The 57,671-nt window shown below is 61.3% G+C and carries 48 protein-coding genes, 2 tRNA genes and 1 riboswitch (1 of these 51 running past the window's edge); of the genes, 19 read left to right on the forward strand and 31 right to left on the reverse strand.

Going from position 1 to position 57,671, the window contains the following annotated elements; translation table 11 throughout:
* Positions 1–147: 147 nt before the first annotated feature.
* From C8N35_RS24370 to C8N35_RS12260, 3 genes are all read right to left on the reverse strand, one after another.
* A complete protein-coding gene (locus C8N35_RS24370) occupies positions 148–924 on the reverse strand; it encodes a PopZ family protein (RefSeq protein WP_107990003.1) in 777 nt (258 codons plus the stop codon).
* A gap of 302 nt (positions 925–1,226) precedes the next feature.
* The gene (locus tag C8N35_RS12255; protein ID WP_245926769.1) at positions 1,227–2,597 is read right to left on the reverse strand and encodes a TolC family outer membrane protein; all 1,371 of its coding nucleotides are present in this window, start codon (positions 2,595–2,597) and stop codon (positions 1,227–1,229) included.
* A gap of 325 nt (positions 2,598–2,922) precedes the next feature.
* Positions 2,923–3,594 carry a protein-L-isoaspartate O-methyltransferase family protein gene (locus C8N35_RS12260; protein WP_107990005.1) on the reverse strand — a complete coding sequence of 224 codons (672 nt, stop codon included), beginning with the start codon at positions 3,592–3,594 and terminating at the stop codon, positions 2,923–2,925.
* Between the two features lie 298 nt (positions 3,595–3,892).
* Here C8N35_RS12260 and C8N35_RS12265 point away from each other — a divergent pair.
* From C8N35_RS12265 to C8N35_RS12280, 4 genes are all read left to right on the forward strand, one after another.
* Positions 3,893–3,966 (forward strand) — tRNA-Cys (locus C8N35_RS12265).
* A 576-nt stretch (positions 3,967–4,542) separates the two neighbouring features.
* On the forward strand, positions 4,543–5,556 hold the full coding sequence (gene cobD, locus C8N35_RS12270) for a threonine-phosphate decarboxylase CobD (protein ID WP_107990006.1): 1,014 nt from the start codon (positions 4,543–4,545) through the stop codon (positions 5,554–5,556).
* A 17-nt stretch (positions 5,557–5,573) separates the two neighbouring features.
* Complete coding sequence (gene cbiB, locus C8N35_RS12275; protein WP_107990007.1) at positions 5,574–6,548, forward strand: adenosylcobinamide-phosphate synthase CbiB; 975 nt, start codon at positions 5,574–5,576, stop codon at positions 6,546–6,548.
* 25 nt (positions 6,549–6,573) lie between these two features.
* Positions 6,574–7,203, forward strand: coding sequence for a DUF938 domain-containing protein (locus C8N35_RS12280; protein WP_107990008.1), 630 nt, complete (start codon positions 6,574–6,576; stop codon positions 7,201–7,203).
* Positions 7,204–7,217: 14 nt separating this feature from the next.
* Here C8N35_RS12280 and C8N35_RS12285 read toward each other — a convergent pair whose 3' ends face one another.
* Positions 7,218–8,687, reverse strand: a complete 1,470-nt coding sequence (locus C8N35_RS12285; protein WP_107990009.1) for a cobyric acid synthase — start codon at positions 8,685–8,687, stop codon at positions 7,218–7,220.
* On the reverse strand, positions 8,684–8,956 hold the full coding sequence (locus tag C8N35_RS12290) for a YrhK family protein (protein WP_107990010.1): 273 nt from the start codon (positions 8,954–8,956) through the stop codon (positions 8,684–8,686). Before C8N35_RS12290 ends, C8N35_RS12285 begins: the two co-directional genes overlap by 4 nt.
* Before the next feature lie 329 nt (positions 8,957–9,285).
* Here C8N35_RS12290 and C8N35_RS12295 point away from each other — a divergent pair, with 329 nt between their 5' ends.
* Positions 9,286–9,609, forward strand: coding sequence for a hypothetical protein (locus tag C8N35_RS12295; RefSeq protein WP_107990011.1), 324 nt, complete (start codon positions 9,286–9,288; stop codon positions 9,607–9,609).
* 74 nt (positions 9,610–9,683) lie between these two features.
* On the opposite strand, the gene cobO is transcribed toward C8N35_RS12295, so the two are convergent.
* The 4 genes from cobO to cobU are packed head-to-tail and all read right to left on the reverse strand — an operon-like array spanning position 9,684 to position 15,809.
* Positions 9,684–10,310 carry a cob(I)yrinic acid a,c-diamide adenosyltransferase gene (gene cobO / locus C8N35_RS12300; protein WP_107990012.1) on the reverse strand — a complete coding sequence of 209 codons (627 nt, stop codon included), beginning with the start codon at positions 10,308–10,310 and terminating at the stop codon, positions 9,684–9,686.
* Positions 10,311–10,320: 10 nt separating this feature from the next.
* Positions 10,321–14,163 (reverse strand): cobaltochelatase subunit CobN, encoded by a 3,843-nt coding sequence (gene cobN, locus C8N35_RS12305; RefSeq protein WP_107990013.1) that lies wholly within the window; start codon positions 14,161–14,163, stop codon positions 10,321–10,323.
* 42 nt (positions 14,164–14,205) lie between these two features.
* Positions 14,206–15,273, reverse strand: coding sequence for a cobalamin biosynthesis protein CobW (gene cobW, locus C8N35_RS12310; protein ID WP_107990014.1), 1,068 nt, complete (start codon positions 15,271–15,273; stop codon positions 14,206–14,208).
* Complete coding sequence (gene cobU, locus C8N35_RS12315; protein ID WP_428977108.1) at positions 15,270–15,809, reverse strand: bifunctional adenosylcobinamide kinase/adenosylcobinamide-phosphate guanylyltransferase; 540 nt, start codon at positions 15,807–15,809, stop codon at positions 15,270–15,272. The genes cobW and cobU overlap by 4 nt, the downstream gene beginning before the upstream one ends.
* A gap of 366 nt (positions 15,810–16,175) precedes the next feature.
* Positions 16,176–16,423, reverse strand: a riboswitch (cobalamin riboswitch).
* A gap of 224 nt (positions 16,424–16,647) precedes the next feature.
* On the opposite strand from cobU, the gene C8N35_RS12320 reads away from it, so the two are divergent.
* From C8N35_RS12320 to C8N35_RS12345, 6 genes are all read left to right on the forward strand, one after another.
* Positions 16,648–16,722, forward strand: a tRNA-Asn gene (locus tag C8N35_RS12320).
* A 302-nt stretch (positions 16,723–17,024) separates the two neighbouring features.
* Positions 17,025–17,840, forward strand: coding sequence for an ImuA family protein (locus tag C8N35_RS23865; RefSeq protein ID WP_170122090.1), 816 nt, complete (start codon positions 17,025–17,027; stop codon positions 17,838–17,840).
* The gene (locus tag C8N35_RS12330) at positions 17,791–19,326 is read left to right on the forward strand and encodes a Y-family DNA polymerase (protein ID WP_170122091.1); all 1,536 of its coding nucleotides are present in this window, start codon (positions 17,791–17,793) and stop codon (positions 19,324–19,326) included. The genes C8N35_RS23865 and C8N35_RS12330 overlap by 50 nt, the downstream gene beginning before the upstream one ends.
* Complete coding sequence (locus tag C8N35_RS12335) at positions 19,323–22,718, forward strand: error-prone DNA polymerase (protein ID WP_107990018.1); 3,396 nt, start codon at positions 19,323–19,325, stop codon at positions 22,716–22,718. The genes C8N35_RS12330 and C8N35_RS12335 overlap by 4 nt, the downstream gene beginning before the upstream one ends.
* A 306-nt stretch (positions 22,719–23,024) precedes the next feature.
* Positions 23,025–23,774: an AzlC family ABC transporter permease gene (locus C8N35_RS12340; protein WP_107990019.1), complete on the forward strand. Its 750-nt coding sequence runs from the start codon at positions 23,025–23,027 to the stop codon at positions 23,772–23,774.
* Positions 23,767–24,120 (forward strand): AzlD domain-containing protein, encoded by a 354-nt coding sequence (locus C8N35_RS12345; RefSeq protein WP_107990020.1) that lies wholly within the window; start codon positions 23,767–23,769, stop codon positions 24,118–24,120. The genes C8N35_RS12340 and C8N35_RS12345 overlap by 8 nt, the downstream gene beginning before the upstream one ends.
* 33 nt (positions 24,121–24,153) lie before the next feature.
* Here the strand turns inward: C8N35_RS12345 and C8N35_RS12350 are convergent, their stop codons facing one another.
* From C8N35_RS12350 to C8N35_RS12430, 17 genes are all read right to left on the reverse strand, one after another.
* Positions 24,154–24,723: a biotin transporter BioY gene (locus C8N35_RS12350; RefSeq protein WP_107990021.1), complete on the reverse strand. Its 570-nt coding sequence runs from the start codon at positions 24,721–24,723 to the stop codon at positions 24,154–24,156.
* Positions 24,681–25,379: an energy-coupling factor transporter transmembrane component T family protein gene (locus tag C8N35_RS12355; RefSeq protein WP_107990022.1), complete on the reverse strand. Its 699-nt coding sequence runs from the start codon at positions 25,377–25,379 to the stop codon at positions 24,681–24,683. Before C8N35_RS12355 ends, C8N35_RS12350 begins: the two co-directional genes overlap by 43 nt.
* Positions 25,376–26,056, reverse strand: coding sequence for an energy-coupling factor ABC transporter ATP-binding protein (locus tag C8N35_RS12360; protein ID WP_107990023.1), 681 nt, complete (start codon positions 26,054–26,056; stop codon positions 25,376–25,378). The genes C8N35_RS12355 and C8N35_RS12360 overlap by 4 nt, the downstream gene beginning before the upstream one ends.
* A 215-nt stretch (positions 26,057–26,271) precedes the next feature.
* Positions 26,272–27,030, reverse strand: coding sequence for a malonate transporter subunit MadM (gene madM / locus C8N35_RS12365; protein WP_107990024.1), 759 nt, complete (start codon positions 27,028–27,030; stop codon positions 26,272–26,274).
* A 2-nt stretch (positions 27,031–27,032) separates the two neighbouring features.
* The gene (gene madL / locus C8N35_RS12370) at positions 27,033–27,449 is read right to left on the reverse strand and encodes a malonate transporter subunit MadL (RefSeq protein ID WP_107990025.1); all 417 of its coding nucleotides are present in this window, start codon (positions 27,447–27,449) and stop codon (positions 27,033–27,035) included.
* Between the two features lie 70 nt (positions 27,450–27,519).
* Positions 27,520–27,729, reverse strand: coding sequence for a biotin/lipoyl-containing protein (locus tag C8N35_RS12375; RefSeq protein WP_107990026.1), 210 nt, complete (start codon positions 27,727–27,729; stop codon positions 27,520–27,522).
* A gap of 15 nt (positions 27,730–27,744) precedes the next feature.
* On the reverse strand, positions 27,745–28,503 hold the full coding sequence (mdcG, locus tag C8N35_RS12380; protein WP_107990027.1) for a malonate decarboxylase holo-[acyl-carrier-protein] synthase: 759 nt from the start codon (positions 28,501–28,503) through the stop codon (positions 27,745–27,747).
* A 2-nt stretch (positions 28,504–28,505) separates the two neighbouring features.
* Positions 28,506–29,606 carry an acyl carrier protein gene (locus C8N35_RS12385; RefSeq protein WP_107990028.1) on the reverse strand — a complete coding sequence of 367 codons (1,101 nt, stop codon included), beginning with the start codon at positions 29,604–29,606 and terminating at the stop codon, positions 28,506–28,508.
* A gap of 23 nt (positions 29,607–29,629) precedes the next feature.
* Positions 29,630–30,523, reverse strand: a complete 894-nt coding sequence (mdcE, locus tag C8N35_RS12390; RefSeq protein WP_107990029.1) for a biotin-independent malonate decarboxylase subunit gamma — start codon at positions 30,521–30,523, stop codon at positions 29,630–29,632.
* 33 nt (positions 30,524–30,556) lie between these two features.
* A complete protein-coding gene (locus C8N35_RS12395) occupies positions 30,557–31,513 on the reverse strand; it encodes a biotin-independent malonate decarboxylase subunit beta (RefSeq protein ID WP_107990030.1) in 957 nt (318 codons plus the stop codon).
* Between the two features lie 11 nt (positions 31,514–31,524).
* Entirely contained in the window at positions 31,525–31,842 is a 318-nt protein-coding gene (gene mdcC, locus C8N35_RS12400; protein WP_107990031.1) for a malonate decarboxylase acyl carrier protein, read from the reverse strand.
* 17 nt (positions 31,843–31,859) lie between these two features.
* On the reverse strand, positions 31,860–33,533 hold the full coding sequence (mdcA, locus tag C8N35_RS12405) for a malonate decarboxylase subunit alpha (RefSeq protein ID WP_107990032.1): 1,674 nt from the start codon (positions 33,531–33,533) through the stop codon (positions 31,860–31,862).
* Between the two features lie 23 nt (positions 33,534–33,556).
* Positions 33,557–34,396: a biotin--[acetyl-CoA-carboxylase] ligase gene (locus C8N35_RS12410; protein ID WP_107990033.1), complete on the reverse strand. Its 840-nt coding sequence runs from the start codon at positions 34,394–34,396 to the stop codon at positions 33,557–33,559.
* Positions 34,397–34,483: 87 nt separating this feature from the next.
* Positions 34,484–35,692 (reverse strand): Na+-transporting malonate decarboxylase, carboxybiotin decarboxylase subunit, encoded by a 1,209-nt coding sequence (madB, locus tag C8N35_RS12415; protein ID WP_107990034.1) that lies wholly within the window; start codon positions 35,690–35,692, stop codon positions 34,484–34,486.
* A 125-nt stretch (positions 35,693–35,817) separates the two neighbouring features.
* Positions 35,818–36,807, reverse strand: a complete 990-nt coding sequence (gene mdcB, locus C8N35_RS12420; RefSeq protein ID WP_107990035.1) for a triphosphoribosyl-dephospho-CoA synthase MdcB — start codon at positions 36,805–36,807, stop codon at positions 35,818–35,820.
* Positions 36,808–37,586: 779 nt separating this feature from the next.
* Entirely contained in the window at positions 37,587–38,003 is a 417-nt protein-coding gene (locus C8N35_RS12425) for a HutP family protein (RefSeq protein ID WP_107990036.1), read from the reverse strand.
* A 409-nt stretch (positions 38,004–38,412) separates the two neighbouring features.
* The gene (locus tag C8N35_RS12430) at positions 38,413–40,008 is read right to left on the reverse strand and encodes an EAL domain-containing protein (protein ID WP_210203504.1); all 1,596 of its coding nucleotides are present in this window, start codon (positions 40,006–40,008) and stop codon (positions 38,413–38,415) included.
* A gap of 243 nt (positions 40,009–40,251) precedes the next feature.
* On the opposite strand from C8N35_RS12430, the gene C8N35_RS12435 reads away from it, so the two are divergent.
* The 3 genes from C8N35_RS12435 to C8N35_RS12445 are packed head-to-tail and all read left to right on the forward strand — an operon-like array spanning position 40,252 to position 44,668.
* On the forward strand, positions 40,252–41,160 hold the full coding sequence (locus C8N35_RS12435) for a sugar kinase (protein WP_107990038.1): 909 nt from the start codon (positions 40,252–40,254) through the stop codon (positions 41,158–41,160).
* A 6-nt stretch (positions 41,161–41,166) separates the two neighbouring features.
* Positions 41,167–42,468, forward strand: a complete 1,302-nt coding sequence (locus C8N35_RS12440; protein WP_146177391.1) for a hypothetical protein — start codon at positions 41,167–41,169, stop codon at positions 42,466–42,468.
* A gap of 58 nt (positions 42,469–42,526) precedes the next feature.
* Positions 42,527–44,668, forward strand: a complete 2,142-nt coding sequence (locus tag C8N35_RS12445; protein WP_107990040.1) for a hypothetical protein — start codon at positions 42,527–42,529, stop codon at positions 44,666–44,668.
* A 144-nt stretch (positions 44,669–44,812) separates the two neighbouring features.
* Here C8N35_RS12445 and rnd read toward each other — a convergent pair whose 3' ends face one another.
* The gene (gene rnd / locus C8N35_RS12450; protein WP_107990287.1) at positions 44,813–46,018 is read right to left on the reverse strand and encodes a ribonuclease D; all 1,206 of its coding nucleotides are present in this window, start codon (positions 46,016–46,018) and stop codon (positions 44,813–44,815) included.
* Between the two features lie 132 nt (positions 46,019–46,150).
* Between rnd and C8N35_RS12455 the strand changes: the two genes are divergently transcribed.
* From C8N35_RS12455 to C8N35_RS12475, 5 genes are all read left to right on the forward strand, one after another.
* Positions 46,151–46,777 carry a ParA family protein gene (locus tag C8N35_RS12455; protein ID WP_107990041.1) on the forward strand — a complete coding sequence of 209 codons (627 nt, stop codon included), beginning with the start codon at positions 46,151–46,153 and terminating at the stop codon, positions 46,775–46,777.
* A gap of 228 nt (positions 46,778–47,005) precedes the next feature.
* Entirely contained in the window at positions 47,006–48,787 is a 1,782-nt protein-coding gene (gene aspS, locus C8N35_RS12460) for an aspartate--tRNA ligase (RefSeq protein WP_107990042.1), read from the forward strand.
* A 69-nt stretch (positions 48,788–48,856) separates the two neighbouring features.
* Positions 48,857–49,927, forward strand: coding sequence for a glycosyltransferase family 4 protein (locus C8N35_RS12465; protein WP_107990043.1), 1,071 nt, complete (start codon positions 48,857–48,859; stop codon positions 49,925–49,927).
* Between the two features lie 654 nt (positions 49,928–50,581).
* Positions 50,582–51,532 (forward strand): glycosyltransferase family 2 protein, encoded by a 951-nt coding sequence (locus C8N35_RS12470; protein ID WP_107990044.1) that lies wholly within the window; start codon positions 50,582–50,584, stop codon positions 51,530–51,532.
* A 25-nt stretch (positions 51,533–51,557) separates the two neighbouring features.
* Complete coding sequence (locus tag C8N35_RS12475; RefSeq protein ID WP_107990045.1) at positions 51,558–52,574, forward strand: glycosyltransferase; 1,017 nt, start codon at positions 51,558–51,560, stop codon at positions 52,572–52,574.
* 42 nt (positions 52,575–52,616) lie between these two features.
* Here C8N35_RS12475 and C8N35_RS12480 read toward each other — a convergent pair whose 3' ends face one another.
* The 4 genes from C8N35_RS12480 to C8N35_RS12495 form a co-directional block, all read right to left on the reverse strand.
* Positions 52,617–53,315 (reverse strand): FkbM family methyltransferase, encoded by a 699-nt coding sequence (locus tag C8N35_RS12480; protein WP_107990046.1) that lies wholly within the window; start codon positions 53,313–53,315, stop codon positions 52,617–52,619.
* Between the two features lie 33 nt (positions 53,316–53,348).
* Positions 53,349–54,254 (reverse strand): methyltransferase domain-containing protein, encoded by a 906-nt coding sequence (locus tag C8N35_RS12485; RefSeq protein WP_170122092.1) that lies wholly within the window; start codon positions 54,252–54,254, stop codon positions 53,349–53,351.
* Positions 54,255–54,319: 65 nt separating this feature from the next.
* Positions 54,320–55,843 (reverse strand): Ppx/GppA family phosphatase, encoded by a 1,524-nt coding sequence (locus C8N35_RS12490; protein ID WP_107990048.1) that lies wholly within the window; start codon positions 55,841–55,843, stop codon positions 54,320–54,322.
* A 3-nt stretch (positions 55,844–55,846) separates the two neighbouring features.
* Positions 55,847–57,671, reverse strand: the 3' portion of a protein-coding gene (locus tag C8N35_RS12495; RefSeq protein ID WP_107990049.1) for an RNA degradosome polyphosphate kinase. Its footprint extends 419 nt past the window's final position; the window shows 1,825 of its 2,244 coding nt (coding positions 420–2,244); its start codon lies beyond the right edge, outside the window; its stop codon occupies positions 55,847–55,849.

The following is a 57,671-nucleotide window of genomic DNA, read 5'->3' on the forward strand; positions in this document are numbered from 1 at the left end:
TGACCACGCCAATGGTTCAAGCATGGAGGTCTCTCACCTATATTGTAGAACTCGTCCAGTCCTCCACCGTAGGTGGAGGTTTATCTAGGATGTAATGAAAACGCCGCCCAGCCGGGCGGCGCTTGGAATGCTCAATCGGCAGAGGGTTCAGCGGCCACGGGTCACGCGTTCGATTTCCTGACGTACCATCCGCTCAACCATGGTGGGAAGATTATCGTCCAGCCACCCCTTGATCATCGGCCGCAACATCTCGCGCACCAGCTCATCAAGGGTCCGCGAATTGGCCGCGAGAACGGTATTGGAAAGACTGGCGAAGGCGGAATGCACCGTCGTATCGGTGTTGTCCGACATCAGCCGATCTTCAGGAGAGAGAGACCCTATATCGTCGCGAACCGGTTTGTAGTCGTAAGAGGGTTTTGCCGCCGCTTCGGCCTTGCGTGCGGGAGGTTCCTCTTCCACGCCGGCATCGTCAGCGCCATCACTCTCGGAAACAAAGGCGAGATCCCCCGACTCCGTATCTTCCGGCAAACCCTCCACCATGTCCGGAGCCTCGTCGGTCTCCTCCATGGCAAGATCTTCGGTCAGCTCCAGAACGTTGTCGCCGCCGTTTTCCTCTTCATCGGCTTCATCTTCGACAGCGTCCTCGGCCATCGCCGCCGCCATGTCGAAATCGTCTTCGGACGCGTCCTCTTCCTCAGAGGCCGGCTCGTCCATATCCGGCTCATCGACATCGAAGCCACCGCCATCGCTGTCGAAAAGCTTGTCCAAGTCATCCTGCGACAAATCAGCCGACATATCCGGCTCTTCCACTTCGGCGTTGGCCTCAGAATTGTCCTGTGGCGCGTCATCATCGGAGATAATCCGGCGAATCGACGCCAGGATTTCCTCCATCGAGGGTTCCTGCGCCTGCCCCGCTTTCGCCATTTCACCCCTCACAAACCGGTTCTAGCAGGATCGCACGCCTGGACATGGCCGTCCGGCTCTACGCAATCATACTGCGTTAACTGACCAAGCCGAACCGCAACGCTTAACTCAAGCCACGATTCGCATTGGTTCGACTATAACGCTTCTTTAACCAGTTCGGAAATTCCGGTCTTTGCTATTGGGATTTTCCCCCGGTTAAGCAAGAAACCGCGGCCATAGCCTGCACACGATCATCGTTATTCTTGCCCCGTTTCAGGAGCATTGAACCGGACAAGGCAGGCCTTGGCGCCCGCGTTGACTTGCTAGCGTCCATCCGGAGTGCGCAGACCGAACCACTTGTCGCGAACGGCTTCATAATGCTCGCGCGGCCTGTACGCGACGACCCTGAGGTTCAGGTCATCCGCCGTCAGCCGTCCGACGGCAGCAACCAGAGAGAAGGCGGCAACCACACTGTCGCGCTGCGCGGTGACAAGTGTCGACTTGGCATCGATGAGTTCGTTCTGGGCGTTCAGCACATCAAGTGTCGTCTGCTGCCCAACGCGCTGTTCCTCGATGACGCCATTCAGCGCGAGCTGAGCAGCATCGACCTGTGCGCGACCCGCGTTCACAGAAGCCTCCGCGGCCTGGTAGCTTCCCCAGGCTGCGACGATCGAGGCACGAACGCTGTCACGGGCGGAATCAAGCAGGATTCGCGCACTGCCCAGCTCTTCCTTCGCCTGACGTACCTGCGAGGAAACAAGCCCGCCCTGATAAAGGGGCACTGAAACCCGTCCGACCACGGAGGCGCTGTCGGTATAGTCGAGATTGCTCGTGGAGGAAGGATTCCAGGAACGACCGACATTGCCCTCAACGGTGACCGTGGGCAGCATGTTGCCTTCCAGAACCTTCACGTTGTACTGCGCGGCATCGATATTGAACTGCGAGGCGATGATGTCGGGATGATGCCCGGCCCCTTGGGAGAGCGCCGACTTCAAATCATGCGGCAGCATTGCACGGATGTTGGTACGCGGCACGATCCGGCCAGGCTCCACGCCGACGACCTGCCGGAAAACGGCACGATCGGCATTCAGGTTGGCACGGGCGAGATTGAGCTGCGACTGGGCAGCCGCCAACCGAGCGTCGGCCTGGGCAATATCGGTGCGCGTACCCTCACCTACCTCGAACCGGTCCTTTGCCGCACGAACCTGTTCGCCCAGGAACTTGATGTTCGACCGGTTGAGCGAAACGATCGCCGTATCGCGAATGACATTCATATAGGACTGCGCGGCCGAAAGCAGGACGTTCTGCTCCGTCGATCGCAGCGATGCGCGCTGGGCCTTGACCAGAGACTCTGCCTGACGGGTGCTGTTGACCGTTCGAAAACCGCGGAAGATCGATTGCTGGATCTGCAGCCCGACGGTGGCCGTATTGTAGTAGAGCTCACCGCCCGGCCTGGAGCTGAATGTCGTATGCTGTGCGCTGAGATTGGCGAAGATCTGCGGCCGCCAGCCCGAAAGCGCTTGAGACACACTTTCATCGGTGGCGCGCAACTGCGCTCGCGCCGCATTCAACGACGGATTGTTCGAGTAGGCCATCGCCAGCGCATCGCTGATCGATTGAGCCTGCACATTCGCCGCCATGAACAGCACGGTGGACGCCGTCGCCAGGGCAACGACCGAAGAACGAATAGTCACTAAGCCACGCCTCATTGTCGCACGCCCCACTTCGTCCCACCTCACTGTCGCAAGGAATGGCACAGAAAACATGACACTGTCATTATCCGGAGAGGTTACCGCGCTCCTGTTACGCTACGGTAATCACTCCGCCGCAGGGCGCGACTTTTTTCCCTATTGGTAAAACAGATTAGGCTGCGGGCCGGCCGAGTTGAACCCTTGCTTGGAACGGATATTACGAAAAAGGAAGGATGCGGCGAAAGAGCAACAGCAACATGCGCAGCCAAAGGGGATTTCACACCGAGTGTAGGACCGCGGCATGAGAGCCGCGGCCATTCCCACAAAGTCAGAATGCGAACTCGGGAGCCTTGGCGAATTCCTGAAGCGTCGGAACACAAGCGTTGAAGGCAGGTCGCACGCTCACCTTGCCATCGGAACTCGTTGCCAGGATCGCCTCTGCGGACCCTCCCCGGCCCTTGACGCAGACAAGCCGGCCGCCGTCCTTCATCTGGCTCGTGAGAGCTTCGGGAATTTCGTCGACAGCCCCTTCGATCAGGATGACATCGAAGGGACCTTCCGAGGCCAGCCCCTTGGTCGGATCGCCTGCGACGATCGCGGCGTTGTCGATGCCTTGCTCGACCAGCGTCTCGCTCGCGGCGTGCGCAAGCGCCTCGTCCCCTTCAACACCGACGACGGAATTGGCGATCCGCGCCAGAACCGCTGTCGCATAGGCGGAAGCGCATCCAACCACCAGCACGATGTCCGTATCGTCGATATCCGCGAGCTGAACCAGCTTGCCGAATACCTGAGCGGCGATGAGATAACGTGCCGGCCCCGTTTCGTTCGCAGCCTTAACCTCGATATCGCGGTCGCTGTAAGCGAAAGGCCGCTTGGCCTTGGGCACGAACAGTTCTCGCGGAACCGTACCCATGGCATCAAGGATGCGATAATCGGTGATATCGCGGGTGCGAAGCTGGTTGTCCACCATACGGCGGCGCATATCCTTGAATTCGCCCATGCCGACCTGTCCTGTCCGCTACGTTTTCCGTGCCGCTTCCTTAGCTCTCCTCGCAGCCCGTGACAAGCGTTGCCCTGCCACGACGTCGCACCAAAGGTTTATCGAAGGTGCATTCCACGTCTTGAAAGCGCGCCCGTAGGAGGAATGAACGGCCGCGGTTCGGCGGGTCGGACATGGGGATCACCGCTACCCCCAATTTAGTTGCGCGCCCCCATTGTCGCCGATCAATAGCTCTGCTAATCAACCGATCGCTGCTGCCATCTCGCTTTTTGGCGATGACTTTGGCAGGCGGCATTGAGGCCACGTGGCGGAGTGGTGACGCAACGGATTGCAAATCCGTGTACCCCGGTTCGATTCCGGGCGTGGCCTCCAACTTCTCATTTTTCAACCCACCTGTTCCAACCGCCTGAAACCACCTGTCAGGCGGTCGAGGACCCTTGCGGCACAAAGGGACCAACGTGACGATGGCTGACGCGGTTCGTTGCCCGACAGCCCTCGTCGCCTTCGGGTGCTTACCGGATCGCCCTAGCACCCGAAGGCGACGAGGCAAGTCAGGCGCAACCGCCAACCTGAGCGGCGATCTTGCGGCAGCAGTGCGGACAGTCTTTTCGTAAACGAATCATTACCACATTCGGAAACCAGAAGTTCTTGGGCGACAACCACCCTTGCCGGGTTCCCATTTTGCAATTCTCGCAGGTGTTCACTACACTCTCCATCGTACTGGCAACGTTCGCGATTTTGCTGCTTGCGAGACGTCCGGGCCGTATCGGACCCGAATCGATCCGGTTCCGTTAATCTCTTTTCAAGCTAATCCTTGCGGCCATTCCGGTCTGTTCGGTCGATCCCGCTCCGAAGATTTCGTTATGGTCGCGCGGCACCGGTGCCACTGCCCTTTGCCCGATTCTGAAACGACCGCAAAAGCGGTCGGAAAGCACATGGACCAACCTCATGAAACATGGTGGGAATCTCGCGTTGGCCGTGGCTCGTTACGGTGGCGTAACAAATGACTGGCTTGACTTGTCGACTGGCATAAATCCGCATGCCTGGGGCGATGGAAGCTACGCGAATTTGCTTGTGGAAAACGACTGGATGCGGTTACCCGATACCACTTCCGGTGAAGCGCTGATCGCGGCCGCACGTACGGCATATGCGGCCTGCGAAACGTTAACGTTTGCGGCGACGCCAGGGACACAGGCCGCGCTGTCGATGCTTGCTCGTCTGGCACCGGCAGGCGACGCCGCAATCGTTTCGCCCACCTATACCGGCCACCGCGAGGCATGGCACGCCGCCGGACGATCCTTGCGTGAGGTCGAAAACCTTGATGAGGCCGGGGATGCGACAACTGTCATCCTCGTGAACCCGAACAATCCGGACGGGCGGGTCCTGTCCGCCGAGACCCTGCTCGCTTTCGCGCGCAAGCTCGCCGCGCGCGGCGGCCTCCTGATCGTCGATGAGGCCTTCGCCGACGTCGCGCCGCAGACAAGCCTCTTGCCGTATCTGCGCGACGAACCGGTCGCGGTGCTTCGCTCCTTCGGGAAGTTTTTCGGCCTAGCGGGCCTTCGCCTCGGTTTCGTTGTCGCCCAATCCCCGCTGGTTCGCGCTGTTGAAGCCAACTTCGGATCGTGGGCAGTCTCTGGCCCCGCGCTCGCCATAGGTCGCGCCGCGCTTTCCGATCAAGACTGGCAGCAGCGGATGCGTGAGCGGCTGGGCAAGGAAGCGGCCGCACTTGACGCGGTTCTGGGAAAGGTCGGTCTTCCCGTCTCCGGCGGAACCGCGCTCTTCCGCCTGCTGGTGCACGCCGATGCCATAACACTTCACGAATCGCTTGCGCGACGGCACATCCTGACCAGACATTTCGACGAGCATCCGACATGGCTCAGAGTGGGCCTGCCCGGCTCGAAGGAAGCACTTGAACGCCTTGCCGAGGCTCTCGCTGCGGCGAGCCCCGTCACAGCAGACTGAGATTAGTCGGCGCACGCATGCTCCTCCCTCCCGATACCCTTGCCGTTCTGGCACTCGCCCTTGCCATTGACGCCATCATCGGCGATCCGCGGCGGATATGGCGCATCCTTCCCCATCCGGTCGTGCTCATCGGCCGGGCGATAGCGTTCATGGAGGCGCGCGCGAACAGGATCGAATACGGCGAGAGGACGCGAAGCGTATCGGGCGCGCTCTGCATTCTCGCGCTGCTTCTTGTGTGCATTGGAACCGGGTTCGCGCTGGAATGGGGGCTTGCGCGGCTTTCCGCGGGTCCGGTTGTGCTGGCCGTTCTCGCGTCGATACTGCTTGCGCAGAACAGTCTCGTCAGCCACGTCGCCGCCGTCGCGCGCGGGCTTGGAGAGAGCCTGGCAAGCGGGCGCGCCGCCGTTTCCATGATCGTCGGCCGAGATCCTTCGGTGCTGGACGAGGCAGCAGTTGCAAGAGCGGCTATCGAATCTGATGCGGAGAATTTCTCAGACGGGCTCGTTGCCCCTGCCTTCTGGTTCGCAGTGGCTGGCTTGCCCGGAATTCTCGCCTACAAGGCGCTCAACACGGCCGACTCCATGATCGGCCACAAGTCCGAACGCTACCGGGCCTTCGGGCAAGCGGCGGCGCGGCTGGATGACCTCGCGAACTACGTGCCGGCCCGGATCGCCGGCTTGCTGATCGTGATTGCCGCTTCCGCGGGCGGGGGCTCGCCCGGACGCGCCTTGCGCGTCATGATACGCGATGCCCGCCGCCTCGCCTCGCCCAATGCGGGCTTTCCGGAAGCCGCCATGGCCGGCGCATTGAACCGCGCCCTGGCCGGCCCACGCCACTATGCGGACGGCATCGTAGAGGGCGAGTGGCTGAACGAAGGAGCACCGGCCGATGCGAAGGCGACAGACATCCATCGGGCGGTGAAGATCACATGGGGGGCGTGGACCGTTCTTTTCGCCATGACCGCTACGGCGGCAGCCATCATAACGTTCTGAGGCATCACGTTCTGAGGGGAGAAACATGCCGCAAAATACCGACCGCGTCCCGGGCACGGGCAACCTGCCCCCGTTCTCGCAGGCGGCGGAGAACAACAAGGGGCCTATCGGCGACGTACTGCGGGACGTCTTTGCCAATGCATGCTCCGTTCTCGAGATCGCAAGCGGCACGGGCCAGCACGCGAACCACATGGCTCGTATGATGCCGCATCTCACCTGGCAACCGAGCGATCTGAGCGAAAACATGCCGGGGCTTGCAGCACGTCACGCGCTGGACGCGCCGCCCAACCTGCTGCCACCGATCGAGCTGGATATCTCCCGCCATCCATGGCCCGTAGCCCGGGTTGACGCGATCTTTGCGGCAAACTGCCTCCACATCGTGTCCTGGCCGCTGGTGAAGGCCTTCTTCGCCGGCGCCGGTCAGACGCTGGCCACCGGCGGGACACTCGCCGTCTATGGCCCCTTCAAATATGGCGGAGCCTTCACGACTGAAAGCAACCGCGACTTCGACACCTTCCTGCGCGCCCGCGATCCTCAGGCGGGCATTCGTGACATCGAGGCCGTAGACGAACTTGCCAGGGAACGGGGGCTCACGCTTGAGCGCGATTGCGCGCTGCCGGCAAACAATCAGCTGGTCGTTTGGCGGCGATCCTGACCACCATCACGGCGTCATCGCGCCCGGGCGAGGGCGAGCAGGGCATCGAGATCCACTGCTTTTTCGAGATGATCGGCGAGCGCCTCCAGTGCGCTCTCCACCCGGTTCTCGTAACCCAGCCCGGACATTCCCCCGAGAGCTTCCAGAAACGAGGAGCGGAAATCGTCTGAGCCGAAGAGGCCATGCAGATACGTGCCCATCACCAGGGCATCGGACGACATGGCGCCATCCATCCGTCCGCCGATCTCAACAAATGGCCGCTCGCAGTCGGCGCCTTGCGTCTGGCCGAGGTGGATCTCGTAACCTGACACGGCCGCCCCCGTGGGCATGTGCCGACCTTCGGCAAGGGTGAGCGTCTTGTCGCCGCCAAGCCTTGTCTCGACATCGAGAAGCCCAAGCCCCTCGACAGTCCCCGGCCCGCCTTCCAGACCGAGCGGATCGGCAATCGTGCGGCCGAGCATCTGATATCCGCCGCACAAACCGAGCACCGCCCCGCCGCGCCGCCGGTGGGCCGCAAGGTCGATATCCCAGCCTTGCGCACGCAGAAAGGCTAGGTCGGCGATCGTCGATTTGGAGCCGGGCAACAGGACAAGGTCGGCATCGCCGGGGAGCGGCTCTCCTGCCCTGACCAGCCGCAGATCCACGCCCGGCTCCATCCGCAAGGGATCGAGATCATCGAAATTCGCGATCCTGCCCATGATCGGAACAGCGATCTTCACCGCGCGCACGGCCTCGTCCGGTGCCGGTCCCTCGGCCAGCCCCAGGACGTCTTCGGCGGGCAGGTCTGCGGCTTGGTCGAACCAAGGAACGGTGCCCAGCGCGCGCCATCCGGTGCGTCGCGCGATTTCCGCCTCTCCCTCACAAAATAATGAAACATCTCCACGGAACCGATTGATCATGAAGCCTTTAACGCGGCTACACTCTGCCTCATCAAGCACACAATGCGTTCCGACCAGCGAGGCGATCACCCCGCCGCGATCGATATCGCCGACAAGGATGACAGGAACATCGGCGGCTTCGGCAAAGCCCATGTTGGCGATGTCGCCCGCGCGCAGATTGGTCTCCGCCGGGCTTCCCGCACCTTCCACCAGCACGATATCGGCATCCGCCTCGATCACGGCGAAGCTTTCGAGCACCTTCGCCAGCAGCTCGCTTTTCTGCCGTCCGTAATCGCGGGCCCTGAGCGTTGCAACCCGCACGCCCTGCACGATCACCTGTGCCCCCGTGTCGGTTTCAGGCTTCAGCAGAACGGGATTCATGTGGACCGTAGCCGGAACCCGTGCCGCCTTGGCCTGCAATGCCTGCGCCCGCCCGATCTCCCCTCCATCCGCCGTCACGGCGGCATTATTGGACATGTTCTGCGGCTTGAACGGCATCACCTTCAGACCGCGCCGCGTGAGCGCACGCGCCAGGCCCGCCACGATCAGGCTCTTGCCAACATTCGATCCCGTACCCTGGATCATGAGAGCGGGGGTTCGGGTCATTCCTTGGTGCCATCTCCGCAGGGCAAGGTGACCAGATGGATTTCCATCGCCAGCCGCACCGCCGGCCGCACGGCAAAGAGCACCGAGCCCACGACGAACAGCCACGTGCCCAGGTATTTGAGCGAATTGTAGAAAAAGAACACGCTGCCGACGATGAAAGCGAGCGCGGCAGCAAACTCCACGGCCGTTCTGGCAATTTCATAGCGTGTTGTCGTTCGTGCATGAGCACGTGTACGCGTTCTGTTTTCATGGTTGAAAAGGGTTGCCACGCATCCTCCGTAAACTCGACGCGGTCCATTTCTCAGGACTGGAAATTTCTAATACAGGACAGCAAGGCCAAATCTGCCTCAAGGGTCTCGCAGACCCAACGAATTCGGCTCGGCATCTTTGACAAGGCGATCCGGTTCATCCCCGATTTTTTCCATAAGTGTCCAACTCGTCCACTCCTTCGGCCTTGATCCACCTGAATCAAAAAGCTAGAGGCCTGCCTTCAGGTTCGCACCAGCAACGAAAACGAATGTCCGCTTCGTAATCCCTCCCACGGGAAAACAGCCCCTCCGGCTGACTGGCTGCGAAATCGATCCAACGGAGAAAAACCTTGTTCATCATCTGGTCCGGCTGGGGCATCTGTACCCTGGCCATCGGCTTTCTCGGCGCCTTCATCGCCGCCCTCCTGGGCCGGGCGCTCGGCTTCCCCGCGGCCATCGCCATCGGTTTCGGTATCGCCGCTCTTGGCAACTACTTCCTTGCCCGCTGGCGCAACGATCCCTCCCGCCAACGCGAACTCGTCGATCCGCAAAGCGGCGAAACCGTTGTGCTGAAAGACCGTTCCACGTTGTTCTTCATCCCCATCGCCGCATGGACCTACATAGTCCTGGCCCTGCTGGTCGTCATGGAAGTGATGATGCTTCTGGGAAGCTGAGAACACATCGTTCGTCGCCATCACCCGTACCGGAGGATGGCGGCGACGACGCACTGTCTCTGCATATTCCCGCTTCAATACTCGATCCCGATCTGCGGCTTCACGCCGGAGCGGAACGGATGCTTGATCTGCGTCATCTCGGTGACGAGGTCGGCGATCTCGATCAGTTCGTCCTTGGCGTTGCGCCCGGTGATGACGACATGGACATCATCCGGTTTCTCGTCGCGCAGGAAGTCGACCACCTCCCCGATCGGCACGTAGTCGTAGCGCAGCACGATGTTGAGCTCGTCAAGCAGCACGATGCTGTGCTCACGCGAAGAGATCAGTTCCTTCGCCGTCTCCCATGCCTGACGCGCGGCGGCGATGTCGCGCTGCCTGTTCTGGGTCTCCCAGGTAAATCCCTCGCCCATGCGCCTGATCGTTACCTGATCGGAGAACTTCTCCAGCGCCATCCGCTCGCCGGTCTCGATGCGCCCCTTCACGAACTGGACCACAGCCACCTTCATGCCGTGACCGAGCGCACGGAAGATCATGCCGAAACCGGCAGTCGACTTGCCCTTGCCCTTGCCGGTGTGGACGATCAGAAGCCCCTTCTCGATCGTCTTGGTCGCCATGATCTTGTCGCGGGCGGCCTTCTTTTTTTTCATCTTCTCGGCGTGACGGGCATCGAGTTCCGCCTCGCTCATGTCCTGCTTCGCCATGGCCGTCTCCTCAGGCGTTTTCCTCTGCCGGCTGTGCAAGCCGGCTCAAATGATCATAGGCGCTGTTGAGCCGCGGCCGCCACAGACCGCGTTCGATCGCATCGCGCAGACGCTCCGCAATCTCCGAAAGCGCCGCCGGATTTTTCTCGGCAATGAAGTCACGCACCACATCGTCTTCCAGATAGGCCGTGTAGAGCTGATCGAAATGATGGTCCTTCACTGCGTGCGTGGTCGCCGCGAAGGCGTAGAGATAATCGACGGTGGCGGCGATCTCGAACGCCCCCTTGTAGCCGTGCCGCATGACACCGGTGATCCACTTCGGGTTCGCCGCACGCCCACGTACGACGCGCGCGATTTCCTCTTCCAGCGTGCGGACGACCGGGCGTTCGGGCCTCGAATGGTCATTGTGGAAGACGCGAGGCGCTTCGCCCTTCAACGTTTCCACCGTTGCCGCAAGCCCGCCCTCGAATTGGTAGTAATCATCTGAATCGAGAAGATCGTGCTCGCGGTTGTCCTGATTGTGCACCACCGCATCGGTCGCCCGTAGCCGGGTCTCGAGTTCCGCCCGCGCACAAGCACCTTCGGCCCCGCCACCATAGGCATAGGCGCCCCAGGTCAGATAGGCGTCGGCGAAATCGCCACGCTCATCCCAGATCCCCTCGTCGACAAGCGCCTGCAGTCCGGCGCCGTAGGCCCCCGGCATCGATCCAAACACCCGGAAGGAAGCACGCCGGCGCGCCGCATCGCGTGCGATCCCCTCGCCTTCCAGCCGCCGCGCCTCCGCACCCACCCGGGCCGCTAGCGGATTTGCATCTTCCGGCTCGCTCAGTTCGGACACCGCGCGCACGGCACTGTCGAAGAGGTCGATCTGATGCGGGAAGGCATCGCGGAAGAAACCGGAGATGCGGAGCGTCACGTCGATACGCGGGCGGCCAAGCTGCGAGAGCGGAACGACCTCGAACCCAGTGACCCGGCCCGAGCCCGGCTCCCAAACCGGCGACACCCCGATCAGTGCCAGAGCCTGCGCGATGTCATCGCCGCCAGTGCGCATGTTCGACGTGCCCCACGCGGTAAGCGCGATGGCGGAGGGCCATTCGCCCTCCTCTTCGAAATAGCGCTCCGCCAGCCGCTCGGCCGAAAGCCGGCCAAGCCGCCAGGCCAGTTCGCTCGGCACGGCGCGCACATCGACAGAGAAGAAATTGCGGCCCGTCGGCAGCACATCCGGTCGCCCGCGCGTCGGTGCGCCCGAAGGTCCCGGCGCGACGAACCTGCCATCGAGCCCGCAAAGCAAGGCAGCTAACTCCGCGTCTCCAGAGACTTCGACGGATTTCTTGAGGCGGCTCACAATCGACGTCAAAACGGATGTTGTAAGACACCCGTAACTTTTTGACTTGTCAGGATTTTCGATAAGATCGGCCGCCGCCATCTCGATCCGCTCCACGGTATCGCCGGCCGTGCGCCATGGATTGTCGCAGCATTGCGCGAGCAATTCCGGTTTGGGGCCGTCCCACGGCGCGGCCATATCGCAGTCCAGTGGATCGAAGCGCCTCTTGCAGACCTTGGCCCTGCCATCCACCGCTCCCGCTCGGGGCGAGGATGAAATGTGGCGATCGCCCGCAGGCCCGTTCATCAGCCCGAGGTCCGCCGCTATCGCGCGGTGCAGGCTGCCCTCGTCTTCGGCTGATCCGCGTGGGACACGAGCAAGCGCGACGAGCAGATCGCGCAGCTGGACGCCTTGCGGCGCAAAACCCAGTACATGCAGACCGTCACGGATTTGCAGTTCCTTCAGATCGCACAAGTGCGCATCGATCCGGGTCAGCCGGTCGGCGCGCTCCATGTCGCGTGTGATCCCGACATCGACATCAAGGCCATTGCGGGCGGCAAGATCGAAGATCGCCTCTTCCAGCGCCTCCATTCGACGCGGATCGATACCGGAAGCGAGGTAATATTCGTCAAGCAGGCTTTCCATCTCCACGGCCACGCCGTGGCTTTCCGCTCGCGTCATCGGCGGCGTCAGATGATCGATAATGACGGAGGAAAGCCGGCGCTTGGCCTGAGAGCCCTCGCCAGGATCATTGACGATGAAGGGATAAAGGTTCGGAACAGGCCCGAGCACGGCTTCCGGATAACAGTCTTGCGAAAGTGCGAGTGCCTTGCCCGGAAGCCATTCCAGATTGCCGTGCTTGCCGACATGCACCACAGCATCGATACCGAATTCCTCGCGCAGCCACAGGTAGGTCGCGAAATAGAAGTGCGGCGGTACCAGGTCCGGCGCGTGATAGGTTTCTTTGGGATCGATATTGTATCCACGTGCCGGCTGGATGGCGACAACGGCTGCTCCGTAACGATGAACCGCAAGCCGGAAGGCTCCGTCGACCACGAAGGGGTCGGCCTCCGGCACGCCCCATCGCTCGATGACGGCTTTGCGCACGGTCTCCGGCAATCGTGCGAACAGCTCCGCGTATCGCCCGAGCTCGAGGAGTTCTCCCCCGGCGCGGCCGGGCTTCGGCGCATTGGTCGGCCCCGCAGCGATCTCCGCCATAAGCGCATCCGAATCCGTCGGAACCGATCGGACCGCGTATCCCGCACCTTCCATCGCCTTCAGGATCGCGACCGTGGAGGCAGGCGTGTCGAGCCCGACCCCGTTGGCAATGCGCCCGTCCTTGTTGGGATAGTTGGCGAGAAGCAGAGCGACCTTTCGTTGCGCAGGCGATTTGCGCCCCAGTTTCGCCCAGTTCCCCGCCAGTTCCGCGACGAAACGGACACGGTCCGTTTTGGGAGCGAAACGAACGGGTGTGCTTTGTGTCCGCGCGTCCTGTTCACCCGCCTCCTTGAAAGAGACGGCGCGTGTGAAGAGCCGCCCGTCGAGTTCGGGCAGCACCACATGCATGGCGAGATCGCGGATGGAAAGGCCGCGCTCGCTCTCGCGCCAGCCGTCCTCGCTGGACGAGGAAAAGACCACCTGAAGCACCGGCCGCCCTGGGGCATCGAGCACTGTCGATCGGAATCCGCCTGCCGCCGATGAGAGCGCGAAGGCGGTCGCATTCAGGACAATATCGGGCGGCGTCTGCGAAAACAGCCCGGCCAGCACGGCCGCTGACGAAGCTTCCTTCAGGCTGGCGACGAATACGGGCATGGCGTTGACGCCCGCCGTGTTCAGTTCCTCGATGAGGCTGGCCACGGGCGCAGTCGCCGCGCCTTGCACCAGTGCGCGATAGAAGACGATCGCCGCCGCCGGGCGTGCCGCATCGCTCCAGCGCGCTTTCACATCATCGAGTGTCGGAGACGGCATGTCCGGCCACCAGAGGCCCGCACGCGGAAGCGGGCGCGGAAGGGGAGGCTCTCCTCCCTCCCCGATCAGATGGCCGGCATAGCGAAGCGCATGGCGAAGGTTCTCCGCCCCGCCTTCCACGCAGTAGCGCCAGAGCCTTTCGGCAATCTCGGGGGAGACGGTCGAATGGGCCGCAAGCGTTTCGTCCCATTTGTCATCGCCGGCGACCACGATGAGTTTGAAACCGTTCGCGCGCGCCGCCTCCCCCAACCGCTCCAGCCCATAGGGCCAGTACCCCTTGCCACCCAGAAGCCGCACGAAGACGAGCCGCGCGTGCGAAATCGTCTTCTCCACGTAAAGATCAACCGAATAGGGGTGGCCAAGCGCCATCAGGCTGGCGAGCCGCACCGATGCTTCCAGCCCGCCCCGGGACACTGCCCCAAGAGCCTCCACAGCCCCCGCAAAGCCCGCAAGCTCCGTATCGGCGGCGGAAAGCACAACGATATCGCCCGGTGACTGACCGAGATCCACCGCGCTTTCACCATCATCGATGCGTCGCGCCTGGCTGACCGGAATGTGCATGGTTTGGAAAGCTCGCCTTTCGTGAAAGGGCCCGGAGGCCGGTTAGACGACCGCTTCCTGTGCAAGCATCGCCTCGATCCGTGCCTTGTCGACCCCCTTGAGGCCGATCACCACGAGCCCGGGCCTCTTGTCGGCGGCGGCAGCGAACCAAGCCTCCACACGCGGCCCCACAGCCTGGACGACGGCGGGGGAAGGCTTGCCCGCGACCCACACGTGCCCCTTGACCCGCAACACCCCCGGCAGGGCAACGACGGCCGCAACCCGTTCCCTGGCATCGGCAAGCGAGATCGCCGGAGCGGCACGCACCACGAAACTCTCGAAGTCGTCATGATGATGGTGGTCGTGATGCTCATCATCATCGTGATCATCGTCGTCATTGTGATGATCGTGGTGGGCCCTGCGGCTTTCCATGTCGTCTTCGGCGCCGCTGTCGAGCCCCAGCAGGACGTCGGCCGGAAGCCGTCCCATATCTGCCTTCAGCATTGCCACGTCGGCACGCGCGTCTTCTGCCACGCGAACCTGGACCCTTGCGATCTCCGCCTCATCGCACAGGTCCGACTTGGAGAGAACGATGAGATCGGCGCAGCGAAGCTGATCCTCGAAGAGTTCCTCGATCGGACTGTCATGGTCGAGCGCCTCATCCGCCGCGCGTTGAGCGGCGACTGCATCCTCGTCCATCGCGACATGCCCGTCGGCCACGGCGCGCGCATCGACGACGGTGATGACGCCATCCACCGTCACCCGTTCGCGCACATCCGGCCACTGGAATGCGCGAACCAGCGGTTGCGGCAGGGCGAGACCCGATGTTTCGATCACGATGTGTTCGGGCGCCGGATCCCGCTTCATCAACGCCTGCATTGCGGGCAGGAAGTCGTCGGCGACGGTGCAACAGATACAGCCGTTGGTGAGCTCGATCACCTCATCCGCCCCGCATCCGGGCACGCCGCAATCCGACAGCATGCCGCCGTCGAACCCCATGTCGCCGAATTCATTGACGATGAGCGCAATGCGCTTGCCACCCGCGGTCTCGATCAAATGGCGCACCAGCGTCGTTTTTCCGGCGCCGAGAAATCCGGTGATGATCGTTGCGGGGATCTTTGCGGGTCTCATTCCGCGCCTCCTGTGTTCTGATTGTCCTTGAGCGTCAGCGGCAATCCGGCCGCGACGAAAATCACATGCGGCACGACAGCCGCCACCGCCTGGTTGAGAAGGCCCTGGCAATCACGAAACTCACGCCCCAGCGGCGTTTCTGGCACCAGCCCGAGTCCGATCTCGTTTGAAACGAACAGAACGGGCCCGGCACGCGCATCGATCGCAGCCACGAGCGCAGCCGTTTCGGCCTCCACATCACGTCCGTCGAGCATCACGTTGGAGAGCCACAACGTCAGACAATCGATCAGCAACACCCGGCTACTCAGCCCCTCGCCGGCCAGGATACCGGTGAGATCGAGCGGCTCCTCAATCGTCTTCCAGTCAGAGCCCCGCCGCGCCTGATGCCGGACAATGCGCTCGGCCATCTCGGCATCCCCCCCCTGCCCGGTTGCCACATAAACCTTCTCGAGCCCCGAGGCCTCGGCCAGCGCCTCCGCGTGCCGGCTCTTGCCCGACCGCGCGCCTCCCAGAATCAGCGTCGTCTCTATCATCATCGAAATCTCCGCAGGCGGATCGGGGGTTCAAGCCCCGTGGGTGGTCGTGGGGAATGGGGCCGGGCAATCGCGAACAATCGCGAGAATCGGATCGAAGCCGGGCCTGTTGCTCGGGCGCACCTGTCGCCGCTTCGGCCGACATGTCCGCAGCGCCGTCGCGCGCCTCTGCCTGCGTTACCGCAATGAAGCGGATCGCGTGCAACGAAGTCGGCCGGCGGCGGATTCAGCAACGAACGAATCCAGGTGTTGTCACGAGCAAGGCGCGCGCAGGCGCAAGTGTCGTATCGGGATGCGGATACGAATTGTCGGGAAAACCGAATTGAACCATCGAACATCTCCTCACCGTCCACCCGACGGCACATAATGGAATTTCATCGTGTGTCGGCTGGTTTCCTGGCTTGCGGGTCACCGCATCGCCCGCGCCTTCCCGGATAAGGACCCTGCCGAGACATGCCCGGTCGACTCGTTCCAGTGGCATTGTGCGGGGATGCTCGCCGCTTACAGTTGCGGGGGCAGCTGCGGCCTCAAACGCCCTGATTGGGTCCGTTCTCACCGCATTCCCATTTGATCCCCCAGGGCTTTGCCCGGCGGGGAACCGACCGCAACGTTGTAGCCGCTTGCGCTCCGCCCCTCAAGGCGCGTGAAAGAAAGGAATACACGAGGGCATTGAGAAGCCGGCAAAACGGCGGGAACCCGGGAACCATCCGCACCATTACGACATTGGCGCCATCCGGATGATTTACATTCATCCACATTTTTTGCCCGTCGGGACTTGGCAAGCGCATTAGGCGTTGATATAGCCTCATCCGTCGCCGCACCGCTGGTGTGGCCGACCTGCTCCCCGGTAGCTCAGTGGTAGAGCAAGCGACTGTTAATCGCTTGGTCGCTGGTTCGAATCCGGCCCGGGGAGCCATTTCTCCTTTTTCTTCTCCTGAAATTTTCGAAGGCGACTGTCTGACGGTCAGAGCTTCTTCGATAGCAGCAGGCTTGTGATCCAGGCTTGAATCTCCCGTTCCAGGCCCGAGCCAAACGCGCTTTCATGTCCGCACACGCACTTTCATGAATGTCTTGCGTGTACCGCTCGTAGCCCTGCCCGGATTTCCTGTCTTCCTCCCGAGTTCTCCCACTTGACTCGACTGCGCGGCTTTGAGCTTAATAGAACAAAACAGGAACATAGAGTGCGCCCGGCATGGTCGGGCGAAGCGGACAAACGTCATGTCAAGTCAGCGCAGGATTGCCGATCTGAGCGGAATCGTGAGGGCGCATGCGCCTGTTTCCGACCGGGCGCCGCTGGGAGCGGAGGTGGTCGACCGCCTGCTTGGCGGCGGGCTTGTTCGTGGCGCCTTGCATGAGGTGCGCTGCGAACACGTACGCGAGATAGCCGCAGCCTCGGGTTTCCTGATTGGACTGATCGAACGGCTGCACGCTTCTTCCGGTCGGGTCGTCTGGGTGGCGGATCCGGCCACCTCGCTCGACGCAGGTACGCTGTTCCCGCAGGGGCTCGCCCAGATCGGATTTGATCCCGCCCGCCTGGTTCACGTCCTGCCCCATGACCTTGCAACCGCCCTGTGGGCCGCGGACGAAGCCGTGAAATGCCGAGGGCTGGCGGCCGTCGTTCTGCAAATCAGGGGCAATCCGGCCCGGCTCGACCTGACCGCGACGCGGCGGCTGATGCTGCGCGCCCAGGAGAATGGCGGCTTTGCCTGCATGCTGCGCCAAAGCGCAGAAGCGCAGGCCAGTGCGGCCGCCACCCGGTGGCACGTGCGGGCGGAATCATCTGCGCCACCGGGGACACTCTCGACACCATCCGCGCCACGCTGGCGCGTCACGCTTGAAAAGAACCGCGAGGGCCGCACGGGGGAATGGTCGCTCGCATGGAACAGTGAGTGCAAGGTCTTTGAACATGCCCCGGAAACCCGTTCGGAAACCTGTAGCGCAGAGAATTCTGGCCCTCGCCTTCACGCACCTGCCGAGCGACCAGGTGGCGCGGCGCAAATGGGGCAAGTCGTGGCGTTTGAAGCCGCGTCCTGAGGCGCCGCCCATCGCGGTGGTCGATACGGTGAAGAATACGGTCCGCATCGTGGCATGCGACAGCCACGCGACGTCCTTCGGCATCAAGATCGACCAGACGCTGAGCGATGCCCGCGCTCTTGTTCCCGATCTGGAATGCAGCCAGAACCGGCCGGAGGAGCTGAAGGCCCTGCTGGCCTCGATCTGCGAATGGTGCGGACGCTACACCCCCCTCGTGGCTTGGAGCGGCACGGACGGCCTGTTTCTCGATATCAGCGGCTGCACGCACCTGTTCGGCGGAGAGGCGGCCTTGGTTGCGGATCTGGAACACCGCCTGAAGGCGCAGGGTTTTTCCGCACGCGCGGCCATTGCCGATACGCCGGGAGCCGCCTGGGCCATGGCGCGGTACGGCCGCCTCGCGATCGTTGCTCCGGGCCGTCAGCGCGAGGCCCTGCGCGATCTGCCGCTTGCCGCGCTGCGCCTCGACGAAACGCTGGTGATCGAGATGGCTCAGCTCGGCTTCAAGGCTGTCGGCTGCCTCATCGACGTGCCGCGCGCGCCGCTTGCCCGACGTTTCGGCCGCGATCTCCTGCGCCAGTTCGATCGCGCCATGGGAGACGAGGACGAGGTCCTTTCGCCGCTGATGCCCGTGGCCGAACTGACCTCGGAAAAGCGTTTTTCAGAGCCGATCGTCCATGAGGACGACATTCTGGGCACGATCGACCGGCTGGCCACCAGCATGCAGCCCCTCCTGCAGCGGCGTGGACTTGGCGTACGCCGATGCGAGATCAAGCTGTTTCGCGTCGATGGTCAGGTCTGCCGGCTCGCCGTCAACGCCTCCGCTCCCGTGCGCGCCCCGAAGAGGATTTCCGCCCTCTTCCGCGAACGCCTCGCCGCGCTCCATGACGATCTGGACGCCGGGTTCGGGTTCGACGTCCTGCGTCTCGACATCCTGCACGCGGAGGCTTTCGACGAGGCTCAGGCGAGTTTCGACGCGCCGCGCAACCACGAGGACGAACAGCGCGCCCTGATCGACCGGCTCGGCGCCCGGCTCGGCACGGATCGCGTCCGGCAGTTCGGCTTCGCCGACACGCACATCCCCGAACGCAGTTTCGATCTGCTGCCCGTGCTTTCAGCTTCCAATCGCGCAGGCGGCTCCCTGCCCGGCACGGTGACCAAAAGCGCATGGATGAGCGAGGGGACGACGTACGGACTGACGCGCCCTCTGCTACTGCTTCGGCAACCGGAACCGGTGGAAGCCATCGCGCCCGTGCCGGACGGCCCGCCCATCCGTTTCCGCTGGCGCAAGGCACTCTATGAAACGCGCCGCTCGGAAGGTCCCGAACGTATTGCCTGTGAATGGTGGCGGGATGGGCGCGGTGCCTACAGCCGGGACTATTTCCAGGTCGAGGACATGGCCGGGCACCGCTTCTGGCTGTTTCGCCACGGGCTTTACCAGCGCGAGACAGACGCCCCGCGCTGGTACATGCACGGGCTCTTTCCATGAGCCCGGACACGCCCCCGCGGACACAATCGCGGCACCCGGAGCCCGGCTATTGCGAGCTTGCGGTCAGCAGCAATTTTTCCTTCCTGCGCGGCGCCTCGCATCCGGAGGAACTGGTCAACGAGGCCGCCCGCCTCGGCCTTGCCGGCATTGCCCTGACCGACCGCAATTCGCTTGCCGGAGTGGTGCGCGCGCACATGGCCGCCAAGGAGGTGGGCATCGCCTATGCCCCGGGTTGCCGGCTGGCCTTTTCCGACGGCACACCGGATATCCTCGTGTGGCCGCAAGACCGCCGCGCCTACGGGCACTTGTGTGAATTGCTGACACTGGGCAAACGTCGCGCGCCCAAGGGCGAATGCCACCTGATGCTGGATGATCTCCTGGCGCTCGGGGAAGGACTTCTGATGGCCGTCATACCGGGGCCTCGGCTCGACAAGACGCTGACAGCCTGCCTGCTATCGTTGAGAGCGGCGTTTCCCGATCATCTGCACCTTGCCCTGGCGCGTCAGCACGGGCCCAATGATCGGCGCAGGATGGCACGGATTTCGGAAGTTTCTGACGAGACGGGCGTACCGCTCGTTGCCATTGGCGACGTGCTCTACCATCATCCGGACAGACGCCCCTTGCAGGATGTCGTGACCTGCATCCGCGAGCATGCCAGGCTCACCGATATCGGCCGGCGGCTGCTGCCGAACGCCGAGCGCCACCTGCACACGCCGGCGGAAAGGCTCCGCCTGTTTGCCGGATACGAAAAGGCGGTCCTGCGAACGGGATCACTCTTCGGCCGCATCCGCTTCTCGCTCGATGAACTGCGTCACCAATATCCCGAAGACCCCGTTTTCGAGGAACTCGGCGGCAAGCCCCTGCCCTCCCAGGAAGCTCTGGAGCGACTGGTCGCCATAGGCCTTGAACAGCGTTACCCGGAAGGCGCACCGCAGAAGGTGCTTGCCGCCATTGCGCACGAAACGCAGCTCATAGCCAGGCTCTCCTATGCTCCCTACTTCCTGACCGTCTACGACATCGTCCGCTTCGCGCGTTCGCAAGGCATTCTGTGTCAGGGACGCGGTTCGGCCGCCAACTCCGCCGTGTGCTATTGCCTCGGCATCACCGAGGTGAACCCGGAAAAGGTCGACCTGTTGTTCGAGCGCTTCATCTCCGAGGAGCGCAAGGAGCCGCCCGATATCGACGTCGATTTCGAGCATGAGCGGCGCGAAGAGGTGATCCAGTACATATACCGCAAATATGGCCGCGAGCGCGCCGGGCTGGCGGCGACGGTCATCTCCTATCGGGCCCGTTCCGCCATTCGCGACGTCGGCAAGGTCTTCGGGCTGTCAGAGGATGCCATCACGGCGCTGTCCGGCACACGCTGGGGCAGCAGTTCGCGCGAGATCGGGCTTGCCGACATCCAGCGCGCCGGATTTGACCCGAAAGACAAGCACTTGCGGCAAATGCTTGATCTGGCGCAGCAGATTGTCGGCTTTCCGCGCCACCTGTCACAACACGTGGGCGGTTTTCTCATCACCCGCGATCGGCTATCTTCTCTCATCCCCATCGAGAACGCGGCGATGGACGATCGCACCATCGTGGAATGGGACAAGGACGACCTCAACGCGCTGAACATGCTGAAGATCGACGTGCTGGCGCTCGGCATGCTGACCTGCCTGCGCCGGACCTTCGACCTGCTGGAGGCGCATTATGGTCGGCGGGAGACGCTCGCCTCGCTGTCGGAGGGCGATGAGCCCACCTACGACATGATCTGCCGTGCGGACACGATCGGCGTCTTCCAGATCGAGAGCCGGGCGCAGATGACCATGCTGCCCCGCCTGCGGCCACGCTGCTATTACGATCTCGTGATCGAGGTCGCCATCGTCCGGCCCGGCCCCATCCAGGGCAATATGGTCCACCCTTACCTGCGCCGGCGACAGGGGCTGGAACCGGTGAGCTATCCCAAGGAGGAGTTGCGCCGGGTGCTGGGCAAGACGCTCGGCGTGCCGCTGTTCCAGGAGCAGGCGATGAACATCGCCATTGTCGCCGCCCATTTCGAACCGGGCGAGGCCGACCGGCTGCGTCGCGCCATGGCGACGTTCCGGCGGGTCGGCACGATCGGGTCCTTCCGACGCAAGATGGTGGAAGGCATGGTCGCCAACGGCTACGAGCGGGAATTCGCCGAACATTGCTTCCAGCAGATCGAGGGATTCGGCGAATACGGCTTTCCCGAAAGCCACGCAGCGAGTTTCGCCCTGCTGGTCTATGTCTCCTGCTGGATGAAATGCCATTACCCGGATGTCTTCTGCGCCGCCCTGCTCAATTCCCAGCCGATGGGCTTCTATGCCCCGGCCCAGATCGTGCGCGATGCCCGCGAACACGGGGTCGAGGTTCGGCCTGTCGACATCAATCACTCTCGGTGGGAAACCACGCTGGAGCCGAACGGAAAGACGGAAAACGTCGCGCCGCAGCACCGGCCGATGATCGGCATCATGAAGAACACTCATGCGGTGCGCCTCGGCCTGAACCGCGTCAAGGGGCTCGGCAAAACGGATGCGGAGACCCTCCTGCACCATCGTGCGCGCGGCTATGACAGCGTACGCGATCTCTGGTTGCGTTCGGGCCTTTCGCGAAGCGCAGTGGAACGGCTGGCGGAAGCCGATTGCTTCCGCTCGCTCGGGCTGGACCGGCGTGCCGCTCTGTGGGCGGCCAAGGCGCTCGATCCGCTGAGCGGCACGGACCGGTTGCCGCTCTTTGCCGCCACAGACGCACACGGTCTGCATCACGAGCCCGACGTGAAGCTGCCTCCCATGCCGCTCGGCGAGCATGTCATCATCGATTATCGTTCGCTGTCACTGTCACTCAAGGCCCACCCCGTTTCCTTCATCCGCGATCGCCTTGCCCGCGCCCGTTACCGGCGTTGCGTCGATTTGCAGACAATCGGATCGGGCCGGAACGTGCAAGTCGGTGGGCTGGTGCTGGTGCGGCAAAGGCCGGGCTCGGCCAGGGGCGTCATTTTCGCCACCATCGAGGATGAAAGCGGCGTCGCCAACCTCATCGTCTGGCCGAAGGTCTTCGAGAAATACAGGACCGTGGTGCTGGGCAGCCGTTGCATCGGCGTTCGCGGCAAGCTCCAGAACGAACAAGGCGTCATCCATGTGGTCGCCACGCATCTGGAGGACCTGACCCCCTGGCTCGCCACGCTCTCCCGCGACGCCAACGACCTGGTGGCCCTCGTCAATGCCGATGAAGTCCGCCGGCCCGTGGTTGAAAGAAGACCGGCCCCCAACCCCATATCCGGTCTCACCCAACTCCTGAAAGACGCACCGGAAATCCGCCAGGACCTGGAACGGCTGACAATCTCCGACACGACACGTCGCGCCCTTCCCAAAGGCCGCAACTTCCATTGAAAGCGGGGAAACCATGGCACGGCAGACTGGTTGCATCCCTCGTTGCATATAACCCGCCCAACCGTCGCATGCAGCACCCACGCGACTTATCAAAAAGAGAAGTCGCCAACATCCTGAAACCGCACGGCTTGAAGCAATGAACGAAACGTATTTCCGGAGACGCTTCCGCTAGGTAATTAGTAAATATGAATTGCCATTGCAAAAATACTTATATTATTGAATTCAAATGGATATTGACACTTGATCGAGTTCAAAATAGAAGCTTTTTTAAAGAATCGAGACCACATTCAACTCAATGTCGGCAGTATGACCCCATCCCCAGACACCTCTCAGACCGATGAAGCGGATACCTCCGTTGCAACCGTGTTCCGCATCGCGGCCAGCGATGCCCTGGTCGTCGTCCTCACCTTTCTGGTGATGTTCATGGGCGTCGGCCAGATCAGTGCCGAGGCCGGCCTGTCTGCTTTGCAGACAGCGTTGATGACGAGCCTCACCGTCGCTGCGCCCGCTCAGGCCGCGGCCATGCAGATCATGACCAGCGACGGCGCCGTTGCCGGTGCATGGGTGGCGGCAGTCGTCGCCGTCGTCATCATCAACCTGCGTTTCATCGTCATGGTCGCCTCCGTTCTCGGTCGCCTGCCCGAGACGAGCTTCGTCCGCGGGCTTGGCGGCGTCGGCCTGATATCCGCCAGTTCCTTCGCCGTCATCCTGCCGCGACTGATGGACAAGAAGCCGCCACGCCCGGTCCTCTATTGCGGCTTCGTCGGCGGACTGTGCTCCGGTTCTGCAATCATTGGCGCCGTCGCCGGACATCAGCTGGCCGCCTCGGTGCCCGTTATCGTCGGGGCGACCCTTGGCGCGATGATCCCTATCTATTTCGCCACGCTCATCGCCAGGCAGAAGAAGATGCGCAACCTGATGGTCAACGCCCTGTTCGGCGCCATCCTGGTGCCCCTGGCCGTCCCCACGATGGGTTCGCTCGCGCTTCTCATCCTCCCGCTGATCGTCGCCGCGCTCAGCATGCTCGTTGATCAAAGGAAGAAGTCCGATGCATGACGTTGCCTTCGCACAATGGCAGCTCTGGGCCGTGGCAGCCGGTGCCGGGCTTGGCACGCTCCTGCTTCGGATCATTCCGCTTGTGGCGCGGGAAAAGATCGGCGGCGAAAGGATCAGGGAATTCTTCGACCGCGCCGGCTACGGCATTCTCGGTGGAATCGTCGCGACATCCGCTCTTCGTTCCGGTCACAACCTGTTCACGAGCGAGCCAACCATCGGCGCCGTCGTCGCGATTGCCTGCGTGATCGCAGCCTTCGTGATCGCAGTGTGGCGCGGCGGCACGATCCTGCCGACAATCATCGGCCTTGCAGGCTTCGTCGCGGCCGGCCTGATCTATCTGCGATAGTCAACCGGCCGCCGACGTTTCACGAGAACGCGGTCAGGCGACCGCCGTCTTCTGAATGATTGGATAGGAGCGTTTGACCGAAACCGCGATAGCGGCCGCGACCCCCGCCTTGATCACATCGCCGATCACGAACAGCGACGAAGCCATGGCCGTCTTCAGCAACGACAGGTCCACGACGAAGGACGTCCAAGTGATGCCGATCGCATAGAGCACGATGATCGCACCGATAACGCAATAGATGAACGACGAAACCACGTTCAGACGACGCCAGCCCCATTCGTGCAGCAGGCCGATGACATAGGCCGCAACCACCCAGCCGATGATGTAGCCACCGGACGGACCGAAGAACACGCCAAGTCCGCCACGGCCACCTGAGAGCAATGGCAGGCCGACAGCGACAAGCCCCACGAACAAGAGAAGCGCAAGTCCACCGCGGCGCGCGCCGAGTATCGAGCCCGCCAGCATGGGGCCGAGCGACTGCGCGCTGATCGGCACCCCGATTGCCGGAATCGTGATCGGAGGGAAAAGCGAAAGTGCAGCGGTCAGACCGGCAAAAAGGGCTATGTAGACGATGTCTCGAGTGGAGCTTTGTTGTCCTTGCATGTCGTCCTCGATTGAGTTGATTTCGCCTTCTCTACGAAACGTGGAGGCAATTCATCGTCATCGTAGGGGGAACGCGCTTCGATTGCGTCGGCCACATCGCTCGCCATCCTGAGTGTCCGCAGGACAAGTGGCAGCGCCAGAGCGATCGGGTTGGCGCCAAGGCCCCTCGCTCGCTGCGCATCCCGGATTTCCTGTGCCTGCGCGCCGATGACCGGAATGAAGCGCAGCGCCAGCGAAAAGGCCAGGCCGACCTTGGCGGGATTGACGCCGAACCGGCGCAAAGGCCCGAGCGCCCTTTCGACCGCAGCGATCAGGGCGTCAGTACGCGTCGTCAGCGTTACAAGCATCGCCAGCAACACCAGCGCGGCAACCCTCAGCACGATTGCCGCGGCCATCCCCCACGAAAGCATGAACCCCTGCGCCACGAAGAGCAGAGCCAGAATCCATTGCATCGGCTTCAGCTGAAGATAGGCCTGACGCATGGACAGGCCCGCAAACCTGTAAAGAGCGAGCGTGACAACCATGGCCAATGCAATCAAACGCCAGTCGTCCAGATAGAGGACACCGGTACCCGCAACCGCCAGCACACCAAGCTTGAGGCCCGCAGGCAATCGATGGATGAGCGTCGATGCGAAGGGGTCGCGCGGCCGCGTCATTGCATTCGCTCCACATAATGTGAAAGTGCTCGGCTCGGCTCGTCATCCGCGATCACCTTGCCCTGATCGAAGACGATAACGCGTTCGAAATTCTCCAACAGCTTCAGGTCGTGGGTGACAATGATCACCGTCTCTTCCAGCTCGCTGATGACCCGGGAAACCTTGCGCGCGTTGCGCAGATCGAGAAGCGTTGTGGGCTCGTCGAAGACGATGCAGTCGGGGCGGGTGACGAGAACGCCCGCAAGCGCCAGCAACTGCTTCTGACCACCGGAGAGAGCGTGCGAGGGATGGTAGCGGAAAGCGCCGAGACCGTAGCGGTCCAGAACCTCTTCCACGAGCGCGTCGCGTTGTGCCGCGGGCAGCTTCAATCCCTTCAACCCGAAGGCCACGTCCTCTTCAACGATGGGAAAAACGATCTGGTTGTCCGGGTTCTGGAAAACGAATCCAACCTTGCGGCGAACGGCCTTGCCGTTCTTTGCCGTATCCAGTCCGTCAACAAGGACCTCCCCCCTGGTCGGGACGAGAAGTCCGTTTAGCAGCCGGGCAAACGTGCTCTTGCCAGAGCCGTTCGAGCCGACGATTCCAATCCGCTTCTCGTTCAGAGTAAGATCAATGCCCTTCAGCGCCTCGAAAGTCTCGAACTGCTGATGGACGTCGCGGACTTCAATCGTCGTCATAATTTGCCCTTGGCGCATTTGAAGTCGCCGATCAGCTTCCGTAACGAAACCGATCGGCGACTGCAAGACAAGCTTTGCGCAATTTTGAGTTGCCTACCCCACACGGGGATCAAAACTTGCCTCTTTTTCGGCACTATCTCTTGAAACGCTAGCTCATGCGCCTCAAACTTATAGCGGTTCCAAGGTCCGTTCTCTGATTGGCCCTCGCCAAAGGATTATCCAACCAGAGCAACGAGCGCCATGTAACCGACCGACGGAACCAGCAGGCAGCCAAGGCCTGTGTAGAAGGTCGCCGTCAGGGCTCCATAAGGGACCAGCCGTGCATCGGTCGCAGCCAGACCCGCGGCGACGCCACTTGTGGAGCCCATCAACCCACCGTAGACCGCAGCCGCGGACGGATTGTCGAGACCGGCGGTCTTCGCCAGGAACGGGGTCAGGATCATCACGGAGATCGACTTCACGACGCCGGCGGCGACGGAAAGTGCGATGACATCCGAAGAGGCACCCAACGCATTGCCGGTAACCGGGCCAACGATGAACGTGACGGCACCGCCGCCGATCGTGGCCATGTCAACCGCACTGGTATAGCCGAAGGCATACGCAGTCGCGGCACCGATGACCGTCGACAGAACGATCGAGACCAGAAGTGCGACGACGCCGGGAAGGCCCGCCTTCTTCAGTTCCTCAAGCTTCACGCCGAAGGCGGTCGCCACGATGGCGAAGTCCCGGAACACGCTACCGCCCATGAGGCCGATACCGGAGAACAGGCTCACATCGGCCAGGCCGTGCTTGCCACCGGTATGTGTGCCACCGATATAGGCCAGGATAAGGCCGATCACGATGGCGATAGCCGAGGGATGGATCCGGCCGGCGAAGATCTTACCAATCAGGGTGGCGACATACATGATGATGCCGACGACCACGAAGGCAGTAACCAGAGGATACTTGGTAACTGCGTGAATCAGAATATCCATGATCACTTACCTTCCTTGGCAACGGCCACGGCCGGGTCTTCGTTCAGAGGCGGAAGAGGTTCACTCTTCGGGCTGAGAGCCGAGATCGGACGGATCAGCAGGAAGCCGATAAACACTGCGCCAAGGCCAGCGATGAACGCCAGAGCGCCAGCGCCGAAAGCCGCCACGACATTCTGACGGGCGCACATGGCAACCACGATCGGAATGTACATCGCGCTCCAGAACTGGATACCGCTCTGCGCCAGCTTGGAAAGCTGGTCGCGGTCCATCAGGTGCCTGGCGAGAACGACGAGCAGAAGCATCGCGATACCGACGCCGCCGATATTGGCGTCGATTCCGACCAAGTGGCCGATGAGGTAGCCGAGACCGGTACCTACGACCATGCAACCGCCCATCAGGGCTAGTCCATAAATCACCATATCACTTACTCCGGGAGACTAGGAGTTCGAGGTATCGGGGCGGCGGGACCGCCGCCCCGGTTTCACTTAATCACTCAATGATCATCAGAACGGCGCCGGGCTTCATGCGGTCGCCGGCGGAAGCCGCGATGGACTTCACTTCGCCGTCGACCGGAGCCGGCGTGTTGTTCTTCATCTTCATCGCCTCGACGACGGCGAGGTTCTGACCCTTGGTGACCTTGTCACCGACAGCCACTTCGATCGAAACGACCGTCGAAGGCATCTTTACTTTGATATCCATCATACACTCCATTGGTTAGATGGTTGACATAGCGGGGAAAATCGTTCTCTCCCCAGATACGCCGTTGGATCGATCCTTTTCCAGCATCGATACAGCGGAGAAAACACTTAATTTATCCCTATCCACAAGATCTACACCGTCAATTTTCTTGACCAGCACTGTTTTTGATCGGGATAAATACTCAGAAAGCTTCACACCGGTCGAAATGTCGACTTCCAACTCGGCGTCGACGGAAATGCCGAGTTCTCCGCAAAGAGACGTTACGGCACGGTAGAATGCCTCGATATCGCCGCCATGCTCGGCGTCGACGAGGATGTCGAGGTCCGAAGCAGGCCGCACATAGGCGAGGCCAGTAACCGCCGCGAGTGCGGCGGATCCGATCAGGCCAAGGCGCACGCCGAAACGCTCGCCATGACCGGAAATGAAACGAAGGGCCGGATGGACGGGAGGAAACTCGCTCACCGCACGATCCATCACTTCATAAGGAGAAACGAAGCCACTCACCTGATCGCCACTTACGATCAGCGACGAGCGCACACGCTGTTCCTCGATGCGTATCGGGAACGAGAAGCCGAGCTGCCCCTGCCCTTCCCTGCAAACCCGCGTCGGCCGGCAGACGATGCCGGGAATGCGCTCCTCAAGAAACGCTTTCAGCACGGCGTTCTCGGTCGCCTCGTCCCGCATTGTGTGCGGCAGACCTTCCAGCAGCGCGGGCACGAGGGCCTCACGCGCGCTCGGTTCAAGTTCTGCCAGATAGTGGCGCCGGTTCAGCATCTTCAGCGCCTCTTGATCCAGGCAGGATCCGTCTTCGCGGATTTCTGCAAATCGGCCTGCGCTTCGACGAGAACATCGAACAAACGCGTATTCTGCGGACCGACGATCTCGATCGGCTGGTAAACGCCCACCTCGTCCGCCGGAACGCCCGGTACGAGTTTGAGCCGCGTCGCGGCAGCGTTCGTCTCAAGATCACGGGCGACCTTCACCACCCTTCCCTTGATGCGCAGCATGGTGCGCGCGGCCTTCTCGACGGTCGAAGCCGCATGCGCGGTGGTCGCGGTAACGACGACTTCGTATTCCGGATAGGTGCGCTCACGCTGATACGTGATGATCTCGCCGGCCCGGTTGCAGACATGGCCGGATTTGGAGACCACAAAACTGTCTCCCATCGGCAGCCCGCCGACGACGAGTTCGCGGTAGCTGTCCCCTCGCGGCGAGGCGACGAGTGTGATGTCGTCCCTGAGGGGCACACCATCTAGCGTCAACCAGCCGAACTCCTGGCAACCGTACAGGTCATGCACGGAGTAGCCGAAGCTCTCGGCCACCGGCAGAAGTTCCTGATCGAGCGGGGTGCCCGCGCAAAGCAGGGCGACATCCTTCGGCATGTGAGCCTTGAGGCCAAGCTTGACGACTTGTTCCAGCGTGGCTCTGAGGAATGACGACTCGCCAAGCAGGATCGATGGCTGTTCGCGGCAGCACGCCACGATCAGCGCATCCCGGCTGGAGCGTTTCAGGAAGCTCCATTCCACGCCGCAGTCGCGCAAGGCTTCTGCGGCGAAGACGTTTACAAGCGGAGGATAGGTCACGACCATCTTCGCTTGTGGCCCGGACCCAAGTCTGTCGAAAAGGGTCCGGGCCACCGCGCAGCGGCCGGAAATCTCGCCATGAGTCACGCCGACGATATTCTGGAACGCAGAAGAGCCTGTCGTGAAGGTGAGATACGCCAGATTGAGCGGCGTATGCACCTCCTCGATGACATGGGCGGCCGTAGGGCCGTCGATCCCCTTGTCCGCCAGTGTCCGCCTCGGCATCTCCTGGAGGGTGGGAGCACCACCGAAGGCATTCAGAGCGTCTTCAAGTACCGTCAGATCGTCGGACATGATTCATCGTCCCTTAAGGGTCGTCAGCGAGATGGAGCGTATTTCTCGGCGACTGCAGCGAACTCCTGGTTCATCAGATTGATGACCTTGGGTCGCACGACACGGCCATTACGCTCCGCACCCAGAGTGCCGCGTCCCCACGGGCCGAGCTTGTCATCTTCGCCGGCGGCAACGGCCGCACGGATCTGCTTGACGTGCTCGATGATCGCGGGACGCATCCCCTCCACCTTGTCGATCTGCTCCTCGACACCGCCGAGCGCATAGAAGAACTGCGGGCCGGCCGCGAAGACCGGGTTGCCCTTGGACAGTTCCTGAAGGGTCTCGAGATCCTTCTTGATGATGCGCGAGATCGAGGTCAGCGGCATCACGTGGATCATGGTGCCGAAGCTGCTGTCGAGCGACAGGATGTTGGAACCCTGCAGACCGTGGCACAGGAAGGCGCCCGAAATCGCACGGCCGATGACCATGGACACGATCGGGTGACCCGCCAGGCGAGCCTCCGCCAGCGCCAGCTGATAGGCGCCCGTGGCCTTGTTCATGCCGAAGATCTCTTCGACCTTGCCGGGGCCGTTGCCCGGGGTGTCGACGATGAGCACGAGCGTACGCTTCTGCTCCTTCGGCTTGTCGGCGTCGGCGGCGAGGGAGGCGTAGACGGCCTGAGCCATCTTGTAACCTTCCTCCATGCCGATGATACCGGCATAGACGACCGGGAACTTCTCGTTGAACGCCTGAGCGTCAGAGACGATGAGCGTCACGTCCTGACCATCAAGCTTCGCCGTGCCGACAACCGCGCCCGGACCGAATTCCGGATCATCGAAAGTCTTGGCGCCAACGGTGCCTTCCTTGAAGCTGTCGGTATCGACGATCATGTCGATCGCGTCCCGACCTCTTCCCATCATGGTTTCAACGTTTTCCATGATTGTCTCCTGATTTGGATCTTCTGATCGGGTTCAGACTTCGAGCCGCTTGACCGATGCGACGAATTCGTCGAACGGCTTGCTGTCGAGGGTTGCGGCATCGGCATTGCCGGCCTTGGCCCAGACGTCACGGGCGTCCTTCGGCTGCATCTCGGCGGCAAGGGCGACAAGCTTCAGCTGCTTCTCGACCAGTTCCGGCGAACCGATGCGGCGCATCTTCTCGAACTCGGAAACCGGCAGTCCAGCCAGCTTGCCGAGAGCCTCACGGAAGTCCGCGACCTTACCGTGCACCAGGACGTTGCAGTCGCCCATGATGTACTTGTGGCGGCCACCGGTTGTGCGGAACACGAGTGCGCGATCGGAGGAGTCGAACTCTTCCTTGCCCATCTCCTGTTCGATCACTTCCGGACCCGTCAGACCCAGACGGCCGTACTCGCTCATGATGATCGCGTCGGTCGCCGCGGCAACGAAGCCCATGCCACCGAAGCAGCCGACCTTCGAACCGATAAGCGTGATCACCGGGACCTTGTGGCGAGCCTTCTGGAGCTGGTCCATAACCTCGGCGTGGGCCAGCAGACCGGCGTTGGATTCGTGCAGACGGACACCGCCCGTCTCGAACGAGATCACGACGACCGGCTTTTCCTCATCCGTGAGGTCCGAATGCTCGGCGACCAGCTTGTCATAGAACTCGACGGCCAGGCGGATGGTGTTGACCATCTTCGCGCCACCGACCTCACCGACCGAACCGCCAATGAAGCGGCCTTCCTGCGAAATCACGAAGACCGGGGTCTTGCCGATCTTGCCGACGCCGGTGACGATACCGTCATCGAATTCGACAGCTTCGCCAAGGGTTTCCAGGTGCGGGCTGTAGAAGCGGTCGAACGGACCGGCCAGCTCCGTGAACGTGCCCTCGTCGACCAGGCCGACGGCACGGGCGCGAGCGTCCGATTCCAGGAAGCTCTGCTCCTGAATGTCATTCCATTTCGGCATGGGGTATCTCCTTACTCTCCGGTCGCTTCCGCAAAAGCCTGGCGCAGGCGCAGCAGGACGACCGCAGGAGTGGCATTGTTGTCGTTGATCTCGAGATGAACGTCGCCCAGCAGAGTCTCGGAGACGAAGGTCTCCACGACCCGCTTCCAGAGCTCGTCGAAGCCTGCAACAGGGGTAACGAGTTTTATCGAAACCGCCCCTTTGAGGTCCTTCGGCTCCATGAGGACTTCCATGTCACCCGAGCCGACGACGCCCAGATGGACGGGCTTGTCGATGCTCTTGGTGCCCTCGTCGATCTTGACGTGGAATTCCAGTGTGTTCAAAGCCATGGTTCAATGATCCTTCGTCACCAGTTGCGGAAGCGAGCCGGCGGGTTGTAGAGGCCGCCAGACCACGTCACGAGGTCCTGGATGCTACGGGCGGCCAACATCGAGCGGTCCGCACGCTTGCGGTCGACGCCAAGGTCTTCCGGCGTCATAACGATACGCTGCTCGCGAAGGCGCTTTGTCTCGGCCGGATCGGCCTTGAGCCCGATTTCCGTGTAACCGGCGACCGCACGAATAGCTGCCATGCGGGCTTCGATATCCGGAGCGCGGTTGAGGTAGGCAATGCCTTCCTCGGTCACGATGTGGGTCAGGTCGTCGGCATAGATCATGACCGGGGGCAGCGGAAGGTTGGCGTTCTTCGCGAGCTTCCAGGCATCCAGCTCCTCGACGAAGACCGGAGCACGGCCCTCACCGAAGGTCTCGACGCCCTGCACGACCAGCTTCTTGCCGCGCGGCATGTTGCCCAGCGTGCGATCCAGGGTCGGCTGCTCGGCACCGCACTTCAGCCATGCGTCAGTGGAGTGACGACGACCGTGGGCATCACTGCCCATGTTCGGTGCGCCACCGAAACCGGCAACGCGGTTAGCGGTCGCCGTGGAGGAGTTACCGTATTTGTCGATCTGCAGCGTACCGCCGATGAACATGTCGCAGGCGTACTGACCGGCTGCCTGAGAATAGGCACGGTTGGAACGCAAGCTGCCATCGGGACCGACGAAGAACACGTCCGGACGCGCCGCGACGAACTTCTCCATGCCGAGCTCACCGCCGAAGCAGTGGATCTGCTGAACCCATCCGTCTTCGATCGCGGGGATCATCGTCGGATGCGGGTTGAGGGCCATGTGCGTGCAGATCTTGCCCTTCAGGCCCAGCTCAGCGCCATAGGTCGGCAGCATGAGTTCGATGGCGGAGGTCAGGAAACCGATGCCGTGGTTGAGCCGCTTCACTTCGTATTCGCCGTAGATCCCCTTGAGGCACAGCATCGCCAGAAGGATCTGGCTGTCCGTGATAAGGGCCGGGTCGCGAGTGAACAGCGGTTCGATGAAGAACGGCTTCGGCGACTGCACGACGGCATCAATCCAGTCGGCAGGGATATCAACGCGCGGCAGTTCGTCGACGATCTCGTTGACCTGGGCGATAACGATGCCCTGGCTGAACTTGGTCGCCTCGACGATCGTCGGCGTATCCTCGGTGTTGAACCCGGTATACAGGTTGCCCTTCTTGTCCGCCTTGTAGGCGCAGATCAGGGAGACCTTCGGGGTCAGGTCGAGGAAATAGCGGGAAAAGAGCTCCAGGTACGTGTGGATCGCACCCAGCTCCATCTTGCCGTCACGGATGAACTCCGCAACACGGCCAGCCTGCGGGCCACCGAAAGCGAAATCAAGCTTCTTGGCAATGCCGCTTTCGAACAGATCAAGGTGAACCGGAAGCGGAACCGCCGACTGCACCATGTGCAGGTCGTGGATCTTGGACTTGTCGACCTTGTTCAGGCTCTCGGCCAGAAAGTCGGCCTGCTTCTGGTTATTACCTTCAATATTGACGCGGTCGCCGGGGCGGATCACCGCCTCAAGCAGGGCCACCGTATCTTCCGGCTTGAACTGCTTGCCCGGGCCGATGAACCGAGCGGCAGCCGCCATTCTCTCCGCAGTATCTGCAGAGCGACGGTCCCACTTTTTCTCAGTACCGTTAGTGGACATGGAACAACCTCTGTTTAGTTGTTTTAGCGACCCAACGCCGAAATGTTCGGCGATTGGAACGCCTCTCCGTAGTAGAAGCGGTGGGTTGTGCCGCTTCTATCGCGAACGCTTAAGGATCCATCGAAACCCAGATCCGTAGCGGTGCCTTCCAGGCGCCCATCGCCTGCATCGAACAGTATTTCCCGTCCGATCGTGCAAGAGCGCGCGATCCAGGCGTCGCGGATAGGACCGAACCCTTCCGCTTCCCAACGCGCCGTCCAGATTTCGATTTGATTGAAGAGGGCTTCGAGAAGGTCGCGCTCGTTCGTGGCGCGCCCGCTCTCAATGGCGAGAGAGGTCGCAATCCCCTCAAGCTCAGGCGGAATGTCGTCCGCCAACATGTTCACGTTGATACCGATTCCGGCGATGACGTTTGCCATCTCGCCTTCGTCGGTCAAGACAAGCTCGCACAGGATCCCGCACAGTTTGCGGCCATCGACGAGAATGTCGTTCGGCCATTTCACTGTGGCCGGCACGCCCGTCGTCTGCCTGATGGCCTCTGCCACGGCGACGCCGAGAACGAGCGTGAATTGAGAAATTTCTTCCAGCGGCCTGTCGGGGCGGAGAAGCAGCGAACAGCCGATCCCCTTTCCAGGCTTGGAAAACCAGAACCGCTTCGCCTTGCCCTTACCGGCGGTTTGATGGGCTGCCACCACGGCAAGTCCCGTCCCCGCACCGTTCGATTGGAGATCCGACATCAAGCGGTTGGTCGAGTCGACCTGGGTCAGGAAATAGACCGGATCGATCAGACCGGTGCGCCGCTCCACGCCACAGCAATTGGCAAGATCGTAGGAGATCGAAGCTTGGGCGGATTGGCTCGACATGATCTTAGCGCTTCCAGGGTTGCATTTGCGCAGTCAGGTAGAAGTCCGGCGCCCGCCGGTGTTGAGAAGCGGGCGCCGGACGGAGGGTCAACCGACCAGGCCGATCGTCGAGGCGAACACGCCCACGGCGATAGCGGAGACGATGACACCGCAGATCGATGCGCCCATGGCGAGCGGCATGATCATGGCGTAGGGGCTGGCCTCAAAGGCGCAGCGCTGTGCGATCTTCGCGGTCGAGGGCATGCAGGACACGCCGGCGATACCGGTTGCCGGGTTGTACTTGCCCTTGCTCACGAACCAGATCAGCCAGCCGCCACCAATGCCGCCCAGGGCCGACACCGCCAGCGCGGTGATGCCGAGGACCAGCAGGATCGCGACGCGGGGATCGAGCAGGGTCGAGGCTTCGCAGAGCACGCCCAGAACCAGGCCCAGGAACAGGGTCGAGCCGTAGGTGATCGTGTTCTCGAGAAGCTTCTGGTAGGGCTCGATTTCCGCTTCCTTGATCGCAACGCCCATGAAGAACGAAAGGATCAGCGGGGAAGCCACCGGCAGCAGCAGGCAAAGCAGACCCGCGGCAACGATGGTGAAGACGAACTTGGCCTGCTGAGACACTTCCGGGAATTCGATCTCGACTTCCAGGCCGCGGTACTTTTCAGGCACCAACCAACGCACCAGGTAGGGATAGCCGGCGTAGCACAGCGACAGGTAGAGGTACGCGATGATGGAAATCGGGACGAAGAGGTCCTTTGCCATGATCAGCGAAGCGAACAGCACCATCGGGCCGTCGGCACCACCGATCGAGCCGACCGCAGCAGCCTGACCAGGGGTCAGACCGAAGTAGTAGCCGATCACCAGCGTCACGAACGTGCCGAGCTCGGCGCAGATCGCCACCGTGATCGAAGCCCAGGGCCGCGCCAGGATGAACGAAATGTCGGCCATCGTGCCGATGCCCATGAAGAGCAGGCAGGCAACCAGCGAGTTCACAAAAGTAAAGTTGTAAACAGGCTGCAGGAAGTTGATCTGCATGATGTCGATGAGCGCATTCGGCTCCGACACCATCGGCGCGATGATCAGAGTGCCGATCTTGCCGGCCTCCAGGAACATGACGCCGGCGTTAACCGCCATCATGCCAAGGCCCATCGGAACCATGATGAGCGGCTCGAGCGTCCGCTTGAAGCCAAGATAGGCAAGCACGAAGCCGAGCACGATGAACCCGATCCGCGCGAAGGCGATCACCGGATCCTGGACGAAGAGCGTCCCGATGCCGGGAAAGATCGAAAGAAGTTGGTGTAACATCGGTTGATCTTCTGTCTATTCGGAGGGTTGAGAGAGGAAGCTGGAGATACCGACGATCACACCGATCACCGCGAAGGCGATGACGGCTGTGATGAGGTATGCCATCCCGGCGTATACAATGATGTTCATGAGATCCTCGGGGGTTGAGGGGATTGACCGGCCTTGCAGGGCTGGCCAGCGAAAGCGGTCCCCGCTCCAGGGGCGCCGCTAACGAGCACATCGACGCCATAGGTCACGGCCAAGAGATCGGCCGACCCGCCTGGACTCAGGTTGCGTGTGATGCACTCAGCGTCGAGCTGATGGATGGCGGACATGCCAGCCGGCGTCAGTGCGCCACCGGCTTGAAGGGCCTCGCGCGCCTTGCTGCGTACGAAGTCCAGCGCCTCGAAGCCGCCACGCCACAAAAGCGTGGTGTCTTCACAAACCGCCATCAAGGAAATCAGGGTGTGGACAAGCGCATCTTCCAAAGACGCGCCCTTACTCCTCGCACTGCGCAAAGCCGGCAACCCCGCCTCGACGACGGTCGGGAAGCCAGCCTCTACCTCGCCACGAATGCCAAGCACTCCATAGCGTTGATAGAGCCATTCGCCCGCCGTCACCGCTTCGCGGTCGCCGCCATTGCCAAGCTCCCGGGCGCAAAGACCGTCGGTCATCGCAGCCGCCGTGGAGAAAAGCCTGTCGACGTCGCAGGACATGCGATCGCGTGCCAGCCTACCGGCCGCCGCGCTCAAAACACCTGCGGAGAACAAAAAGCCACGTTGTGTGTTTACGCCGCCGGTAGCCGCAAGAAGCAGACCTTCGTACCGACAGCCGATTTCACGCACCGGACGCAGCAATTCGCGGGCAGATCCCTGGTGGCGGGTCCCGACCTCGGCGCATTGATAAAAGCACGGAGCAATCGCCGCGGACGCAACCATAAAGGTCTTGATGTCCATGTCGCTGTGCGATCCGTTGGAACGTGCTGTTACAAGGCCGGGCTTCGGGTGGCTCGCCACTTCCAACAAGGTTCCCGCAAGGAACGCGGATCCGATTTGCCATGACACGGCGCCGAGATCGACGCCTGAGCTGGCGCCCAGATCACACCGTTGCGATTTAACCTGCTGGGAAAACTGCATAATCTCGTACTCGTTCTGCTTGGTCGGAGCGCTACAGCATCTAGTGGCAACCCGACAAGCTCGCATAAGCTCGTACTCGATCTGTATTTCCGGACGACACACGGCTTCGTTGATGCCGTATTGCCCGAAAAATCCAGACGCCCGCCATCACGCGGAACACTGAGTCACTGGCGAAGGAAGAGTTTGAGCAGATGTCCAAGGGATGCCCTGCAAGGGCATACCAACACCGCTCTGATCACGAGATCACACACCCCAGGGAGGGGCAGACGAGATAGGTAACTTCCCAAGTACGCCGCATAACCGCGTGCCTGCGTTACCCCTGATCACTAAGTCACACACTCCCGAAGGAGCAGTACAAACGTCCGCCTACAGATAGCGAGACATCACACGACCCGAAGGCCTCATTGAGCGCTTTTGGGGCGAAGCCCTCTCAAGCCGTCTCAACTTAAGTCGTATATCTCACCAAGCGGCTGCAAAGTCCAGAGGCACGTTCAGAGATTGATTGCGGCAAAGTGGCATAATTGTGATTATTGCCACGAAAAGCCATTTTCTAATTTAAATTCAATTATTTAATATCAACGACCGAGGCATTTACCGCTGAAAAGTGGACGTTTTTGCGACCAATTCACCCCTTACGGCAGGTTCGCCCATCGTTACGACATGCGCAAAATGCAGGCAAAGCACATAATACACCCGTAAATATGACTAGGGCGGCCATCCGAGTTCTCCTCGGATGGCCGCCCGCGATCTTCTTTTATGATGAATGAAAGCACCTCATTTTAGAGGTGCATCACACCGAATCCCATCCGCTCATGGTTAGTCTCGGGGTGAAAGGCGGATTCGCCATGAGCCGCGATAACAAGCCAGCGTCCGTCCGAAACGATTGCAACCTTCAGTTTAAGGCTCGATTCGGCGGCAACATCGGAACTCACCCCCTTGAGACACTCCAGGCCCGCGTGAATGACCGCGTGAATCTCATTGTGATGGTGGTGAATGATGTGGCTCTGCAAGGCGCAGGCTACCAGCGACTTGACGAACGTCTTCGTCACGTCGGTGCGCACGCCGCTGACAAATGTTATGCCCAGTTTCAGACGGGTATTGGCAGCCACGTACTGCTTGAAAGTCTCTTCTTCCTCGCGCGAACTGATCGCCGCGATGATCGCCACTTTACCCAAGCGGTCGGGATTGATGTCCATTCGAGGCGCCTTTTGTCCACGACAGATGAATTCCTCCCGCAGCGGCCCCACACCTCCGCGCGAGATGCCCGGTCAAACATCCCATCTCCAAGGCGCGCGACAGGGCTGCGGCCAAGCGATCACTCGATAGCGTCTTCAAATCGACCAGTAAACCCCAAAGTACCGATACGCTGGCCATACCGGCCTGCCACCGCCGCCGTGATCGTGCCCTTGACACTCACAGCCGGGACCATCAATCGCCACGGCCTATTGTGAAATCGTTTTGCGGCCCCGGCGTGGCTGATTGAAAGTCCGCTCTTTGTAATCAGCCCTCGCCGGCCGCACACCGTTCGGCGCGGAGCCAAATGCAAGCCCGGCGCGCTCGCCCGAGCAGCCAGCGCACCCTTGCGAGGGAACGGCGCGCTATCCTTCAGCTGTTTGCCGCTTCGTCAAACGCTTCATCTTCAGCACCGCCCTCGCCTTCCATGGCAATATCGAGCTCGCGCTCAGCGTCGGTTTCGAAGGCCTCACCGGAGGTCAGTGCTTCGGCCAGCTGAACATAAAGGTGCCCCGGCAAGGGAGGCGCGAAGATATACCCCTGGGCAGAAGTGACCCCGAGTTCACGCAGACGGCCGATCTGTTCCATCGTCTCCACCCCTTCCGCGATGATGCCCATGCCCAGGTTTCCTGCCAGTTCCACAAGCATGTCGACAATTGGGGCGGAACTGGCGTCAGATCCGAGCGCATCAACGAACATCTTGTCGATCTTGATGATATCGATGCCGAGTTTCTGCAGGTAGGCGAGACCGCCATGACCGGTGCCGGCGTCGTCCAGCGCGACACGAATTCCGAGCGACTGCATTTCGGCGATGATCTTGCGCGCCACGTTCATGTCGCGAAGCGGCTGCCGTTCAGTCACCTCCAGAACGATCTGGCTGTAGGCGATAGGGGAGTTCCCGTAGATCTCGATCAAATCCTCGATGATCCTGCGATCCTCGAAATGACCGGCAAACAGATTGACGGAGAGCTTCAGGTCAGGATTCGCCTGATAAAGAGCCCCGACCTCCAAAATCGTCGTGCGCATGATCTGACGGGTCATCTCGAAGATGTGCCCCGAAGTTTCCGCGTACTGCATGAACTGTCCGGGTGACACGATCGTCCCGTCGGCACGCCTCCAGCGGATCAGCACCTCGCAGCCTCGCAAGCCCCCCGTCTCGATGTCCATCACCGGCTGATAGTAAGGAATGAACTCACCCTTGCGAATCGCCGCGACAAATTCATCGTCCGCGTCCTGATCGGGCCGCCACGACAACCAGAATGCGATCATGATGAACAAGATGGCGAAGGCGCCGGTCGCGACCGCAGTCAGAACCTTAAGATCAGACACCAGCGCATAGGCTGCGGCCCGGGGTGCGACGATGGTCGCTTGCAACGGATAACGCTTGGAACGCACATACTCGACGATCATCGCATCCGCGTTCGCGCCTTGCGACGCCTCGGAACGGCTGTCCTCGCCGACCGTCAGCCAACGGATATCCTGCGCGAGACGCACTTCCACCCGGCGAGAAGACCGCAGATATTCCGGCCCAGCATCAAGCGAAACGGCGGGAGCGGAAATCTCGGCGACGAGACGAACGCCATTACCGACATGCCAGCTCACCACGGCCAGATGCACGCCCTCGTAGGACTTGTCGAGCAGCCCCAGCCCCACCATCGCGGAATCCTCGCGATAAGCGGGCATTATCGCTTCGCCGGAGCGCTCACGAACGGGCGTCGAGCACATCGGAACACCCTTGGCATCCACAACATCGATCGCCTGTACAAAGGCATGTTCCCGCATCACCTCGCCAAAGGCCAGGCGGTCTCGCGGCAGACAGGTCACATGGCCAGCACCGGCGAGCGTCTGAAGCGCCGTGACACCATCCGAGAGTGCGGCTTCTGCGCGGTTGACATAACGCTCCGCTGCAGCGCGCAATTCCGTATGCGCGCGCGAAACCGCATAGTGGTCGAGACTGAACTTCGCCACCGCCAAAGGTGCAACCGCCAGCAAGACCGCCAGAAAGAGAGCCCTGAAAAAGGTTTTGTATCGTCGAGACAAGCGTGCTGATCCGGAACGCATAGGGTGAGCGATCCGTTAATAATGCCCAAGGAGTGTAAACGCCGACTAAATCGCGAGATTTTTACGGGTACGGGTTGCATCGCGAAGCGAAGATGCGAAAAATCTCGCTCCCTCCATACAAGCCCCGCCCTTGCCTGACAGAGAGGATGCATGGAAGCCCTGTTTATCGGCCAAGCCTATATCGATATCACCTTCATTACCGACCAGCTGCCGACGGGTGATGAGAAGACGATTGCCGACGACTATGCGGTTAGTTTCGGCGGAAACGCGGTGACCGCAGCCTTCTGTTGCGCCAAGTTGGGGTACAAGCCGGACCTGATCTGTTCGCAGGCGAACGATTGGCTTGCCCATATGTTCAACGACATGGCAGGCAAGTACGGTATCGAGATCCACGGCCGCAAGGTGCGTGAGTCGTCCCTCTCCTTCATCATGCCGAAGGGATCCAAACGCGCTATCGTGCGCTGCCGCGACGACAATTTCCTGCACCCCTACCCCCAACTGAACCTCGGCGGCTGCCGCGCCCTGCATCTCGACGGGCACCTTGGCGATGCGGCTCTGCACTACGCCCGGACCTGCCGCGAATCCGGCATCCTCACCTCTCTGGACGGCGGCGCGGTGCGCGAGAATACCGACGAACTTCTGCGCTATGTCGATGTCGCGATCGTGTCTGAGCGATTCTGCGACCAGATGAGCCTCGATGTTCGCCAGACGCTCGCCTACCTTAAAGAACGCGGCTGCCGTATTGGCGGCATTACGATGGGCGAACGCGGGCTCGTTTGGTACGATGAGACAGGGACGATGCAGGAAATGCCGTCGCTGGCCGTGCCGGCGGAGAAGATCATCGACACGAACGGGGCCGGCGATGTTTTCCACGGCTCCTACATCTATTCTTATCTGAGCAAGCCTGGCGCAAGCTGGGCCGACCATTTCCGCTTCTCGCGCGCGGCTTCGGCTCATGCGATTCAACACCTGGGCAATGAGGCCAGTCTCCCCAACCTCGAGGACGTACACGTCGCCATGGAAACCTTCCCGGAAGCGGCTCCCGCGGAAGTTGTGTAAAAGGAAATGTGGCGCATTCGTGCCTCACCTTTGCCGCCCTTTGACAGCAAAGAGCCGACTTTCGCGTTTTCGTGCTCGACAGAAGGTCGCCACGCCAACGCCCTAAACAGCAGCTTGGAGACCAGAATGGGTACCCGATTCCTCCCCCGCGCCGGATATGCCGTAATCATCGGTGCGGCACTTGCCATGCCGCAGGCCGCGTTCGCGTATGATCCCACGAACAATCCGGTGGCCGACGCCGTTCTTGCATCGCTGGAAGCAGGCGGAGCGGAAAACGCGGCCGTCGAGGATGTGGCGGTTTCGGGCGACCAGATCGTTCTGCGCGGCTTGACAGCCGACTTGAAGAAGGACGGCGAAGAGGGCTCGCTGTCGGCCGCAAGCCTCGCCTTTTCCAATGCTTTCGTAGCGCCTGACGGCAGCGTCAGCGCGGCGGCACTGGCGGCGACCGACGTGAAGATCGTTCAGGACGAAGACACGATCGAGTTTGCAGCGCTGGCGTTGACCGACATGCGCATGCCCGGCCCTGCGGAGGTTAAGAACCCGGTCGAAGCGCTCGATAAGAAGCCTGCTTACAAGATGCTGGAAATCACAGGCATCAGCTTGCAATCGGCAGGCGAAGCTGCCGTGCCCGTGGAACGGATCACCAGCACCTTCGATCCGATCGGCACCGACGGCTCGGTTAAGGCAACATTCTCCGTCGAGAAGATTACCCTCAATCCCGAGGCGGTCAAGGATGACGACTTCCGTCAAAAAATGAAGACGCTCGGATATGATTCCGTGCAGATCGACATGAAGGCTGAAGGCGAATGGTCCGCCGCTGAAGGACGGGCACAGTTGCACGACTTCGAGATTTCGGGTCAGGACATGGGGACCTTTCAACTCTCCGCCACCATCCTGGGCGTGACGCCGGAAGTCATCGAAAAGCTTAAGGCTGCGCAGGAGGATTTCGGCAAAACGATGGAACTTCTGCAGCAGCTGTCGATCTCCGATCTGCGCGTGCACTTCAAGAATGATTCAGTGGTGGAACGTGTGCTCGACCAGCAGGCCAAGGACGCCAACACCGACCGCGCCGGCCTCGTGGATCAGCTCTCCTCGTCGCTGCCCGGCATCCTGAGTCTCATGCGCAATCCCGCCTTCCAGGAGAAGGTGGCGACCGCCGTGACAACGTTCCTGGAGGAACCCGGCACGCTCACCGCGTCCGCCCACCCGGCGCAGCCCGTCCCCGTCGCGCAGATCGTCGGTGTCGCGATGATCGCCCCTCAGACGATTCCAGATGTCTTGTCCGTGGACGTTACCGCCAATCAGTAACGCCCCTTTCCGGGCTTTGAGTCGGACGGAAATACTCTTTTCCGACAGGAGTTTATTGATGCACCTTAATATAAGTCGCCTGCAGGCACTCGGGCTTGCGGGATTGCTCATCACCACGAGCCCCGCATTCGCCGCCCGCCAGGGTCCAGAGATCGTCTCCGGCTGGTTCGAGGAACTGGTCTCTGCCGGCGCCAGCGAAGCCAAGTACGCCAACATCAGCCAGATCGGCGACACGACAACCGTCGACAATGTCGAGATCCGCTTTCCGTTCGACTTCAATTTCGGCAAGGACGGCGCGTTTTCCGGTGCAGTCACCCTCACCTCGTCCAAGCTCTCTTTCGAGGGGCTGAGCGAGACGGATGACACATACTCCGCCGACGCCATCCGTGCCGCCGACGGAACGACAATCGTCTTCGACACGACAGTGCCCGATCCCGAGAGCGCCGTTTCGGGGAATACCGGTGCTCCCACAGAGGCAGAAAAGCCCGGTTCTGAGGACAAGGCACAATCGGATGCCGAGCCCAAGTCCAGCCCTGACACCAAGGGCGATATCACGATCACGAAGACAGTCCCCGTCCATAACACGAGTATCTATGACGGCCTGGAAATCAGCAACGCCACATGGCAGCGTTACAAGGCCCCCGAAATCACGCGCGAGCACAGTTTCAGCGACACGGTGAAATATCTTGCGCATGTCCTTGAAGGTACCAGCGCGGAATCGATTGCGATTGATCGGACCGAAAACGACCAGGCTTTGTCTGATGGCTCCGGGAACAAGATCGTCCAGACCGGCACACACTTTTCCGACATGGAAGGCTGGCGCCTCGGTCGTGAGACGATAGCCAGCTATACGGCGGAACAGCGGCTTCGTCCTCGCGGCGGCAAGGATCAGATCGTCAAGATAGCAATGAACGACATCGACGTCGTTGGCATCGATTTCCGCCCCATCCTCCGTGCATTTGATCCGTCACTGTTCGCTACGGCGCAAAGCGATACCGTCATGGAAAAGATGGCAGCGAAGGATGTCTCTTTCGCAATGCCGTCCGAGGAGGTGTCCGTCACCATCGACGGCATTTCGGCAAAGGGCTTTGGCATTACGCCGAAGAGTGCGGATTTCCTGCCATTGGCCGACCGCTTGTTCGCGGGAAAAGAGGACGACCCGGAAACGATCGTCCGCGCCATGTTCAAGCTCTTTAGCGGCTACCGGCTGGCGGGAGCTGCCTTCGACGGCCTGCAGGTGACGTCGAAGGGCACGCGGGTCGGCCAAATCGACCATTTCGAGGTGAGCGATATTGACGATACAGGCCTCGGCAAGGTGCTTGTGGAAGGCGCTGGCGCGATCAACCCGACAAATGCCGCGCAATTCGGCATGTCACGGCTGATGCTCGCCAACCTCACCTTTCCAACCCGCGATGCTCTCTTCGCGCTCAAGGATGCCGCTGCGACCGGGAACGCACCGGCGATCATGAAGGCGATTCCGACGATCGGCCGCGTCGAACTCGATGATCTTGTCGTATCCAGCGCCACCCAGGCCGGCTCTTTCTCGCTGGACAAGTACCGCTTGCTGCTCGACCGATTTATCGGACCGATCCCCACAGACATCACCAACACGGTAGAGAACCTCGACATCCCCACCTCCTTCGTGCGCAATCCAATGTCACGCGCGATCGTCGAATCCCTTGGTTTCGATGTCTTGAAGTTGAACCAGAACCTGCGCATTCACTGGAATGCGGAAACGCAGGATCTGGACCTGGAGCAGGCGCATATCTCGCTTGAAAACGGCGGTTCCGCGACCGTGAAGCTGACGCTTGGCGGCGTGCCGCGCTTCATTTTCGAAAACCCCAAGCGTGCCCAGGAGGCGATCGCCACGCTGTCGGTGAAGGGCGGCTCGATCCTCATCGAAAATGCCCCGGCGATCACCCGTCTGATCGAAATGCAGGCAACTCAGGCCAACGTATCGAAAGAGGAGATTCGCGCCGCGACAATCGCGCAGATCCGCGATGTGATGGGACCGCTTGCCGACACTGCCTTCGCTTCGGACCTGACCAGCGCAGCCGATCGCTTCATGCAGAACCCGAAGCGGCTCGAGATCAACCTGCGGCCTGAAAACCCGGTGCCCGTCGCGCAGCTTCTCGGCATGGCGGCAACGGCGCCCCAGGCAATCCCCGACCTTCTGAAAGCCGGCGCCAGCGCAGACTGAAAACGCGCCTCACCAGGCGGAGCCCCGTCGCGTCGCGCGGCCGCGCCCCATCGCGAAAAACGAAAGCCCGCCCCCCTGCAAAGGGGGCGGGCTTTTTCATCTTTTCGCTGCCGAGATCCGGTTCAAGGGCGGCGGGACCGTTTTCTAAGCGCCGGCAACCATCTCCACAGTATCAGCGCCTTCGCCGTCCCCAACGTCCTCAGGCAGATCGATCAGGACAGTCTTGCCATGCGCGAATGCGAGCGCGAGCCGGCCATGCTTCAGCTTGAGAGCCGCCTGGCCGAACAGTTCACCGCGCCAGCCCTTCATGGCCGCCACATCCGCGTCGTCGTCGGATGCGATCTGCTCCAGCTCATCAACGGTCGCAACCACTTTGGCGGCAACGCCATTCGCCTCGCAGACGAGCTTCAGCAGAACCTTCAGAAGTTCGACCGCGGCCGCGGAACCTTCCGCCTGCGGTCGCCCCCGCGGAACAGGCGGAAGCTCCTTTTTGGGGATTGCCAGAGCCCGCTCGACCGCACCTATGATGTCATCGGCCACCCGCGAACGCTCGAATCCACGCGGGATCGTTCTGAGCGACCCGAGCGCGGTCGCATCGCGTGGTTGCTGCGCGGCAATCTCGTAGATGGCCTCGTCCTTCAACACGCGGCTGCGCGGCACGTCACGGCGTTGGGCCTCTTCCTCTCGCCAGGCGGCGACTTCCATCAACACCGCAAGCTCAAGCGGTTTGCGCACGCGCATCTTGAGCCGCTTCCAGGCGTTTTCAGGCGCCATGCGATAGGTTTCGGGCGAGGTCAGGACCTCCATTTCCTCCGAAACCCAATGAGCCCGGTTCTGCTCTTCAAGATTGGCCTTCAGGAACAGATAGACATCCCGCAGATGCGTCACGTCCGCCAAAGCGTAGACGAGTTGCTTGTCCGTCAGCGGCCTGCGCGCCCAATCGGTGAAACGATGGGTCTTGTCGATCCGGTGCCCCGTGATCTTGCCGACCAGCTGATCGTAGGAAACCGAGTCGCCGAAGCCGCAAACCATCGCGGCGACCTGCGTATCAAAGACAGGTTGCGGCACGAACCCACCAAGGTGGAACACGATTTCAATGTCCTGGCGGGCCGCGTGAAACACTTTCACGACCCTTTTGTCACGCATCAGTTCAAAAAACGGTGCAAGATCGAGGCCGTCGGCCATGGGGTCGACGGTTACAGCATCTTCTGGTCCCGCGAGCTGGATCAGACACAGCTTCGGCCAGAACGTGCTTTCGCGCATGAATTCGGTATCAACGGTAACGAATTCAAACTCGGCGAAGCGAGAACAGGCGGCTTCAAGATCGGAGGTTTTTGTAATCGGCATCATGATCTTGGAGCTATAGCGCAGCTTTTTGGACTTGTCGCCCCTCCGCCTCAAATAAGCCCCATTTGACACGCTGGAAAGACGCACAATGTGCGCATACACTCGACGGAAATCAACGGCTCTAGGGGGAAGACAATGCGCACGATCCTGGTCGCGAACCGCAAGGGCGGTTGTGGCAAAACCACAGTTGCAACCAACATTGCCGCCGCACTCGCAGCCCGAGGTCACGCGGTTGCCCTGGCCGATGCGGACCGTCAGAAGTCGGCGCTGAAGTGGTTATCTCTGAGGCCGAAGGCCGCAGCACGGATCGTCGGGCTCAATTGGTGCAAGGACAAGAATCTCGGTGACACCCCCACGGAGATCGACACGGTCGTCATCGATGGTCCGGGTGCCTTGTCGACCAGTCACGCCGAAACCCTGATCGGAGAAGCCAACGAGATCGTCGTTCCTCTCCTTCCCTCCCTTTTCGATACCGATTCCACGGATCGCTTCCTTGCCAAGATTGAAAAACTGAAGAAGGTGAGAAAGGGAAAGGCCGATATCCTCATGGTCGCCAACCGCGTCCGGCTGAGGAGCCAGGCGCTCGCCCGGCTGGAAGCCCACCAGGCCGAAGCGGGGCGCCCGCTGATGGCCCGGATTTCAGACCGCGCCGCCTATTCGCACCTGGCCTCGGAAGGACTGACGATCTTCGATAGCGCCGGCCGCGAGTTCACGCCGTTGCGCAACCAATGGCAACCGTTGCTGCTGGCCCTGGAGGTCTGAAGGCGCAAACGGGCTTGCCTGTCACCACGGGCGAGCGTACCCCGGGCGCATCCGCGTGGTTGCCACCGCTTCACTTCGTCCACACCATGCTCTTGCATTGACAACCTGCCTCGGGCATGTCTTTTGCCCCGGTTGCAAGTCGCGCGGCCGGTCTAGGCCGCCAGATACGGCCTGTTGAGCGCAACTCAAGCGCAGTCTGACGTCAAAAGCCCAAATACCGAGGAATCCATGCATCTCTATCGGAGCCACACTTGCGGAGAATTGCGCGAGGCCCATGTCGAGGAGACCGTGCGTCTGTCCGGCTGGGTGCATCGCGTGCGCGATCATGGGGGGCTTTTGTTCATCGATCTGCGCGATCATTACGGTCTGACGCAATGCGTTGTCGATCCGGACTCCGAAGCCTTCAAGACGGCTGAGACGGTTCGTTCAGAATGGGTCATTCGCGTCGAAGGCAAGATCAAGAAGCGCACCGACGAAACCATCAACGAAACGTTGCCGACCGGTCAGATCGAAGTCTATATCGACAAGCTCGATGTCCTGAGCGCCGCCAAGGAACTGCCGCTGCCGGTTTTCGGCGAGCTGGAGTACCCCGAAGAAACGCGCCTCAAGTACCGTTTCATCGATCTGCGCCGTGAGAGCCTCCACAACACCATCGTCAAGCGCTCGGCCATCATCTCGGCAATGCGCCGCCGGATGGGCGATGCCGGCTTCACCGAATACCAGACGCCGATCCTGACCGCTTCGAGCCCCGAGGGCGCGCGTGACTTCCTGGTGCCCTCGCGCATCCACCCGGGCAAGTTCTACGCCCTGCCCCAGGCGCCGCAGCAGTTCAAGCAGCTGCTGATGGTCGCCGGTTTCGACCGCTATTTCCAGATCGCGCCGTGCTTCCGCGACGAGGATCCGCGCGCCGATCGCCTGCCGGGCGAGTTTTACCAGCTCGACCTGGAAATGAGCTTCGTGGAACAGGAAGACGTGCTCACCACCATGGAGCCTGTGATCCGTGGCGTCTTCGAGGAATTCGCAGACGGCAAGTCCGTCACCCAGGAATTTCCGCGCATCGCCTATGACGATGCCATCCGCAAGTATGGCTCCGACAAGCCGGACCTGCGCAACCCGATCGAGATGCAGGCGGTAACCGAGCATTTCGCGGGTTCCGGGTTCAAGGTTTTCGCGCGCATGATCGAGTCCGATCCGAAGACGGAGGTCTGGGCGATCCCGGCCAGGACCGGCGGCAGCCGTGCCTTCTGCGACCGCATGAACTCCTGGGCACAGGGCACCGGCCAGCCGGGCCTCGGCTATATATTCTGGCGCAAGGAAGGCGACGGGATCGAAGGTGCCGGACCGCTGGCGAAAAACATCGGTCCGGAGCGGACCGATGAGATCCGGGTCCAGCTCGGACTTGAGGAAGGCGACGCGGCCTTCTTCGTGGCCGGTGATCCGAAGAAGTTCGCGGACTTCGCCGGTGCGGCGCGCACACGGGTCGGTACCGAGCTGAAGCTGGTCGATGAGGATCGCTTCGCGCTGTGCTGGATCGTCGACTTCCCCATGTATGAGTGGGATGAGGAAGAGAAGAAGATCGACTTCTCCCACAACCCGTTCTCAATGCCCAAGGGCGGACTCGACGGACTGACCAACACCGATCCCCTGGAGCTGAAAGCCTACCAGTATGACGTGGTCTGTAACGGCTACGAGATCGGTTCCGGCGCCATTCGCAACCACTTGCCCGAAGTGATGGTGAAAGCATTCGGCATCGCGGGTTACGAGGAGGCCGTGCTTCAGGAACGCTTTGGCGGCATGTATCGTGCCTTCCAGTACGGCGCTCCCCCGCACGGCGGCATGGCGGCCGGCGTTGACCGCATCGTGATGCTGCTCGCGGGCAAGCAGAACCTGCGCGAGGTTTCGCTTTTCCCGATGAACCAGCAGGCGCAGGACCTGCTGATGGGCGCGCCGTCCGAAGCGACGCCCAAGCAGCTTCGCGAACTGAGCCTTCGCCTGAACGTTCAGGAATAAGTGGGCTGGGCCGGACCATTGCACCAATAGCGTGGTCCGGCCCACGCCCCATCCCCTTCGGAGCTCGACATGCGCGTCGCCATATGCCTTCCGCGCAAAATGCATTTCGGACCGGCCCGCGCGACCGCGATAGACCTGTGCGTACGCGACACGGTTGCCCACTCCCGTTTCCGCGATAACACCATCGTCTTCGGCGAACCGGTCGACGAACCTTTCGCCGATATCGACTACCGCGCGATGCCCCGCTCCGCGGCCACCTCGCAACGCGCCTATGCCTCAGCTCTTGGCGATGCCATGGCCGCCGTCTCGCCAGACATCATCGTCATCCATCAGCACCTTCCCTCTGCCAGCGCCATACGCGCCAAGGTCCGCGACGTGCCCGTTCTGCTCTATCGGCACAACTCGCTGACCATCCCGAAGTCCGCGATCAAACGGTGGTTGAAGGGTCGTCAGCTCGCCGCTTTTGACGGGATCGTTCTCGTCTCCGACTTCATCCGAGACCAGCTCGTCGCCGCCTACCCAAAGCTCGGCAGGAAAGCCTGGCGAGTTCACAACGGCCTGGACTTCGATGCGTGGCATCCCGGCGAGATCCGCGAGAACACCATCCTCTTTGTCGGCCGTGCGGTTGCGGAAAAAGGCGGTTTGGAAGCCGCAAGGGCACTCGCCGAAGTGCTAGCGGAAAGGCCGGGCTGGACCGCACGCTTCATCCTTTCCCGGCTGGATGCGGACGCAGCCTATTTCCACCACATAGAGGACGTTCTGAAGCCTCTGGGCGCGCGCGCGACAATCGAGACCGACCGTCGTCATGAGGATGTCAAGGCGGCATTCGAGAGCGCAGCACTCGCTCTGGTGCCGTCCATCTTCGAAGAACCATTCGGCCGGACCGCAATTGAGGCCTATGCGGGCGGAGCAGCGCTCATCACCTCCGGACGCGGCGGTCTTGGCGAAATCGCGCAAGGCGCGGCGAAGATCGTCGACCCTCAATCGCCCTCAGCCCTTGCAGGCGCTATTCGCGCGCTCATAGACGCCCCCGAACGCCGGGCTACTCTTTCCAGGCAAGGTCGTGAGCGTGGACGTGCGGAGTTCGACATCACCGGACTTGCGCATAAGTTAGACCACTTATACGCGTCCAATATCTGATTTATTTCAAATGCGCCTGATGAGGCTGCACTTGACTGACACCATTCGTTCGATTGGCATCCTGATCTGCCCCCTTAACCGTCCGACCATGTCAGATCGCTGCCTAGAATCCGTTCTTGCGTTAAGAATACCGGATGGCCGGCGTATCGAAGTCTGCGCTGTCGAGAACGACTTGGAAGGAAAGTCTCGCATCAGGCTCGCCCGCAGCACCGCGATACTGCGCGCGCTAACGCTATCCACGACGAAGTGTTACAACACAATCGACGGACACTGATCATACCCCCAAACGTTTACGTCAAAATCGAAGAGATCAACGTAAACGGCGCGAATGCTACCGCAGTGCGAATACGCCGTATCACGCGATAAAAACGGGCCATGTCGTGGTGGTTTAAGTCCATGAGGCGGAAACGCTTGGGCGGGGTAGTTCTTACTCGAGCGTATTCCTCCTTTCACAGCTTCGTCATTGCCGTCTCATTTGTTGGTCCATACCTGCCCCCACTTACAACGGACTTCGTGTCCAGCGCAGTCGGACATATGTCATTCCTGCACGGGACACCCTGAAGCGGCAACGATCAGACGCGCGGGCCTCTTCACGCTGGCATATAGCCTTGATTCGCTGTACGAGCGCAGTGTGACAACGAAACGAGCAGGCTAATGACTTCCCCCCAGACGATCGGCGTCATGATCTGTACTGCGCACCGGCCCAACATGTTGCGCCGGTGCATTGATTCCATTCTTGCGCAGCAGGTTCCCGAGGGCTGGCGGTTCGAGATTTGCGTCGTGGAAAACGACGCTGAGCCGCACTCGCGCCACGTCGTAGAGGTTGCAGCCGATCTTGGCACCGCGCCCATCCACTATTATCAAGAACCCCGACGCGGCATTCCGATCGCCCGGAACCGGACGCTTGAGGTGGCGCTCGCGCGTGGTTACGACTGGATCGCGCTCATAGATGACGATGAACTCGCCCATCCTGACTGGCTCGCAAGGCACATCGAGGCGGCTTTGCGATACAAGGCGGATGTCGTCTGTGGCCCGGTCCAGCGCAAATACGAGCAACTCCCGCCGGAATGGTGGAAAGCCCTCAAGCCGGCGGCAACGCTCGCAGGCGCTGTCCTTGAGGAGGCGCCGACCAACAATACCTTCCTGTCATCCGCGCTCATCCGTCCCGACGGTTCAGATCTAAGTTTCGACGAACGCCTGACCTTTGGATACGAGGATATCGATTTCTTCCGCCGCGCCCATGCCAAGGGTCACCGCATCGTCTGGATGCCGGATGCGATTGTCGAGGAGGAGATCCCGGCCAGCCGCGTCGAGCCGGAGCGGCTGTTGTCGCGTGTGGAGATGCAGGCAACCAGCCTCACTTACACGACCATCCTGAGGCATGGATTTTGGACGGCGTTCGCCCGCTTCGCTCCCAAGGCGGCGCGGCGCATCGTTTCCGGCTTCGTGATGATCATCATTGGCCGCATGCTCGGGCTCATCGACAAACGGCAGGGTCGCAACACCTACTATCGCGCCCGCACCAAAGTTGCCCGTGGCATCGGCAACGCGCGCGGGCTCATGCGCTCCTTCGGCGACTATTACGGTCGCATCGACGGCAACTGACAACGCCGGAAACGAGGAAAAGATCTTGCGACTGATTCACATCCATCTCGGCATCAAGGGTGGAGCGGAACGCTTCTTCGTGGCGTTGGTCAACGCGCTTGCGGAGCGCGGCGTCGAGCAGCACGCCTTTGTCTTCCCGGACCGCATCTGGCGCGCCGACATCGAGCCTGTCTGCACTGTGCACGAAGGCAATTACAGCCGCTCGCACATATCGCGCTACTTCACCAATCGCTCGATTTCCCGGATAGCCCGGGATTTCGAAGCCGACGCCTTCATATCCTGGATGCCGCAGGCGAGCCGCTGGATCCCAGCCAAAGGCGACATGCTGCGCGCCGCGCGACTTGGCGACTACCCGGAAAAGCTCGATTATTTCGAGAACTGCGACCTGCTGATCTGCAACACGCCGGACATTGCGCGTCATTGCGCGGACATTGGATGGAAACGAGACCTAGAGGTCATTTCGAACTTTACCGAGACGCAACCCGTCCCCGCACTGGATCGCAAGGTACTGGATACGCCCGATGATGCCTTCGTCGTACTCGGCATGGGCCGGTTCGTCGACCGCAAGGGCTTCGACACGCTCATCCGTGCAGTTTCGAGGCTCGATGGCGCCTATCTGTGGCTTCTCGGCGAGGGCGAGGAAGAGGAGAATCTGCGCCGGATTGCGGCCGAAACGGGCCTTGAACCGCGCCTGCGCTTTGGCGGATGGGTAAAGGACCCCGGCGCCCATCTCGCCGCCTGCGATACCTTCTGCATCCCCTCGTCCCATGAACCGCTCGGCAACGTCGTGCTCGAAGCATGGGCTGCGCGCCGTCCGGTCGTTTCCACGACCAGCGAGGGACCCGGCTGGCTCATAGAGGATGGCGTCCACGGCCTGCTCGCCCCCATCGGCGACGACGCAAAACTTGCCGAGGCGCTGGCACGTGTCCGCATTGAACCGGGCCTTGCCGACGCGATGATCGCCGCCGGCGCGGAGAAGCTTGCTGCCGAATTCTCCAAGGATGTAATCGCCCAGCGCTATATCAAGACGCTGTTTGGATAGGGCTGTCTCCGTTCATGCGGCACCGTCTGATCGAGATGCCCTCTAACCGCGAGCGAAGTAATAGCTACGACGGATCTGACCTCGAGTCTCGAGGCCCTCGGCATGGAAGTACGCGATAAGCGCGTCGATCTTGTCCTGCCCGACGATGTGCGGATGAAGTTCGATAATGATCTTGTCGACTCCACCAAGGTCCACTGCCGGAATGAGGTCCACCTCCGCCCCTTCGACGTCGATGACCATTGCCGTCGGGTTGAAGGCGGTGATGACGTCGGCAAAGGCGTCGCATTGCACAACGGCTTCACCACCGAAATCGCGATCGTAAAGACTCGACGAGAAGATATTGTCGTTGAAATAGAATTTGGTCTCCCCTGCCTGGACGGAAACAGCCCTGGTCCGCAATTCCGGATAGAGGCCGTTGAGCGCGTGGTTCTTCCGGATGACCGCCTCCAGCGACGGGTTGGCTTCATAGGAGAGAAGGTTTTCCGCACCGCAGCGTTTTGCGCAGGCCATACTGATAAGGCCTATTCCGGCGCCGATCTCGAGAACCCGATCCCCCTGGCCGATCGCCTCGGCAACGAGCGAGAGTTCCTCGTCCTCGTAACGCTCCTTGTAGAGCGCGTTCCGAATCTCCTTCGTCACAAACGCGGTATCCGAAACCACGCGAATGCCATCGATGGTGACCGTCTTGACCTTCAGCCCCTTTCGGAGCCGTTCCTTGATGGTTTGCAACATCGACGCCATTTAACTCTCACTTGTCCTCGCTGTGTCGCAGGATTAAGGGCACGTGGCCTGCTTGAAAGTCAGAGCCAAAAAAGAAGCCTCGGCCATCGACCGCGTGAGGATTTTGTCGCGGTGTATAGCCAGATTTTCAAGCGCGCTGAGGCGCGTATCGTAAGAAACCCCAGCTTTCTTACGTTCCGAATGGGAAACCTGCGGCTTGTGACGATTGCGCATATCCCAAAAGAACTCGCGCGTCACCCAATTTCCGAAATGATGGACCTCCACGTCCGAAATGCCCGGCAAATCGACAAGGTTGCGCACCGCGCGGGCTCCGTAACGGCGATAGCCATGATAACGGTGTTCAAAAAAGCTCGGAATTCCCGGGATCATATGCAGGTGCGTCAGCGTCCTTTCTCCGTCGGGACGCAGCAGGGCGATGGCGCTCCGGTCGAACTCTATGTGTTCCAGGACGGATTGCGAAAAGACCGCGTTGGCAGGACCTACGTCGAGAGGTTCATATCCAAGCCGTGCCTTGGCGAAGGTCACAGACGGGGCTGCGTACTCCGCCCAGGTGGATCGCGGCTCGATATCATAGCCCTGATAGGAACAATATCGTGTCACCTTCTTCAGGTGGTGCGAATAGGTTCCAGCGCCACAGCCCAGATCAACGAGATCCGGTGCTTCGCCAAAAATTCCCGACGCGCGATTGAGAAGGAAGTCGTAGCAGAGAATCCTTGTCGGGCTGTAGGTGTGGACTGTCGGTCCGAATGCCCCGACCAGCCTTTCCACATCAAGCTCCGGTTCATAGGGCTCGCAGGCCCCCCGTTCTTGCGAAAGGTTGCCAACGACCCGTTCCAGCCGCTGACAGGCATTGTAGAGAGCTTTGTCGAAGAACCCCAGCGGGCCATCTCCGCAAACCCAGTGGAACGAACTCTTCTTATTGAATTGAACGATGTCCAATTGCAGCCCCCCCTTCAGGCAATACAGTTTCCAGCCTCCAAACGTCGTAATCGCATCCCTGCAAGTCAGCTTAGCGTCGTCAACGCGTTTTCCAACCCAATCATTTTCGCAAGCCGACCGAGCCGCTTGCGCACCCGTTCTCCGTCCAGATCGGCAAGATCATTCGGGAGCCTCAGTTCCAAGTCTTCGCCTCGCACCGACAATGATGTGCGCAGTATGATCCCCGGCATCGCCGCCGAGATCAAATACCCGACCCGCAACACGCAGCCAAGGATACGCGCACGCTCCTTGAGGCGCGAGGGAGCCAGTTCGCGGATCCGGGGGCTCAGCGCTTCTTCAACCAGCCCCGCGTAGCGATAATACACCGCCAAGGCCAGATAGGCCCGGCCAGGATGATCGATGCCGATGAAGGCCGCGTTGGAAATGATCGACAGGCTCTGCGTACCCCGATAATCGGGATGTGCGCGCCAACCGATGTCGGTGAGAAGGCACGCGGCGCGGCGCAGCCGGCGCTCCTCCTCCGTCTCATCGACACCAAGCGCCTCGAAGGCCTTTTCTGTCCATACGATCAGTTCCTCACAGTGTTGAGGCGATCGCGATCTCAGTTGCGCCAGTTCCCTGCAGGCGACCTTCAACGGGTCCTTTCCCCGCTCTTCCGGCGTCAGCATTTCGTAGAGTAGTCCCTCGCGCACGCCGAGGGCGGACATCACAACCCGCTTAGGACGTACCTTGCGGATCACCTGTTCCAACACGACAGCGCCATAGGGCAGCAACGGCCGACGCTGCTTTGAGACGACGTCAATGCTATCGACAGCGTCGATTTCCGAATGCGCTATGACCCGGCAGAATTCGAGCGCCTCATCGGCAGGGATCGCATAGTGGTCTATGACGTGCAGCGGGTACCCCGTTTGCGCCATGTGCAGGCGCGCCAGCGACCGCCATGTGCCGCCCACCGCATAGAAGTCACGCCCCAGGCCTTGCGAAAGCCAGTCCGCGCCTGACAATGAATCGGCGGCAAGCGTCTGAGCAATCTTCGGCACCCCCCCGGAGGATTCCTCAAGCCGGATGCCGCCCAATGGGAAGGTGGCCCCGTTCCCGACGCCGCCATCCTTGACATCGACCAGCTCGAGGCTGCCGCCGCCGAGATCGCCAACGAAGCCGTCGGGCTTCCAGAAGCCGGCGATCACCCCGTGAGCCGACCGTCTGGCTTCGTCCTTGCCCGACAGCATTTCGATGGGAGCGCCTAACATCTCCTCAGCCCGTGTCAGGAAATCCGGCCCATTCTCCGCATCTCGCACGGCCGCGGTCGCAAGCACGCGCAAACTCTCGACCTCGATCTGGTCGCAAAGCCGGCGAAAGCGCTTCAGCGCACCAAGCGCTGTGGCGACGGACCCGCTCGACAGCCGATGAGTCGTTCCGACGCCGCGGCCAAGGCCGGCCAGCACCTTTTCGTTAAAAAGTGCAGTGGGGGCCCGGGAGAGCTGCTCGTAGACGACGAGCCGTATCGAATTCGAGCCGATGTCGACGACGGCAACCGGGCGTGCGCCCTTGAGTCGGCCGGGAGCATATTCGCGAAGATTTGAAGACAGGGGTCAGGTCCGCTTCGTGTGAGTGACGAACAGCCTCGGGAAGTTCTTCTGCAGCGCCTTGCCGCGCCCCGACAGCGACGGATTCGTCATGAAATACTGGTGCGCGTTGAACGGCTCCTCGCCGGTCGCCGGCACTATGCGCTCGTGGCTTCCGTCGGGCAATACGCGCCAACTCTGTTGGTTGTCTTTCATGTTGGCAACCATGATCTGGTCGAGAACCTGTTCGTGAACGGTCGGATTTTCGATCGGCACGATCGCCTCCACCCGCCGGTCCAGATTGCGCGGCATCAGGTCGGCGGAGCCGATATAGACGATGGCTTCCGGCGAAGGCAGCCCCTTGCCGTTGCCGAAACAGTAGATCCGGCTGTGTTCGAGGAAGCGACCGACAATCGACTTCACCCGGATGTTCTCCGAAAAGCCCGGAATTCCCGGCCTTAGGCAACAGATACCGCGAACGACGAGATCGATCTGCACGCCCGCCTGGCTCGCCTTGTAGAGGAGATCGATGATCCCCGCATCGACCAGCGAATTTGTCTTCAGCCACACCTGCGCCGGCCGCCCGGCCCGCGCGTGCTCGATTTCCGCCTCGATCAGATCCTGTATCCGCGAGCGCATGGTAACCGGAGAGATCGCCAGTTTCTCCAATTCCGCCGGCTGGGCATAACCGGTTATGAAATTGAAGACTTTGGCTACGTCCTGGGCAATTACCGGATCCGCCGTGAAGAAGGAAAGGTCGGTGTAGATGCGCGCCGTTATCGGATGATAGTTGCCTGTTCCGATATGACAGTAGGACGCCAGCCTCCCCTGCTCGCGCCGCACCACCATCGAGAGCTTGGCGTGCGTCTTGAACTCGATGAACCCGTAGACGACCTGTACTCCGGCGCGTTCAAGATCCCGCGCCCAACGAATATTGGCCTCCTCGTCGAATCGCGCCTTCAGCTCTACCAGCGCTGTCACCGATTTGCCGGCTTCCGCCGCTTCCGACAGCGCCTTGACAATCGGGCTGTCGTTGGACGTGCGGTATAGCGTTTGCTTGATCGCCATCACGTCCGGGTCCTGAGCCGCCTGGCGCAGGAACTGGACCACAACATCAAACGACTCGTAGGGGTGATGGACGAGGAAGTCCTTCTCGCGGATCGCCGCCAGACAATCCCCTCCGTGCTCGCGCACGCGCTCGGGAAAGCGCGCCGTGTAGGGGCTGAACTTCAGGTCCGACCTGTCGATGCTGACAAGTTCCGACAGGTTCGTGAGCGCCATCAATCCTTCCACCAGGAAGGTGTCGCTCTCCTCCACCTGCATGGCCTCGGACACGAATGCGCGAAGCGAGGGAGGTGTCGCGGCCTCGATCTCGAGACGGATCGCCGACCCCCGCCGGCGCCGTTTCAACGCGCTTTCGAACACGCGCACAAGGTCTTCCGCTTCTTCCTCAAGTTCAATATCGCTGTCACGTAGAATACGGAAGACCCCCTTCCCGCGAACCTCGTAGCCGGGAAAGAGCTGCTTGATGAAGAGGCTGATGATCGTCTCCACCGCGATGAAGCGGGTCGAGCGGCCAAGTCCGTCCTTGTCCTGCCCCGGCAGCGCAACGAAACGCTGCACCTGACCGGGGATGCGCAGAAGGGCCGTCATGCCGGAGCCCCCTCCGATCTTCATTAGATCCAGTACCAGCGAGAAACCGAGATTCGGAATAAACGGGAACGGATGCGCGGGGTCGATCGCAAGCGGCGTCAGGACGGGAAAGATATGGGTCAGGAAGAAGGTCTCAAGCCATGTGCGCTCAGTCGCCTCGAGATCGTCGGCATCGACCAGAACGATACCGCTTTGGGCC

Origin of the sequence: Breoghania corrubedonensis, assembly GCF_003053845.1 — a bacterium.
Taxonomy (GTDB): domain Bacteria; phylum Pseudomonadota; class Alphaproteobacteria; order Rhizobiales; family Stappiaceae; genus Breoghania; species Breoghania corrubedonensis.

What these genes read in the sequence shown, in the direction of transcription:
- C8N35_RS24370 (WP_107990003.1), bottom strand. Translation starts at nt 924, where the DNA reads ATGGCGAAAGCGGGGCAGGCGCAGGAACCCTCGATGGAGGAAATCCTG.
- C8N35_RS12260 (WP_107990005.1), bottom strand. Translation starts at nt 3,594, where the DNA reads ATGGGCGAATTCAAGGATATGCGCCGCCGTATGGTGGACAACCAGCTT.
- cobD (WP_107990006.1), top strand. Translation starts at nt 4,543, where the DNA reads ATGAAACATGGTGGGAATCTCGCGTTGGCCGTGGCTCGTTACGGTGGC.
- cbiB (WP_107990007.1), top strand. Translation starts at nt 5,574, where the DNA reads ATGCTCCTCCCTCCCGATACCCTTGCCGTTCTGGCACTCGCCCTTGCC.
- C8N35_RS12280 (WP_107990008.1), top strand. Translation starts at nt 6,574, where the DNA reads ATGCCGCAAAATACCGACCGCGTCCCGGGCACGGGCAACCTGCCCCCG.
- C8N35_RS12285 (WP_107990009.1), bottom strand. Translation starts at nt 8,687, where the DNA reads ATGACCCGAACCCCCGCTCTCATGATCCAGGGTACGGGATCGAATGTT.
- cobO (WP_107990012.1), bottom strand. Translation starts at nt 10,310, where the DNA reads ATGGCGAAGCAGGACATGAGCGAGGCGGAACTCGATGCCCGTCACGCC.
- cobN (WP_107990013.1), bottom strand. Translation starts at nt 14,163, where the DNA reads ATGCACATTCCGGTCAGCCAGGCGCGACGCATCGATGATGGTGAAAGC.
- cobW (WP_107990014.1), bottom strand. Translation starts at nt 15,273, where the DNA reads ATGAGACCCGCAAAGATCCCCGCAACGATCATCACCGGATTTCTCGGC.
- cobU (WP_428977108.1), bottom strand. Translation starts at nt 15,809, where the DNA reads ATGATGATAGAGACGACGCTGATTCTGGGAGGCGCGCGGTCGGGCAAG.
- C8N35_RS23865 (WP_170122090.1), top strand. Translation starts at nt 17,025, where the DNA reads ATGTCAAGTCAGCGCAGGATTGCCGATCTGAGCGGAATCGTGAGGGCG.
- C8N35_RS12335 (WP_107990018.1), top strand. Translation starts at nt 19,323, where the DNA reads ATGAGCCCGGACACGCCCCCGCGGACACAATCGCGGCACCCGGAGCCC.
- C8N35_RS12340 (WP_107990019.1), top strand. Translation starts at nt 23,025, where the DNA reads ATGACCCCATCCCCAGACACCTCTCAGACCGATGAAGCGGATACCTCC.
- C8N35_RS12345 (WP_107990020.1), top strand. Translation starts at nt 23,767, where the DNA reads ATGCATGACGTTGCCTTCGCACAATGGCAGCTCTGGGCCGTGGCAGCC.
- C8N35_RS12350 (WP_107990021.1), bottom strand. Translation starts at nt 24,723, where the DNA reads ATGCAAGGACAACAAAGCTCCACTCGAGACATCGTCTACATAGCCCTT.
- C8N35_RS12355 (WP_107990022.1), bottom strand. Translation starts at nt 25,379, where the DNA reads ATGACGCGGCCGCGCGACCCCTTCGCATCGACGCTCATCCATCGATTG.
- C8N35_RS12360 (WP_107990023.1), bottom strand. Translation starts at nt 26,056, where the DNA reads ATGACGACGATTGAAGTCCGCGACGTCCATCAGCAGTTCGAGACTTTC.
- madM (WP_107990024.1), bottom strand. Translation starts at nt 27,030, where the DNA reads ATGGATATTCTGATTCACGCAGTTACCAAGTATCCTCTGGTTACTGCC.
- madL (WP_107990025.1), bottom strand. Translation starts at nt 27,449, where the DNA reads ATGGTGATTTATGGACTAGCCCTGATGGGCGGTTGCATGGTCGTAGGT.
- C8N35_RS12375 (WP_107990026.1), bottom strand. Translation starts at nt 27,729, where the DNA reads ATGGATATCAAAGTAAAGATGCCTTCGACGGTCGTTTCGATCGAAGTG.
- mdcG (WP_107990027.1), bottom strand. Translation starts at nt 28,503, where the DNA reads ATGCTGAACCGGCGCCACTATCTGGCAGAACTTGAACCGAGCGCGCGT.
- C8N35_RS12385 (WP_107990028.1), bottom strand. Translation starts at nt 29,606, where the DNA reads ATGTCCGACGATCTGACGGTACTTGAAGACGCTCTGAATGCCTTCGGT.
- mdcE (WP_107990029.1), bottom strand. Translation starts at nt 30,523, where the DNA reads ATGGAAAACGTTGAAACCATGATGGGAAGAGGTCGGGACGCGATCGAC.
- C8N35_RS12395 (WP_107990030.1), bottom strand. Translation starts at nt 31,513, where the DNA reads ATGCCGAAATGGAATGACATTCAGGAGCAGAGCTTCCTGGAATCGGAC.
- mdcC (WP_107990031.1), bottom strand. Translation starts at nt 31,842, where the DNA reads ATGGCTTTGAACACACTGGAATTCCACGTCAAGATCGACGAGGGCACC.
- mdcA (WP_107990032.1), bottom strand. Translation starts at nt 33,533, where the DNA reads ATGTCCACTAACGGTACTGAGAAAAAGTGGGACCGTCGCTCTGCAGAT.
- C8N35_RS12410 (WP_107990033.1), bottom strand. Translation starts at nt 34,396, where the DNA reads ATGTCGAGCCAATCCGCCCAAGCTTCGATCTCCTACGATCTTGCCAAT.
- madB (WP_107990034.1), bottom strand. Translation starts at nt 35,692, where the DNA reads ATGTTACACCAACTTCTTTCGATCTTTCCCGGCATCGGGACGCTCTTC.
- mdcB (WP_107990035.1), bottom strand. Translation starts at nt 36,807, where the DNA reads ATGCAGTTTTCCCAGCAGGTTAAATCGCAACGGTGTGATCTGGGCGCC.
- C8N35_RS12425 (WP_107990036.1), bottom strand. Translation starts at nt 38,003, where the DNA reads ATGGACATCAATCCCGACCGCTTGGGTAAAGTGGCGATCATCGCGGCG.
- C8N35_RS12435 (WP_107990038.1), top strand. Translation starts at nt 40,252, where the DNA reads ATGGAAGCCCTGTTTATCGGCCAAGCCTATATCGATATCACCTTCATT.
- C8N35_RS12440 (WP_146177391.1), top strand. Translation starts at nt 41,167, where the DNA reads ATGTGGCGCATTCGTGCCTCACCTTTGCCGCCCTTTGACAGCAAAGAG.
- C8N35_RS12445 (WP_107990040.1), top strand. Translation starts at nt 42,527, where the DNA reads ATGCACCTTAATATAAGTCGCCTGCAGGCACTCGGGCTTGCGGGATTG.
- rnd (WP_107990287.1), bottom strand. Translation starts at nt 46,018, where the DNA reads ATGATGCCGATTACAAAAACCTCCGATCTTGAAGCCGCCTGTTCTCGC.
- C8N35_RS12455 (WP_107990041.1), top strand. Translation starts at nt 46,151, where the DNA reads ATGCGCACGATCCTGGTCGCGAACCGCAAGGGCGGTTGTGGCAAAACC.
- aspS (WP_107990042.1), top strand. Translation starts at nt 47,006, where the DNA reads ATGCATCTCTATCGGAGCCACACTTGCGGAGAATTGCGCGAGGCCCAT.
- C8N35_RS12465 (WP_107990043.1), top strand. Translation starts at nt 48,857, where the DNA reads ATGCGCGTCGCCATATGCCTTCCGCGCAAAATGCATTTCGGACCGGCC.
- C8N35_RS12470 (WP_107990044.1), top strand. Translation starts at nt 50,582, where the DNA reads ATGACTTCCCCCCAGACGATCGGCGTCATGATCTGTACTGCGCACCGG.
- C8N35_RS12480 (WP_107990046.1), bottom strand. Translation starts at nt 53,315, where the DNA reads ATGGCGTCGATGTTGCAAACCATCAAGGAACGGCTCCGAAAGGGGCTG.